Annotated in this window: 29 protein-coding genes; 15 read left to right on the top strand and 14 right to left on the bottom strand. The window is 64.4% G+C overall.

Annotation, left to right across the window (positions count from 1 at the left end):
- Positions 1-15: 15 nt before the first annotated feature.
- Complete coding sequence (locus NEI07_RS14700) at positions 16-765, bottom strand: hypothetical protein (protein ID WP_256035548.1); 750 nt, start codon at positions 763-765, stop codon at positions 16-18.
- Between the two features lie 460 nt (positions 766-1,225).
- On the opposite strand from NEI07_RS14700, the gene NEI07_RS14695 reads away from it, so the two are divergent.
- The 9 genes from NEI07_RS14695 (at position 1,226) to NEI07_RS14655 (ending at position 16,734) form a co-directional block, all read left to right on the top strand.
- Positions 1,226-1,993, top strand: coding sequence for a Bax inhibitor-1/YccA family protein (locus NEI07_RS14695; protein WP_256035546.1), 768 nt, complete (start codon positions 1,226-1,228; stop codon positions 1,991-1,993).
- 115 nt (positions 1,994-2,108) lie between these two features.
- Positions 2,109-2,837 (top strand): cytochrome c biogenesis CcdA family protein, encoded by a 729-nt coding sequence (locus tag NEI07_RS14690; RefSeq protein WP_256035545.1) that lies wholly within the window; start codon positions 2,109-2,111, stop codon positions 2,835-2,837.
- A complete protein-coding gene (locus NEI07_RS14685) occupies positions 2,795-4,012 on the top strand; it encodes a DUF1624 domain-containing protein (RefSeq protein WP_256035542.1) in 1,218 nt (405 codons plus the stop codon). Before NEI07_RS14690 ends, NEI07_RS14685 begins: the two co-directional genes overlap by 43 nt.
- A 152-nt stretch (positions 4,013-4,164) precedes the next feature.
- A complete protein-coding gene (locus tag NEI07_RS14680) occupies positions 4,165-6,759 on the top strand; it encodes an MMPL family transporter (protein ID WP_256035540.1) in 2,595 nt (864 codons plus the stop codon).
- Between the two features lie 72 nt (positions 6,760-6,831).
- A complete protein-coding gene (locus NEI07_RS14675; protein ID WP_256035538.1) occupies positions 6,832-7,419 on the top strand; it encodes a DUF2147 domain-containing protein in 588 nt (195 codons plus the stop codon).
- 270 nt (positions 7,420-7,689) lie between these two features.
- Positions 7,690-9,234, top strand: a complete 1,545-nt coding sequence (locus NEI07_RS14670) for an efflux transporter outer membrane subunit (protein ID WP_256035537.1) — start codon at positions 7,690-7,692, stop codon at positions 9,232-9,234.
- Positions 9,231-10,496: an efflux RND transporter periplasmic adaptor subunit gene (locus tag NEI07_RS14665; RefSeq protein WP_256035535.1), complete on the top strand. Its 1,266-nt coding sequence runs from the start codon at positions 9,231-9,233 to the stop codon at positions 10,494-10,496. The genes NEI07_RS14670 and NEI07_RS14665 overlap by 4 nt, the downstream gene beginning before the upstream one ends.
- The gene (locus NEI07_RS14660) at positions 10,493-13,630 is read left to right on the top strand and encodes an efflux RND transporter permease subunit (protein ID WP_256035534.1); all 3,138 of its coding nucleotides are present in this window, start codon (positions 10,493-10,495) and stop codon (positions 13,628-13,630) included. The genes NEI07_RS14665 and NEI07_RS14660 overlap by 4 nt, the downstream gene beginning before the upstream one ends.
- Positions 13,627-16,734 carry an efflux RND transporter permease subunit gene (locus NEI07_RS14655; RefSeq protein ID WP_256035533.1) on the top strand — a complete coding sequence of 1,036 codons (3,108 nt, stop codon included), beginning with the start codon at positions 13,627-13,629 and terminating at the stop codon, positions 16,732-16,734. Before NEI07_RS14660 ends, NEI07_RS14655 begins: the two co-directional genes overlap by 4 nt.
- Positions 16,735-16,850: 116 nt before the next feature.
- On the opposite strand, the gene NEI07_RS14650 is transcribed toward NEI07_RS14655, so the two are convergent.
- The 6 genes from NEI07_RS14650 to NEI07_RS14625 form a co-directional block, all read right to left on the bottom strand.
- Positions 16,851-17,138, bottom strand: coding sequence for a hypothetical protein (locus NEI07_RS14650; protein WP_256035532.1), 288 nt, complete (start codon positions 17,136-17,138; stop codon positions 16,851-16,853).
- A gap of 150 nt (positions 17,139-17,288) precedes the next feature.
- Positions 17,289-18,014, bottom strand: coding sequence for a 5,6-dimethylbenzimidazole synthase (gene bluB, locus NEI07_RS14645; RefSeq protein WP_256035531.1), 726 nt, complete (start codon positions 18,012-18,014; stop codon positions 17,289-17,291).
- Complete coding sequence (cobD, locus tag NEI07_RS14640) at positions 18,004-19,029, bottom strand: threonine-phosphate decarboxylase CobD (RefSeq protein ID WP_256035529.1); 1,026 nt, start codon at positions 19,027-19,029, stop codon at positions 18,004-18,006. Before cobD ends, bluB begins: the two co-directional genes overlap by 11 nt.
- Positions 19,029-20,486 (bottom strand): cobyric acid synthase, encoded by a 1,458-nt coding sequence (locus NEI07_RS14635; RefSeq protein WP_256035528.1) that lies wholly within the window; start codon positions 20,484-20,486, stop codon positions 19,029-19,031. Before NEI07_RS14635 ends, cobD begins: the two co-directional genes overlap by 1 nt.
- Positions 20,483-21,298 (bottom strand): cobalt-precorrin-6A reductase, encoded by an 816-nt coding sequence (locus NEI07_RS14630; protein WP_305123757.1) that lies wholly within the window; start codon positions 21,296-21,298, stop codon positions 20,483-20,485. Before NEI07_RS14630 ends, NEI07_RS14635 begins: the two co-directional genes overlap by 4 nt.
- 190 nt (positions 21,299-21,488) lie before the next feature.
- A complete protein-coding gene (locus NEI07_RS14625; RefSeq protein WP_256035524.1) occupies positions 21,489-25,004 on the bottom strand; it encodes an indolepyruvate ferredoxin oxidoreductase family protein in 3,516 nt (1,171 codons plus the stop codon).
- A gap of 205 nt (positions 25,005-25,209) precedes the next feature.
- Here NEI07_RS14625 and NEI07_RS14620 point away from each other — a divergent pair, with 205 nt between their 5' ends.
- From NEI07_RS14620 to NEI07_RS14610, 3 genes are all read left to right on the top strand, one after another.
- Positions 25,210-25,923: a DUF1007 family protein gene (locus NEI07_RS14620; protein WP_256035550.1), complete on the top strand. Its 714-nt coding sequence runs from the start codon at positions 25,210-25,212 to the stop codon at positions 25,921-25,923.
- Positions 25,920-26,924 carry a nickel/cobalt transporter gene (locus NEI07_RS14615; RefSeq protein ID WP_256035523.1) on the top strand — a complete coding sequence of 335 codons (1,005 nt, stop codon included), beginning with the start codon at positions 25,920-25,922 and terminating at the stop codon, positions 26,922-26,924. Before NEI07_RS14620 ends, NEI07_RS14615 begins: the two co-directional genes overlap by 4 nt.
- Positions 26,925-27,063: 139 nt before the next feature.
- Positions 27,064-28,821, top strand: coding sequence for an AMP-binding protein (locus NEI07_RS14610; protein ID WP_256035521.1), 1,758 nt, complete (start codon positions 27,064-27,066; stop codon positions 28,819-28,821).
- Positions 28,822-28,829: 8 nt separating this feature from the next.
- On the opposite strand, the gene NEI07_RS14605 is transcribed toward NEI07_RS14610, so the two are convergent.
- Genes NEI07_RS14605 through NEI07_RS14590 form a run of 4 tightly spaced genes read right to left on the bottom strand, consistent with a single transcriptional unit; the run spans position 28,830 to position 32,225 of the window.
- Positions 28,830-30,101, bottom strand: a complete 1,272-nt coding sequence (locus tag NEI07_RS14605; protein ID WP_256035518.1) for an adenosylmethionine--8-amino-7-oxononanoate transaminase — start codon at positions 30,099-30,101, stop codon at positions 28,830-28,832.
- Positions 30,098-30,733: a dethiobiotin synthase gene (gene bioD / locus NEI07_RS14600; RefSeq protein WP_256035517.1), complete on the bottom strand. Its 636-nt coding sequence runs from the start codon at positions 30,731-30,733 to the stop codon at positions 30,098-30,100. Before bioD ends, NEI07_RS14605 begins: the two co-directional genes overlap by 4 nt.
- Positions 30,730-31,863, bottom strand: a complete 1,134-nt coding sequence (locus NEI07_RS14595; RefSeq protein WP_256035515.1) for an 8-amino-7-oxononanoate synthase — start codon at positions 31,861-31,863, stop codon at positions 30,730-30,732. The genes bioD and NEI07_RS14595 overlap by 4 nt, the downstream gene beginning before the upstream one ends.
- 17 nt (positions 31,864-31,880) lie before the next feature.
- Positions 31,881-32,225 (bottom strand): ClpX C4-type zinc finger protein, encoded by a 345-nt coding sequence (locus NEI07_RS14590; RefSeq protein WP_196401448.1) that lies wholly within the window; start codon positions 32,223-32,225, stop codon positions 31,881-31,883.
- Positions 32,226-32,377: 152 nt separating this feature from the next.
- Between NEI07_RS14590 and NEI07_RS14585 the strand changes: the two genes are divergently transcribed.
- The 3 genes from NEI07_RS14585 to NEI07_RS14575 are packed head-to-tail and all read left to right on the top strand — an operon-like array spanning position 32,378 to position 36,585.
- Entirely contained in the window at positions 32,378-32,863 is a 486-nt protein-coding gene (locus NEI07_RS14585) for a methyltransferase family protein (protein ID WP_256035512.1), read from the top strand.
- 37 nt (positions 32,864-32,900) lie between these two features.
- Positions 32,901-35,654, top strand: a complete 2,754-nt coding sequence (locus NEI07_RS14580) for a heavy metal translocating P-type ATPase (protein WP_256035509.1) — start codon at positions 32,901-32,903, stop codon at positions 35,652-35,654.
- 43 nt (positions 35,655-35,697) lie between these two features.
- On the top strand, positions 35,698-36,585 hold the full coding sequence (locus NEI07_RS14575; protein ID WP_256035508.1) for an SDR family oxidoreductase: 888 nt from the start codon (positions 35,698-35,700) through the stop codon (positions 36,583-36,585).
- Positions 36,586-36,587: 2 nt separating this feature from the next.
- On the opposite strand, the gene NEI07_RS14570 is transcribed toward NEI07_RS14575, so the two are convergent.
- The 3 genes from NEI07_RS14570 to amoA form a co-directional block, all read right to left on the bottom strand.
- On the bottom strand, positions 36,588-37,526 hold the full coding sequence (locus NEI07_RS14570; RefSeq protein ID WP_256035507.1) for a nickel/cobalt efflux transporter: 939 nt from the start codon (positions 37,524-37,526) through the stop codon (positions 36,588-36,590).
- Positions 37,527-37,951: 425 nt separating this feature from the next.
- The gene (gene amoB, locus NEI07_RS14565; protein WP_123175060.1) at positions 37,952-39,214 is read right to left on the bottom strand and encodes a bacterial ammonia monooxygenase, subunit AmoB; all 1,263 of its coding nucleotides are present in this window, start codon (positions 39,212-39,214) and stop codon (positions 37,952-37,954) included.
- 159 nt (positions 39,215-39,373) lie between these two features.
- A complete protein-coding gene (amoA, locus tag NEI07_RS14560) occupies positions 39,374-40,132 on the bottom strand; it encodes a bacterial ammonia monooxygenase, subunit AmoA (protein ID WP_014892304.1) in 759 nt (252 codons plus the stop codon).
- Positions 40,133-40,371: the final 239 nt, after the last annotated feature.

Genomic DNA, 40,371 nt, shown 5'->3' with positions numbered 1-40,371 from the left:
CGAGGCGCGGCGCTATCACTCAGCCGGAGTCGCCTCGGGTCCGTGATCCTCGTCTGGCGCAGTCGGCGGAGGCGGCGGCGGGGGTTTGTGAGCCTTGGCCGCAGCCGTCGTCTCACGACGGCGGTGGACGAGATAGATCGCGAAGGCGGCGACCGTGCCGAGGCCGAGCGTAAGATAGATCGGCAGGTCGCGCATGAAGCTCTTTCCCACCGAGAAGGGGAAGCGCGACACCCAACGCTCTCCGTGATCGCCAGTGACGGTGACGATGCCGACGAAATACCCGGGTTCACTGAACGTATGTTCGAAATTGATGGTGCCCGTCGGGTAGCTCTTGGGCTCCCGGTAGGCGACGGTGACGGCCTGGAGATCCTCGTTTTCCTTCTCCTCCCCGCCGACATCCTTGACGATGCGCAGCTCGACCTTCATGTCGCGCAGCTCTTCCTGCTCAGCGTCGAAAACCATGATGATCGGCCCGGTGGCCGGAATGTCCTCGCAGAATTCATTCTTGGAGGCTTCCGGCAGATAGCCGGTGAAATTCATGATGTCCGGGCCAATGAAGAGCCGGCACCGGCCTTCGGCCGCCCCCAAGCGCCCATGCGCCTCGGCCGGAGCGGGCGCGCCGACGACCATCGCCACGACAGCGGCCGCGGCCATAAAAATCGCGGGGCGAACGCCTCTCGCGAAACGGCAAGCGCCCCGCGGCGTGAAGCGATCTTCACCCGCGTCCGGCGCGCGATGCGCTTCCGGATTTCCACCATCACGCATGATGACCTCCTGGGTCTTCGTGTGACAAGAACACGCGACTCTCAGAAATGTTGCCTTCGCGCCGCACCGCCGCCCCCGTGAAGCTTACGCTCGAGGGAGCCGCTCTAACAACGCCTGAGGCTTGATGTTAGCGGATTTCGTCGCATCAGCAAGGGTGCGACGATCAGTCGCTGTTTCCGCGCTGCGCAACTTGGCGGGACCTTTCCGCGCGCGGCTCCGTCGGGATCGCCGACGCGCGAACGACCCCCGCGCCGGGGGATCGATTTTGCAGCGCGAAATAAAATTGACTGAAATCAGAAAAAATATCGTAAGTCTGCTCGCTGTCGTGAAACCACCTTAACAAGAGTTCATTCGTGGAACGCTTGCCACCCAATTAAGGCGGAGCCATATTCAGCGCGAGGCTGGGGTGCGCTTCCCATATTGCGAAACGCGGAACAGCCAACCAGACCAAGAGGATCACATGTCCAACTTCGACCGCAACACCAGCTTCGGCTACGGGCGCGGGGTCGCGCGGCCGACAACGGCTGAGATCGACCAGGGCCTGCGCGCCTATATGCTTGGCGTCTATAATTATATGACGCTCGGCCTCGGCGTGACGGGGCTCGTCGCGCTCGGCGTTTATATGCTTGCTGTCGCCAAGGTGGCGCCCGGCGCGATCGAACTGACGTCCTTCGGCCAGGTGCTTTACACGACGCCGCTGCGATGGGTGGTGATTCTGTCGCCGCTAGCGTTCATCTTCTTCATCGGCGCGCGGGCGAACACTATTTCGGCGGCGACGGCCCGCAATCTCTTCATCGCCTTCGCGGCGGTGATGGGATTGTCGATGTCCTCGCTTTTGCTCGTCTTTACGGGCGTATCGGTCGCGCGGGTCTTCTTCATCACCGCTGCGGCGTTCGGCGGGCTGAGCCTTTACGGCTACATGACGCAGCGGGATCTGTCGGCCTTCGGCTCCTTCCTGGTGATGGGCGTATGGGGGCTCGTGATCGCCGGCCTCGTCAATCTGTTCCTGCAGTCGACCGGCCTGCAGTTCGCGCTGTCGATCATCGCGGTTTTGGTGTTCGCCGGCCTGACGGCCTGGGACACGCAGAACATCAAGGACATGTATTACAGCAGCGACAGCTATGAAGTCGCGCAGAAGAAGAGCGTTTTTGGCGCGCTCTCGCTCTATTTGGACTTCATCAACATGTTCCAGTCGCTGCTGTTCCTGTTCGGCCAACGCAACAACTAAACGGGCGCCCGCCCGAGAAAAGCCCCGCTTCGGCGGGGCTTCTTCTTGCGTAAGCCTTTGCGGTCCGGCCCGCCCCGTGGCAGATACGCGCCGAGCGACCTAACGAGGACCCTTAATGGCGGACGTCACATTCCCGGCTGCTGCGGCGGCGGGACTATTGTCCTTTCTCTCTCCCTGCGTGCTGCCTCTGGTCCCGCCCTACCTGACCTATCTCGCCGGCGTCAGCATGGAGGATCTCGAACTCGAGACCCGCTCCCGCGCGCGGCGCGACATTCTGCTGTCGTCGATTCTGTTCGTTCTTGGCTTCACGACGGTCTTCGTCGCGCTTGGCGCAACGGCCAGCGCCTTCGGCGGCGTGCTGCGCGCCAATCTGCATATCCTGTCCTGGGTCGCGGGCGGGATTATCATTCTGATGGGCTTGCACTTTATCGGCCTGCTGAAAGTCAGCCTCCTGTATCGCGAGAAGCGCGCCGAGATCACGAAGCCGATAGGGCTTTTCGGCTCCTATGTCATGGGCCTCGCTTTCGCCTTCGGCTGGACGCCCTGCATCGGACCCATCCTCGCCGCGATCCTCGCCGTCGCCGGGACGCAGGAGACGGTGGCGCTCGGCGCCGCGCTGCTCGCAACCTATTCGCTCGGCCTCGGTCTGCCTTTCATCGGGGCCGGCTTGGCGCTTGGCCGCTTCCTCGCCTTCGTCGCGCGTTTCCGCCGGCATTTCGGCAAAGTCGAAAAGGTCGTCGGCGTGCTGCTCGTCTTTACCGGCGTCGCCTTTCTCACGGGCGGCGTGCAGGAGATGTCCTATTGGCTACTGGAGCTGTTTCCCGGCCTCGCCAAGCTCGGATAGGCGGGACGCAAAACCCGCTCTATGACGAGCACCGGCTGCCGGAAATCGACCGGCTGCGCGGCCTCGTCATGGTCCTCATGGCGCTCGACCATATGCGCGACTTCTTCGACGCGGACGTCATGCGCTTCTCGCCGACGGATCTCGATCACACCTATCCTTTTCTGTTCTTCACGCGCTTCATCACGCATTTCTGCGCGCCGACCTTCACCGTTCTCGCCGGCGTGAGCGCCTATCTCTACGGCGTGAAGGTGAAAGACCCCGCGGCGCTTTCGAAATTTCTCGCCGCGCGCGGCCTGTGGCTCATCCTGCTCGACGCCGCCGTCATCAGCCCGATCTGGGGCATGGGCTGGGGCCGGATCGAACTGGCGACGCTTTGGGCGATCGGCTGCAGCCTCGTGGCGCTCGCCGCCCTCTCGCGCCTGTCGCCGCGAACCGTTTTGCTCGTCGGCCTCGCGATCATCTTCGGCCATAACCTTCTCGATGGGATTCATGCCGCCGACCTCGGCGCGTTCGGACCCTGGTGGTCTCTGCTGCACGAACCCGGCAAACTGCCCTTCGGTCTGCCGGGCGGCGTCCTCTATCCGGCGCTTCCCTGGATTGGCGTCGGCGCGCTGGGTTACGGAATCGGGCCGCTGTTCCTCAAGCCGGCGTCGCTGCGCGATCGCACGCTTTATCTTGCTGGCGGCGCGGCGCTGGCGCTTTTCGTCGCGCTGCGCTTCTCCAATCTCTACGGCGATCCGCATCCCTGGAGCGTGCAGCGTGACTCCATCTTCACCCTGCTCTCCTTTCTCAACGTCACGAAATACCCGCCCTCGCTGCTCTATCTTTTGGTGACGCTTGGCGGCGCGGCATTGACGCTGCCCGCGTTGGCGCGCGCCGGAAAAAGAATCGGCGACGCGCTGACGGTCTTCGGCCGCACCCCGTTGTTCTTTTATGTCCTGCATCTTTACGTCGGCGCCTTCGCGGCGCTGGCGTTCACCTTGGCGCGCGGCTATTCCCTGGAGGACGTCGCAGCCTGGGCAAAGAGCGGGGGCCCGCCGCCGGAATTCGGCGCGGGGCTCGCGGGCGCTTACATCGCGTGGATATTGATTGTTTTGGCGCTGTATCCGCTGTGCCGCTGGTTTGCACAGGTGAAGCGCCGACGCCGCGATCTCTGGTGGCTGACGTATTTGTGACGAGGCGGCGCCAGATGGCGCGCGGCGTCGCCATTAAGGTTTCGGCGTAAGCCGCCTTGGTGGTCGCGCAGCGCGCTTGTATAGAGGAACCCGACCCAAGAGCGCGATTCCCGCTCATATGAGGTCTTAAGCCAGAAGGCGAGAAAAACAGAATGCTTGAAAAGCTGGTCGCCTTTTGCCTCCGCTGGCCTTGGACAGTGGTTTTGCTCACTCTCTGTCTGACGGCGGGGGGCGTATATGTCACCGCCGAGCGGTTCGCCATCGATACGGAGACCGGAAATCTTTTCTCGCCGGATATCCCCTGGCGCAAGAATGAAGCGGCGCTCTACAAAGCCTTCCCGGACCTCCTCGACGTCATCGTCATCGTCATCGACGGCAAGACCGCCGAGGAGGCCGACGACGCCGCGAAACGTCTCAACGCGGCCTTGCAGGGCAAGCCCCTCCTGTCCCGCGTATGGCGCCCGGACGAGCACGAATATTTCCGCAAGAACGGCCTGTTGTTCCTGCCGGTCCCCGACATCGAAAAAAATGTCGGCGTGATGATCGGCCAGCGCGACGTTCTCGAACCGCTCGCCGAAGATCCAAGTTTGCGCGGCCTGTCGAGCGTGCTCGTCGACAACTTCAAGTCCGCTTCCGGCAGCGAACGCGCCATGAAAATGTACATCAGCGGCGTCGAGGAGTTTTCCGCCGGGATCGAACAGGCGCTCGCTGGAAAGCAGGCGGAGGTCGACTGGGGCAAGCTGCTGGCGTCGGGGGGAAGCGCGCCCGCCACGCCTGAAATGGACAAGCGACGCATCGTCATCGCCAAGCCGGTCGTCGACTATTCCGACCTTCAGCCGGGCGCCGACGCGATCAGGCTGGTGCGTAAGACGGCGGCCGACCTGCGTCTCGACGAAGAACACGGAGTCAAGCTGCGCTTGACGGGTCAGGTGCCGCTCGCGGACGACGAATTCGCCACCATCTCGGAAAACATGACTCTCAACACCGCTGGCACGCTCGCCGTGGTGACGCTCATTCTGTTCGCCGCGCTGCGTTCGCCAAAGCTCATTCTCGCGGTCCTCATCACCCTGCTCGCAGGCCTCGCCATCACGTCGGGGCTCGGGATCTTGATGATCGGCCGCTTCAACCTGATCTCGGTCGCCTTCGCCGCGCTGTTCATCGGGCTTGGAGTCGACTTCGGCATTCAGTTCGCGACCCGCTATCGCGAAGAACGGCACAACGACGACGATCTCGAACGCTCTCTGCTTTCCGCGACCCGGGGCATCGGCAGCTCGCTGACGCTTGCTGCGGTATCGCTGCTCGCGGGCTTTTTCTGCTTTCTGCCGACGTCGTTCAGCGGCGTGTCCGAACTTGGCCTCATCGCCGGCGTCGGCATGATTGTCGCCTATGTCGCGACTCTCACCTTCCTGCCGGCGGCGATCAAATTGCTGCGCCCGCGCGCGGAGCATGTGCCGATCGCGACCACGTCGCTCGCCGCCGTGGACCACTGGATCGCGCATCACCGGGCCTTCGTGCTGATCGCCACGGCGATCGTCGTGCTCGCCGGCATGCCGGCGCTGCTGCATCTGACCTTCGACTCCAATCCGATGAATCTGCGCGATCAGAAGGTCGAATCGGTCGCGACTTTTCTCGATCTCTCCAAGGACCCCAAGACGGCGCCCAACAAGATCGAGGTGCTCGCGCCATCGCTCGAAGCCGCGCGCGAGATGGAAAAAAAGATCGAGGCGCTGCCTGAAGTCGATCACGTCGACTCGATCGACTCATTGATCCCCAAGGATCAGGACGACAAGCTCGCCCTCGTCGACATGGCGGTTTCGCAATTGCGCGGCGTGCTGAATCCCAAGATGAAATCGCCGCCAAGCGACGCCCAGACCGTCAAGGCGCTGACGAACGCCGCCAAGGCGCTGCGCCGCGCGACGGCGAAGAAGCCCATCCCCGCCGTGACGCGCTTCGCCGACGACCTCGACGCTCTCGCCAAGGCGAGCCCGGAGACGCGCGCCATGGCGCGCCAGGCGGTGTTCGGCGGCTTCGACAAGATGCTCGGCGAAATCCGTCAGGCCCTGCAAGCGCAGCGCGTGACCATCGACACGCTGCCCGAGGATTTGCGTCGCGACTGGATTTCCGACACCGGCCTGGTGCGCGTCGAGGTGACGCCCAAAGGCGACAGCAACGACCGTGTCGTCATGACCGAATTCGCCCAAGCGATGCAAGCAATTGCGCCGGACGCGAGCGGTCCGCCGGTGATTGTGTCGGAAGCGCAAAAAACCATTACGCGCGCGTTTCTCGAAGCTGGACTCTACGCCTTTATCGCGATCTTCATCATCTTGGCGGTGGCGCTGCGCAATCCGCTCGACGTCGCCTTGACGCTGGGCCCGCTTGTGCTCGCCGGCATCATGAGCCTTCAGGCCGCGGACTTACTCGGCATGTCGCTTAATTTCGCCAACATTATTGCGCTGCCGCTGATGTTCGGCGTCGGCGTCGCCTTCCACATTTATTATGTGATCGCGTGGCGAAAGGGCGTCGTCGATATGTTGGCGTCGAGCCTGACTCGCGCCATCTTTTTCAGTTCTCTAACGACGGGAACCGCTTTTGGCAGCTTGATCCTGTCGAGCCATCCCGGAACCGCGAGCATGGGCCAACTTCTCGCCATTGCGCTGTTCTTCACATTGCTCGCCGCCTTCATTATCGTGCCGGCGTTTCTTGGCCCGCCGCGCGCCCCAGCAACGGACTCGGGCGACGCGGCTTGACGGAGTCGGCGTTCCGCCGTTCGCTACTTTGAGCGAATCATATTCATCGCAACCGAACAGAGGTCCGGCGTCATGAGAAAAGCACTTCTACGCATCGCGATGGCGACCGCCCTCTGCGCGCCCACGGCGGCGTATGCCGTCGACGCCGTTTACGGCGTCTGGGTTCGCGAAGGACATCCGAACGACAAGCTGGAATTCTACGACTGCTCGGGCAAGCTTTGCGCCAAGGGGATCGAGGCGATGCCGGATGGCTCGCCGGCCCCGCAGGTCTTGCGCAACGCCGCCAAAACAACGCCCAACCACTGGGAGGGCGAGATCAATGATCCCGAGAGCGGCAAGACCTACATCGGCAAGATCGCGCTGGATTCGCCGACATCGCTGACGATGACCGGCTGCCTCGTCGCCTTCCTCTGCCAAAGCGAGACCTGGACGAAAGTTTCCGGACCGACCAAGCCGGCGGCCGACGCAAAGCCTGCTGGACACGATCCTGCCGCCAAAACGGCCGCGCCCGCGCCGGACGCGAAGGAGCCAGCGGCGAAACCCTCGGCCCACGAACCCGCGGCCAAGGAACCGGCGGCCAAGGAACCGGCGAAGCCCGCGGCCAAGGCGACAAAGCCGGGAAAGGGCAAGACGACCGCCCCTCCCGCCCAAACGGAATAGCGGCGCGATAGCGACGGTCCTTACCGATAGGTAACTTGACCGTCGCGGCGCGCCGCGCGAGCTTAGAACTCACAGCTTTTCGCGCGTTGACGGCCAGCGCGCGCCTCCCCGCCGCCGCTTAGAGGCCCGCAACTCGTCGCTCGTCAGGCCAGCGACAGCGAGTTTGCGCGGTGCATAGACGAGCGACGGACCTTCCCGGCGCCTTCGCCGGCGCTTAAGGAAGGGGACGCTCGCGGCCGTTCCCGCGGATCCTCTGGAGGCGTCTGCTACTTGACCGCGCCCGCTCTGTCTCGCTCTTTTCGACCAGCGCTGGCGGCCGCCGCGACGCTCGCGGCGGCGCTCGCCGGCTGCGATCTCGAGTGGGACAAGCCAGATCTCTCCGCCCCGCCGCCGGCGCGGTTTCGAGAAGCGAAGCCGCAGCCGCAGCCGCCGATCTCCGGCGGGCGGGATTTCGCCGCCAAATTCGGTTCGAAGGAACTGACCGAACTCGTAGAGCGCGCGCTCGACGACAACCAGGATCTGGCGGCCGCGATCGCCCGCATCACCCAGGCCGACGCCCAGGCGCGGGTTTCGAGCGCTGCGCTGTTTCCAACAGTTAATATGACCGACATCGCGCGGTCGACGCGCGTTCCCGGCACAACGATCAACGTCGGCTCATCAAGCACCGGCTTTAATCCTTCGACGTCGAACACCGGATCGCAGCCCGCCTTCGACGCGCGCACCTTCGGCTTCTTCCAGCTTGCGCTTACGGCGAGCTATGAGGTGGATTTTTGGGGCAAGAATGACAGCGCCTCAAAAGCCGCGCGCATCCTCGCCAACGTCTCGCGCTTCGATCGCGACGTCGTCGAAATCTCGACCGTCGCCGCTGTCTTAAACTCCTATTTCCAGGTGCTCACGGCGCAGGACCGTCTGCGCATCGCCCATCAGAACGTCGCGATCGCACAGGGGGTCTTGGACGCCATCAACGCGCGGCTTGAGGCTGGGACGGCGACCGTGCTCGACACCTCGCAGCAGGAAACGATCGTTGCTCAACAGCGCGCGTCGATTCCGCCGCTCGAACAGACTTTGCGCCAGACGCGCAACACGCTTGCGGTGCTGCTAGGACAGACGCCGGAAAGCATGACCTTCAAGGGCGGTTCTCTCGCAAAGCTCAAGTTTCCGCAGATTGCGCCAGGACTGCCCTCGGAAGTGCTGCTGCGCCGCCCGGACGTGGCGGAAGCGGAAGCGCGCCTCGCATCGCAGGAATTCTCGGTGTTGCAGGCGCGGGCGGCCTTTTTCCCGTCCCTGACCCTGACCGGGCTTTATGGATTCCAAAGTTCGCTGCTCACGACGCTCATTATGAGGCCGGACGCGATCGCCTGGCAGATCGCCGGCACGCTCACGCAGCCCGTATTCGATGGCTGGAACCTGCAGGGCCAGTATGACCTGCAGAAGGGCCGATATTCTGAATTAGCGGCGCTTTATCGCAAGCAGATTCTAACTGCTCTGTCCGATACTGAGAACGCGCTGATTGCAATACGCGAAACGGACCGCCAGATGAAGCTCCTAGGCGTCGCCGTCTCAGCGGCTCGGCGCGCCTTGGACGCCACAGAGATGCGTCTGCGGGAAGGGACAATCGACATCGTGCAGCTGGCGCAGACGCAGACGACGTATTTCCAAACGCAGGACCAGCTTGCGGTCGCGCGTCTTTCCCACTTCCAGGCGGCGACGAGCCTGTATCAGGCGCTCGGCGGCGGCTGGTCGCCGACGACTCGCGAAATCGAGATCGCCCGCTCCAACGCCGCCTATGAGGCCGACAGAGGACCATGGCCATGAACCGCCTCAGCCGAAGGGCGCTACTTGCGGTCGGCGCGCTCGCGATCGTCGGCGCCCTTGCGTGGGCGTATCAGACTGGCAGGCTGCCGGGGTTCGCGGCCAAGAACCAGGGCCCCGTTGCGGGCCGTTCGGGCGGCGGGCGCGAGGGAATCGTCACCGTCACCGCAGCGACGGCGCGTCTCGACGACGTGCCCGTGACCATTGACGCCGTCGGCACCGTGCAGGCGCTCAACACGGTGACGATCCGCACGCAGGTGGACGGGAGGCTGATGCGCCTCGCCTTCACGGAGGGACAGGACGTCCGCAAAGGCGACATATTGGCCGAAATCGATCCGGCGCTCTATCAGGCGCAATATGATCAGGCGGTGGCCAAGAAGGCGCAAGACGAGGCCAATCTCGCTAACGCTCGCGTCGATCTCGCGCGCTACGAAAGACTCCTCGTCGGCGCCTACGCCTCGAAGCAGCAGCACGCCACCCAGAAGGCGACCGTCGCGCAGCTCGAGGCGCTGGTGCGCGCCGACAAGGCGGCGATCGACAACGCCAAAACGACGCTCGATTACGCAACGATACGCTCGCCGCTCGACGGTCGGGTCGGCATCCGCCTCGTCGACGTCGGCAATATTCTGCATGCCTCGGACCAGACCGGCATTGTCGTCATCACGCAACTCAAGCCGATCTATGTCGTATTCACCCTGCCTCAGCAGGCGTTGCCGGCGGTGCAGAAGGCGCAGGCTCAGGGAAGGGCCAAGGTCTCGGCGCTCGGTCCTGACAATGTGACGCCGATCGAAATCGGCGAGCTAAGCGTCATCGATAACCAGATCGACCAGCAGACGGGAACGGTGCGGATCAAAGCGACATTTGCGAATCAAACGCTGTCGCTCTGGCCCGGCCAATTCGTCAATGTGCGTCTGATGCTCGACACGCTGAAGAATGTTATCGTGACCCCCAGTCCAGCAGTGCAGCGTGGGCCGAACGGGGCTTTCGTCTATGTGGCGGGCCCCAACGATATCGCGACAATGCGCGAGGTGACGACGGGTCGACAGGACGAGAAAATGGCCGTCATCGCTTCGGGGCTTCAGCCCGGCGAGGTGGTCATCACAAGCGGCTTCTCCCGGCTGACGGACGGCGCAAAAATTCAGATCATGAATGCGCCTACGGCCGCAAGCGCCGAAGATGTCGGCGCCAGTGGCGAAGACCAGCGCTCGAACGCGGCGCGCGAAGCGCCCACCCGACGCGCGCGAGGCAATCGAACGCAAAGATGAACGTATCTGCGCCCTTCATCCACCGGCCGGTGGCGACGTCGCTCTTGGCGTTCGCCGTGCTGCTGTTTGGCATCATGGGGTATTTGCGACTTCCCGTCTCGCCGCTTCCGCAGGTCGATTTTCCGACCATTCAGGTGACAACGCAGCTCCCCGGCGGCAATCCCGATACGATCGCTTCGCTGGTGACGGCGTCGCTCGAACGACAGTTCGGCCAAATCCCGTCGCTGACCAGCATGTCGTCGCAGAGCTCTTTCGGGCTTTCGCAGATCACGCTGCAATTCGATCTCGACCGCAACATCGACGCGGCCGCGCAAGACGTTCAGGCGGCGATCAACGCCGCCGCCTCGACGCTGCCGCGCAATCTCCCCTATCCGCCCGTTTACGCCAAGGTTAATCCCGCCGACACGCCAATCCTGACGCTGACGCTGCGTTCAAAGACCGCCACCCTGCGCGATTTGAGCGATCGCGCCGATACGCTGATCGCGCCGCAGGTCTCGCAGGTCTCTGGGGTCGGCCGCGTGTCGGTGCAGGGCGGCGTCCGGCCGGCCGTGCGCATTCAGGCCGATCTTGCGCGCCTGGCGGCCAATCGCATCGGCATGGAGGATTTGCGCCTCGCCATCGCCGCGGCAAACATCGCCGGCGCCAAGGGCTCGCTTGACGGCAGCCGACAGTCCTACACGCTGGACGCCAACGACCAAATTCTGCGCGCGAGTCAGTACAACGACATCATCGTCGCCTGGCGCAACGGCGCGCCGGTGATGCTTCGCGACGTTGCTCAGGTCATCGACGGACTGGAGAACACGCGCGTCGGCGGCTGGCACAATGGCGAGCAGACCGTCGTTCTCGACGTATTGCGCCAGCCCGGCGCCAACATCATCAACACGGTCGAGCTGGTCAAGAGCGAACTGCCGCAGATTCAGCGGGCGCTTCCCGCCGGCATGTCTTTGGAGATCGTCAACGACCGCACCGTAACGATCCGCGCCTCGATTTTCGAGGTGCAGCTGACGCTTGTCATCGCCTCGGCGCTCGTCGTGCTCGTCGTGTTGATGTTCCTGCGCAGTTGGCGGGCGACGCTCATCGCCGGCGTCAGTCTGCCGCTCTCGATCATCGCCACATTCGCGATCATGTGGGCCGCGGGCTTCTCGCTCGACAATCTGTCGCTGATGGCGCTGACCATCGGCACGGGCTTCATCGTCGACGACGCGATCGTGATGATCGAGAACATCGTGCGCAATATCGAGGAAGGCAAAGCGCCGCGTCTGGCCGCGCTCGACGGCGCGCGCCAAATCGGATTCACGGTCGTCTCGCTCACCGTCTCGCTTATCGCCGTCTTTATACCGCTGCTGTTCATGACCGGCATCGTCGGGCGGATGTTCCGCGAATTCGCGCTGACGTTGACAATGGCCGTCGTCGTGTCGGCGGCGATCTCGCTAACGCTGACGCCAATGCTTTGTGCGGCGCTGCTGCGGATGGCGCCGCCGCGGGGACAATCGCGATGGGAGACGCTTTCGCTGGCGCTTGATCGCGCTTACCATGTATCGCTCGATTGGGCGCTCAAGCGCGAGCGATTCATGCTTGCGCTCACCGTCGCGACTCTAGCGCTCACCGTCGCGCTCTACGCCGTCATTCCAAAGGGCTTCCTGCCGCGGCAGGACACCGGCGTGCTGTCAGCGGTTATGGAAGCTTCGTCGGACGCGTCCTTCGACAAGATGGCGGCGCTGCAGGCGAAGATCGCCGAAGAGTTTCGCCGCGACCCGGACGTGAGCGGCGTGACATCGGTGCTGGGCGTCGGCCCCCTCAATGCGACGACCAATGTCGCGCGGCTCACCGTGATGCTGCGCCCGCACAGCGAGCGCCGGGAGAGCGCCGAAAAGATCGCCGACCGTCTGAAGGCGGCTGCCGAACAAACGCCGGGCGTCACGCTTTATGTCCAGCCGGTTCAAGACATCCAGATTACGACGCGGCCAAGCCGGTCCCAGTTTCAATATACGCTGACCTCCGCCGACGGCGGCGAATTGCTGACATGGTCCAACCGATTGCTCGATCGACTGCGCATGACCCCAGGCTTGCGTAACGTCGCGGCCGAAACGCAGGAGGGCGGTTTGCGCACGCTCATGCGAATCGACCGTGACAAAATGGGGCGGCTCGGCATTACGGCGCAAAATGTCGACGACGCGCTGAACGACGCCTTTGGGCAGCGGCAGATTTCGATGATTTACACGCAGTCGAATCAATATCGCGTCATTCTAGAAGCTGCGCCTCAATATCTGCGCGACCCTTCGGCTTTGGAGAAGCTTTATGTCGCGCCGATTGGCGGCGGACCGCAGACGCCGCTTGGGACTTTTGCGCGCCTGGAAAATCTCTCCGCGCCGCTTTCCGTCGCGCATCAGGATCAGTTTCCAGCCTCGACAATCAGTTTCGATCTTGCCGAGGGCTATTCGCTTGGCGACGCGGTGAAAATGATCGCCAACGCGGAAGCCGCGGTCGGCATGCCGTCGTCAATCGTCGGCGTGTTCAGCGCCGACGCCGCCGAATTCAACAAGTCGCTGGCGAGCCAACCCTGGCTCATTCTCGCGGCGATCGTGTCGATCTATATCGTGCTCGGCGTTCTTTACGAAAGCTTCGCCCATCCCTTCACCGTCCTGACGACTCTGCCGTCGGCGGGCGTTGGCGCGCTGCTCGCGCTGCTCGCCTTACACATCGAAATGTCCATTGTCGCGCTGATCGGCGTCGTTCTGCTGATGGGCATCGTCAAGAAGAACGCGATCATGATGATCGACTTCGCGCTGGACGCCGAGCGCGATGAAGGACTCTCGGCGCGTGACGCGATCGTGCGCGCCTGCCATCTGCGCTTCCGTCCCATCATGATGACGACGCTTGCCGCGCTCTTCGGCGCGCTGCCGCTCGCGCTCTCGCATGGGCCGGGCAGCGAATTGCGCATTCCGCTGGGCGTCGCGATCATCGGCGGCCTGCTGCTTTCGCAGGCGCTGACGCTTTACACGACGCCAGTCATCTATCTTGCCGTGGAGCGACTGCGCGTCCGGCTCTCGCCGCCTGCCGAGCCGCCTGCCGCCGAGGAGTTTAAACCGTTCGGCGAACTGCCGAAGCCGCCAACCCGCGAGGCCGCCGAGTGAACGTCTCCGCGCCCTTCATCAAGCGGCCGGTCGCGACGACGCTGCTTGCGGGCGCGCTGTTTCTCCTTGGCGCCGTCGCCTATTTTTTCTTGCCGGTCGCGAGCCTGCCCGCCGTCGATTTTCCGATCATCGGCATTTCCGCATCACGGCCCGGCGCCGATCCCCAAACAATGGCGGCGTCCGTCGCGGCGCCGCTTGAACGGCGCCTCGCCACGATCGCCGGACTGAACGAGCTGACATCGTCGAATTCGCTCGGTTCGACGCAGATCATCGCCCAATTCGACATCTCGCGGTCGCTCGATGGCGCAGCGCGCGACGTACAGGCGGCGCTTAACGCCGCGCTCACCGACCTGCCGTCCGATCTGCCGACGTTGCCGACTTATCGAAAGGCGAGCCAATCCAGCATGCCCGTGCTCGTGCTGGCGATGACCTCCGACACCTTGCCGACGAGCGCCATCTTCGACGCGGCCGATTCGGTGATCGCGCAGCGCATTTCGCAGGTTCCTGGCGTCGCGGAGGCGCGCCTCGCCGGCGCCGAGCAGCCGGCGATCCGAGTCCAGGTCGACAGCGCGCGGCTCGCCGCCATGGGGCTCGGCGTCGACGCCGTCGCCAATGCGCTCAACGCCGCCAACGCCCATTCCGCCGTCGGCGCGCTTGGCGGCGTTTCGCGCGAGATCACGCTTGCGACGACCGATCAGCTATCGACGCCCGCTGATTATCGCAACATCGTCATCGCATCGCGCAATGGGGCCATCGTCAAGCTCGGCGACGTCGCCACGGTCGAACTCGGGGTAAAAAACCGCAACGCGGCCGGGTGGTTCAACGGCAAGCCCGCCGTGCTGCTTATCGTCACCAAACAGCCCAACGCCAATGTGATCGAAACGGTCGATCACATTAAGGCGCTGCTGCCGCAGCTTCGAGAATGGATTCCAAGCGGCGTCAAGATCGATGTGCTCGCCGATCGCACGCAAACGATTCGCGCCAGTATTCACGACATTCAGCGCACGCTGGCGATCTCCATCATTCTGGTGATGATCGTCGTCTATGTCTTTCTGCGCCGTTCGACTCCGGTCATAGCGGCCGGCATCACCGTGCCGCTCTCTCTGATCGGCACCTGCGCTGCGATGTGGGCCGCCGGCTTCTCGATCGACAATCTGTCGCTGATGGCGTTGACGATTTCGGTCGGCTTCGTCGTCGATGACGCGATCGTCATGATCGAAAACATCCAGAGCAACGCCGAGCGCGGCATGGGCCGCATGGAAGCGGCGCTGGTGGGCGCGCAGCAGATCGGCTTCACCGTTGTTTCGATCAGCCTGTCGCTGGTAGCCGTTTTCATTCCGCTTCTTTTCATGGAAGGCGTGATGGGCCTGCTGCTGCGCGAATTTTCCTGGACGCTGACCTTCGCCATTGCGATTTCAACGGTCATCTCCCTTACAGTGACGCCAATGATTTGCGCGCGCTTGCCTGTGCGTCGCGAGAAGCCGCCATCGCGCTTCGATCGCATCGTCGAAGGCGCGCTCGACAGGGTCGTCGATTCCTACGCGCGCAGCCTGCGGTTGGTGATCGATCATCCGTGGGCCACGCTCATTGTCGTGGTCGTCTCGATCGCTTGGACGGTCCGTCTTTATGAGACGATCCCAAAGGGCACCCTGCCGCAGGACGATATCGGCCTGATTAATGGAACCACCGAGGCCTCTGGCGACGTTTCGTTCGCGGAGATGGCGCGCTTGCAGCGGCTCGCATCCGAGACGCTGCTCGCCGATCCCGACGTCGTCAATGTCGGCTCCTTCATCGGCGCCAGCAACCTGACCGCCTCGATGAACCAAGGCCGGCTATTCGTCGCCTTGAAGCCGGCGGACGAGCGGCGCGCATCGAGCAAGGAAGTGATCGCGCGCCTTCGCGGCCAATTCGCGAAAATTCCCGGTCTTAGCGTGTTTATGGTGCCCTCTCAGGATTTGCGATCGGGCGGCCGGCTGAGCAAGGCGCAATATCAGTTCACCCTGTCGAGCCCATCCATCGAGATTCTCGAGACGTGGCGCGACAAGGTGCTCGAGCGCCTAAGGAAGGCGCCGGAACTCATCGACGTGACGTCCGACCAGGAGCGCGGCGGCCTTCGCGCCAATGTCGTCATCGATCGCAACGCCGCCGCCCGCATGAACGTCCAGATCGCCGCAATCGACGCGGCCTTGAACAGCGCTTTCGGCCAGCGGCAGGACGCGATCATCTACACTCAGCGCAACCAGTACCGCGTCGTCTATGAGACGCCGGCGGAACGTCAGCGGGACATTCGCGACCTCGCTGGAATCTACGTCAGCTCGATGACCGGCGAACAGATTCCGCTTACCGCGCTCGCGCATATCGAACGCGGCGCGACGCCGCTTGTCGTCCATCATCAGGGCGTGGTGCCGGCGACGACGATTTCCTACAATGTCGCGCCCGGCTACAGTCTCGACGCGACCGTCGCGGCGATCGAAAAGGCGATCGCCGAACTCAATCCGCCGGGCGGTCTGCGCGCCGAATTCGCTGGCGACGTCGCGGATTTCCGTAAGGTGGCGGCCGGAATGGCGGGGCTGATCATCGCCGCTCTGCTCTCGGTCTACATCATTCTCGGCATTCTTTACGAAAGCCTCGTCCATCCGATCACGATCATCTCGACGCTGCCATCCGCGGGGCTCGGCGCGCTTTTGTCGCTCGAACTGTTCGGCGTCGAGTTCACCATCATCGCCTTCATCGGCATCTTGCTGCTGATCGGCATCGTCAAGAAGAACGGCATCATGCTCGTCGACTTCGCCTTGCAGGCGGAGCGCGAAGGCATGTCCGTGCATGACGCGGCGCTCGCGGCGGCGCGCGAACGATTCCGCCCCATTCTGATGACGACGCTTGCGGCGACCTTCGGCGCGCTGCCGCTCGCCTTCGCGACCGGGATCGGCGCCGAACTCCGGCGTCCGCTGGGCATCACCATCGTCGGCGGATTGCTGCTCAGCCAGGCGCTGACGCTCTACACGACGCCGGTGATCTATCTGCTGATGAGCAGGCTCAGGCGCAAAAAGCCGGCGACGCCCGCGCCCCAGCGCATCACGCCGCTAAAAGCCCACGGCGCTTGACGTCAGAGCGCGCTGCGAAAAAGTGGACGCCGGTTTTTCGCGCAAAGCGCGCTCTAAGTTTTTGGAATCGATCACGTCATCTGCGTTTAGGCGATTCCGCCTAAACGCAGCGTGATCTAGTGCGCCGGCGTTTGCGGCGTTTCGAAGAAGAAGCGCAACACCTGGGCGGCGCCGCAATCCTCGATCGGGATATGCCAGAACTTCGAATCGAGATCCGGAAACCGCTCCATCGGCAGCTGGATCTGCGTGAGCCGCGCGTGATTGTCGAAGCCGCGCAGCATGGCGCGCTCGAACAGTTTCAGCAGTTGCTCTTCGCAGTCTGGCACTTCCGTGACGGTGAGAATGATATTGTTGGCGAGGGGGAAGTCTTTCTCGAACAGCTGTTCCAAATTAACCGGCGCCATGTTCGCGTCTCCGACGCCCCCTAATTGGAGCTTCGACCATCATGCGGTCCCGACGCTCCAACCCTTTCACGCGTCCGCTAAAAAGACGAACTACGCTAACAGGTTGTCGATCGGGGTCCACAGGAAAGCTAGGCTCAGCCTTTCAGCTATTTAAGGCGGGTTTGTGGAAGCGGCCAGCTCTCCCCAGCTGTCTTCGAAGATCAGATTCTCCAACGGCAGACGCGAGGCCCAGCGTTTGGCTTCCAGCTCCGGCAGCCTGTAGGCCTGCGCGACATAGCCGACGCAGAGATAGGCGACGATGGCGATCTCATTGGGAATGCTGAGGATTTGGCGCAGATCGGCTTCCCTGACGATGCTCACCCAGCCAACGCCGACGCCTTCGGCGCGCGCCGCCAGCCATAGATTTTGAACAGCACAGGCGGTGCTGAGGATATCGGTGTCCGGCTGCTGCGTGCGCCCGAGCCCTGTCGCGCCGAACCGCGCCCGATCGCAGGTGACGCAGATATTCAGCGGCGCCTTCATGATCCCTTGCAGCTTGAGGCTGCGATACAGCGAGCGACGCTCCGGCTCCAGCGCCTGCTCCTCGGCCTCACAGGCGCGTTGAAAGGCCGCGTAAGCGGCGCGTCGCTTCTCGATGTCCCTGATAATGATGAAGTTCCAAGGCTGCATGAAACCGACGGAGGGGGCATGATGCGCCGCGTCAAGGATGCGCAGCAAAACGTCGCGCGGCACGTCGTCCGGCAGGAACTCGTCACGCACGTCGCGGCGCGCGTGAATGACGCGGTAGATCGCGGCGCGCTCGGCCTCGCTGAAGGCTGCGGCGGGCGCCAGATCCGCTGGCTTCTGGTCCGTCTTCTTCGGCGCTTCAGCCGCCATCGACGCTCTCCAGCGCTGCGGCAAGCCGCGCCCAGGCGGACTCGTTTGGCGGCAGACCGAACCTCAGCCAATCTGGCCTGTCGGCGAAGCCTCGGGTCAATATGCCGCGCGCGGCGAGATGGGCAAACCAGCGGGAGGCGTGCAAACGCGCCGCCAGCCGAAATAGAGTTGTCCCTCCGGCAATCTGGAAACGGGCCTGCGTCAGCAGCGCGTCGAGGCGCGCGGCGTCGCCGGCGCAAGCTCGCGCCGCGCCTGTGCGCCATGCTTGATCCGCAAGCGCGCGGGCGCCGATAGAGAGCGCCGGACCTGAGACAGCCCAAGGCCCGAGCGCGGCGCGCAGCTTCGCCCCGCGCGCATGCGAACAGAGCGCGAAGCCCAGCCGCAATCCGGGAAGCCCATAGGCCTTGCCGAAAGAGCGCAGCACAACGAGGCTCTCATTCTGCGCAAAACGCGCGACGCTCACTTCCGGCGTGAAATCCATGAAGGATTCATCGACGATCAGCAGAGAGCCGCGTTGCGACATCTGCGCAGCGGCAGACAAAATGTCCTGCGGCGCGACCACGCGTCCGTCCGGATTATTGGGATTGACGATCACGCCAACGTCGGCGTTCGCAAGCGCGTCTATTGTTTCCACCAGATCGACCTGCGCGCCCATTGCGGCCCAGCAGGCGGCGTGCTCGGCGTAAGTGAAGCCGAGGATCGCGACGCGTTTGGCCGGGAAAACGCGCGGAAGCATCTGAATGAAGGCTTGCGCGCCGCCGCCTGGAAGGACGTCGGCTCCGGCGGGCGCGCCATAGGCCTTGCGCGCGGCGCCGTCGAGGGCGGCGAAAGCGTCATCGTCCGGAAGGCGCGTGAAAACCTCATCGGCAGGCGGCGGCAGCGGATAGGCGCGCGGATTGACGCCCGTCGACAGATCAATCCAGGGTTGCGGCGCGTTGGGAAAAAGGCGCCGCGCGGCGTCGAGTCGCCCGCCATGCGCCACGAGCGACGGCGCGCCGATTGCCGAATGCGCCATCACCGCGCAATTTCCCACAGCGCGTCGAGATCGATATGCCGCGCGCAATGCGCCGCAAGCGCGTCAAGCGTCTCTTCGATCGACTCCTCATAGTGCAGCGATGATTGCGGCGCGCCGAGCGTTCGCAGCAGCGATGCGCGCAAGGAATCGTGCGCGAAGATTCCATGCGCATAGGCGCCCGCCACACGCCCGTCGTGCGAGATCGCGCCATCCGCGCGACCATCCGCGAGTTGCAGCGCCGGCCGCGCGCAGTCGGGACCGGCAGTTGCGCCAACATGCATTTCGTAGCCGCAGAACGGCGCGTCGAAAAGCGGCGCATGGCCGCTGACCGGGGCCAGCGCTTTTTCTCCCGTCAGCGTCGTTTCAATATCAAGGAGACCCAATCCCTGCGCTTCGCCGGCGGGCCCTTCGGCGCCGAGCGGATCGCGGATGACGCGGCCCAGCATCTGATAGCCACCGCAAATGCCGAAAACGCGGCCGCCGCGACGGACATGCGCGAGAATGTCGATGTCCCAGCCATTGTCGCGCAGCGCCGTGAGATCGGCGATCGTCGCTTTCGATCCCGGCAGGATGACGAGTTGCGTTTCCGGCGGCAGCGGCTCTCCATCCTTGAGGAAGACCACGCGCACGCCGGGTTCGGCCTTCAGCGGATCGAGATCGTCGAAATTGGCGATATGCGGCAAGAGCGGAACGGCGATCACGACGCCGTTGCGCTGATCGCGGCTGCTCCTGCGCAACCCGAATGCGTCCTCCGCCGGCAGCCGAGCGGCGGCGTCGAAAAAAGGCACGAGACCGAGCGAACGCCAGCCGGTGCGCGCTTCGACAAAGCGCAGGCCATCGTCGAACAGCGAGGCGTCGCCGCGAAACTTGTTGACAATGAACCCTTCGATCATCGCCGCATCTGCATCGTCGAGCGCCGCCTTGCAGCCAACGAGCTGCGCGATGACGCCGCCGCGGTCGATGTCGCCGACCAGCACGACCGGAACGTCGGCTTCGCGGGCGAAGCCCATATTGGCGATGTCGTTCTTGCGCAGATTGATCTCGGCGGCGCTGCCGGCGCCTTCGACGATGACAAGCTCGGCCTCTGCCTTGAGGCGCGCGTAGCTTTCGAGCACCGGCCGCATCAGGCGCGGCTTCAAATCCTGGTAGTCGCGCGCCTTCGCCTGGCCGACGACGCGTCCCTGCACGATGATTTGCGCGCCCGAGGCGCCTTGCGGTTTGAGCAGCACGGGATTCATGTCGATGCGAGGCGTAAGCCGCGCGGCGCGCGCCTGCAAGGCCTGGGCCCGGCCGATCTCGCCGCCGTCGCTCGTCACCGCGGCGTTGTTCGACATGTTCTGCGGCTTGAAGGGCGCGACCCTGACGCCGCGATTGGCGAAGGCGCGCGCGAGCCCGGCGACAAGCAGCGATTTGCCGACGTCGGAGCCCGTGCCCTGGATCATCAGCGTGCGGCTCATGAAGCGAGAAAAGCCATCGCCGCGTCGATGCTATGCGTCGTCGCAGCGTCCGCGCTTGCCGGACGCGCGATCATGACGACGTCAAGCCCGAGCGCCCGCGCCGCTTCGATCTTGGCGTAGGCGAGCGCGCCGCCGCTGTTCTTGGTGACGACGATCTCGATGCGCCTGTCGCGCATCAACGCGATCTCATCCTCGAGCGCGAAGGGACCGCGGCCGAAGATCACCTCGCAGGAGGGCGGCAGGTCGGCGGCCTGCGGCGGTTCGATCACCCGCAGGATGTACTCGTGCTGCGGCGCAACGCGAAAATCGGCGACGCCCTGCCGACCGATCGCGAGAAAGACCCGGCGTGGCGCCGCGCCAAGCGCGCGCGCCGCCGCGGCGTTGTCGTCGACTTCGGTCCAGCGATCGCCCTGCGCAGCGATCCATGGCGGGCGCGTCAGGACGAGCAGCGGCATGCCGGCGGCGGCGCAGGCGGCCCGGGCGTTGGCGGAGATACGCGCGGCGAAGGGATGCGTCGCGTCGACGACATGCGAGATGCGCTCCTCGACAAGATAGCGCGCCAATCCTTCGACGCCGCCGAAGCCGCCCACTCTAGTCGGCAGATCATGCGCGATCGGCGCGCTGGTGCGTCCGGCGAGCGAAATGACGCCGTCGAGACGCGGGTCGGCGGCGATCTGCGTCGCAAGCGCGCGCGCTTCGCTCGAGCCGCCGAGCACAAGCGCGCGGCGATGCGGGTGCGCGGCATACGAAGGAAGAAGAGATGACGAAAGCGAAACTGTCACGCCAATATCCACCGATCCTTTTACGCGCATCACTGCAGAACTGATTGATCGCTTCGCAGATGTCATTCCCGACGCGCGGAAGCGCGATGGGGAATCCAGGGCCAAATCCGAGCCTGTTCATGTCGCTTTTGGATTCTCGATCAGGCTTTTGGCCTGTCGGGAATGACAGCCCCGAGGCGCCGGCGGTCGGATTTATATCACCGCTTCGTCCCGGAGGGGCTCACTCTGCGGCGAGTTTCACCGCAGTTGGCTGGCGATATTCGGCCATGAGCCGCTCGCGCTCGGCGTCCGCCGCCGCGATGTGGCGCGCCTTGATGTGGCCAAACCCGCGGATGTATTCCGGCACACGCGCCAGCGCCACGGCGCCCGCGTGGTTTTCCCGCGTCAACGAAGCGGCAAATTCGTCGAGCAGCGCTTCGTAATCTTTAAGCAACCTGCCCTCGACCACCCGGTCGTGATCGAAGCGGAAAACATCAAGCCACGTGTTGCGCAAGCTCTTCATCCGCGCCAGAACGCGCAGCACCTTGAACATCCAGGGTCCGAAGGTGATCTTGCGCGAGCCGCCGAAGTCGGTCTTGCGCTGCAGCGACGGAAAATTCGGCGCAAGATGCAGTTCGAGACGCAGATCGCCGTCGAAAGTTTCCTCGAGCTGGCGTTGGAAAGCGCCGTCCGTGTATAGCCGGGCGACTTCATAATAGTCTTTCGTCGCCATCAGCTTGAAGAGATAACGCGCGACCGCTTCGGTGAGTTCGCGTGAACCCGGCGTGCGCGCGGCCTCCAACCTGGCGATCTTCTCGACGCGGGCGCGATAGCGAGCGGCGTAGGCCTCGTTCTGGTAATCAACCAGAAACGCCGCGCGACGTTCGATGATCTCCTCGAGCGTCTTCGACGTCCCCCGACTGCGATGGGGCTGACGCAGCGACTCGACGACGGCAAGCACGCTATTCAGATCATGGGCGGCGCGTCGGCCCCACAAGAAGGCGGACTGATTCATCGGCACGGATTCGCCGTTCAGTTCGATGGCGCGCAGGATCGCGGCGTCGGACAGCGGCAAATAGCCCTTCTGCCACGCGTAGCCGAGGATGAAAATATTTGCGGCGATCGAGTCGCCGAGCAGCGCCTGCGCGAGCGCCGTGGTGTTGATGAAGGTCGACTCCGGCCCTGCGGCCCAGCGGATCGCCTGCCTGATCTCTTCCGAAGGCAGCACGAAGTCGGGATTGCGCTCGATATCGCCGGGGAACACCTCGGCGCTGTTGACGAGCACCGCCGTCTTGCCCTGCTCGACGGCGGCGAGCACCTGCTTCGCGCCGGCGACGACGAGGTCGCAGCCCAGCAGAAGATCGGCTTCGCCGGCGGCGATGCGGATGGCGTGAACGTCCGCCGGCGTGCGGCCGATCTTCACATGGCAATAGACCGCCCCGCCCTTCTGCGCGAGGCCGGCCATATCGATGACGCCAACGCCTTTGCCCTCGAGATGCGCGGCCATGCCGAGAATGGCGGAAACGGTGACGACGCCCGTGCCGCCAAGCCCGGCGATGAGTACGCCGTAGGGCACGGCGCCGATCTCGGCGATCGCAGGCTCCGGCAACGCCGGCAGTCCGCCATCGTCCTGCGTCGAGGGCAGCGGCGCCTTTTTCATGCGCCCGCCATGTACGGTGACGAAGCTCGGGCAGAACCCCTCGAGACAGGAAAAGTCCTTGTTGCAGGCGGACTGATCGATGCGCCGCTTGCGGCCAAATTCGGTTTCGACCGGCTGCACCGCGACGCAGTTCGACGCCGTGCCGCAATCGCCGCAGCCTTCGCACACGAGTTCGTTGATGATGACGCGCGAATCCGGATCGTTCATCAGCCCGCGCTTGCGCAGGCGACGCTTTTCGGTGGCGCAGGTCTGATCATAGATCAGTACGGTGACGCCGTCCGTCTGCGCCAAATCGCGCTGCACCTCGTTGAGGACATTGCGATGATGGATCGTCAGGCCCGGCGGCCAGCCGATCGTCGGCGCATATTTGCCAGGCTCATCGGAGACAAGGGCGATCTTCTGCACGCCTTCGGCCGCGACCTGCCGTGCGATCGTTTCGACGGTCAGCTCGCCTTCATGCTTCTGGCCGCCGGTCATCGCGACGACGCCGTTGAAGAGAATCTTGAACGTGATGTTGGTGTTGGTCGCGACGGCAAAGCGGATGGCGAGCGACCCCGAATGATTATAGGTGCCGTCGCCGAGATTTTGGAACATATGCTTGCGCGTCGAGAACGGCGCCTCGCCGATCCAGTTCGCGCCTTCGCCGCCCATATGGGTGTAGCCTTCCGTCGAGCGGTCCATCCATTGCGCCATGTAATGGCAGCCAATGCCAGTGTAGGCGCGCGAGCCTTCGGGCACATGGGTCGACGTCGAATGCGGACAGCCGGCGCAAAAATGCGGCACGCGAACGGTGACGTCGGTCATCGTCCGGCGGCGATCCTGCAGCTTTTCGAGCCGGCGCACGCGCGCCTCCAACTCGTCGAGCGAATGATATTTCAAAAGCCGTCGGCCGATGGCGATGGCGACGTCATTGGAGTCGAGCGCGCCCTTGACCGGGAACAGCCATTCGCCGCGCTCGTCCTTCTTGCCGATGCAGAGCGGCTGATGCGGCGCGCCGTATAGTTCCTCGCGCAGCTGCACTTCAATGAGCGAGCGCTTCTCCTCGACGACGATGATGAGGTCGAGGCCGCGGGCGAATTCACGCAGACCCTGCGGCTCCAGCGGCCAGGGCGCGGCGATCTTGTAAAGGCGCAGACCAAGATCGTTCGCCTTCACCTCGTCGAGGCCAAGATCGTCCATCGCTTGGCGCACGTCGAGATAGGACTTGCCGACGGTGATGACGCCGATCTTCGGATTGGCGCCGCCAGACGTAATGATGCGGTTCAAGCGATTGGCGCGAATGAAAGCCAGCATCGCGTCGCGCTTGCTCTCCTGCATCCGCTCTTCCTGCGCGAGTACCGGATCGCCGGGGCGGATGTTGAGGCCGCCCGGCGGCATGAAGAAAGATGGGGGCGCGATCGGGCGGATGCGGTCGAGCGAGCCGTCGATCGAGGCCGTCGATTCGACCGTGTCCTTGAGGAGCTTCAGACCAACCCACACGCCTGCGAAACGCGACAGGGCGAAGCCGTAAAGCCCGTAGTCAAGAATTTCCTGCACGCCGGCCGGCGACAGGATGGGGATCATCACATCGACAAAATGGTAATCGGACTGATGCGCGGTGGTTGAGGATTCGGCGGTGTGATCGTCGCCCATGAGGGCCAGCGCGCCGCCATAGCGCGACGTGCCGGCGAGATTGACGTGGCGGAAGGCGTCGCCGCTGCGGTCGATGCCTGGACCTTTGCCGTACCAGAGCGAGAAGACGCCGTCGTATTTGCCTTCGCCGCGCATCTCGGCCTGCTGCGCCCCCCAGATGGCGGTCGCGGCGAGATCCTCGTTGAGCCCCGGCATGTACAAGATATTATTGGCGTCGAAGAGCGCCTTGGCCTTGTGCATCTGCGCGTCGACGCCGCCGAGCGGCGAGCCGCGGTAGCCGGTCACGAAACCCGCGGTGTTCAGTCCGGCGCGGCGGTCTGCCTCCTTCTGCATAAGGAGCATGCGCACGATCGCCTGGGTGCCGGTGATCAGAACGCGCGACCTGTCGAGATCAAATCGATCGGAGAGCGACGCCTCGGCGAAGGCGGAGCCGGTCTTTGCGTCGCCGGCGGCGATGTCCGCCATTACTGCTCTCCTGCGAGAAATCGGGGCGAAGCGCGCTTGGGACTCTTGCGCTCACACGCTAAAAGCAAGGATCAACCCGTGAACGAATCCGGTTTAAAGACCCAGCTGGGCGGCCTTCCGCCGCAGAGGCGCCCCACTAGCGCCGATTCTATATCCGCCACCTTATGCCACACGGAAGCGTCTTTTCAAGGACGGATCTGCTAGCATACACAGGCTCAAAGCGGGAGCCCGCGCCGCGTTTTCGCCGCCTTCGCCGCCTAAGCGCGAGAGTCGCATGAAGCTGAAAATAAAGTCGATTCTCATCCTTTTGACGACGGCGCTGGGAATTGGCGCGGCCTTCGCGCACCCCCATGTCTGGGTGGCCGTGCGCAGCGAGGTCGTGTTCGCGCCCGACGGAAAGATCGCGGGCGTTCAACACGCGTGGGAATTCGACGAAATGTATTCGGCCTATGCCGTCCAGGGGCTCGGAAAGGACGGCAAGCCGCCCACCCGGGAAGAACTTGCGCCGCTCGCCAAAACGAACGTCGAGTCGCTGGCCGAATTCGAGTTTTTCACCTTCGCCAAGCAGAACAGCGCCAAGCTTGCGTTTAAGGAGCCCGAGAATGTGACGCTCGAAGCCAATGACAAGAAGATCGTCACGCTGCGCTTCTTTCTGCCGCTGCAGACGCCGGTCGCGGCCAGGAAGCCGTTCTCCTTTCAGGTCTATGACCCGACATATTTCGTCGCCTTTGGACTCGAGAAGAAAGATCCCGTGACGCTCGCGGGAGCGCCGGGCGGATGCTCGCTCAGTCTCGTCGAACCTGCGCCGCTCATGGCGAATGAAAATCAAAAACTGAGCGAAGCGTTCTTTCAGAACATGTCGCCGGGCGCCGATTTCGGCATGAAGCTGGCGACGCGCGCGATCGTGGCCTGTCCGTGAAAATTGAGCAAAGGGCGGTTTGGCTCGGCGTGACCGCCGCGACGCTGGCCGTGATCGCCGCCTCATCGGCCTGGGGCGCGCCGCGCCATCCATTTGCGGTCGGCGCGCAAGAGTCGACCGCGGCGGCGACGGGCGTCGCCGGACTTATCCTGGCGTGGCAGAGCAAGTTCCACGCTGAGCTGCACGCCGCCGTGCGCGCGCTAAAGACCGATCCTTCCGCGTTCTTCGCGCTCGCTGCGGCGAGTTTCGCCTATGGCGCGTTTCACGCCGCCGGTCCCGGCCACGGCAAAGCGGTGCTTGCCTCCTACATGCTTGCCAATGAAACGGCGCTGCGCCGCGGTCTGCTGCTCGCGGCGCTCGCCGCGCTGCTGCAAGGACTGGTCGCCATCGCCGTCGTCGGCGCGGCAGCGGCGTTGTTCCGCGCGACCGCGAATCAGATGAGCGACGCGACCCACTTCATCGAGCTTGCGAGCTATGCGGCGGTCGCGGCGCTCGGCGCGCGCCTCGCCTGGGTGAAAGGCCACGCGCTGGCCGCCGCCGTCCGCATGCCCGCAATCGCGCCGGCGGCGCGCGGCTTCGTTTGCGAGGCCATCGACGACCCGACGCATGTGCATGACGCGACCTGCCGCCACGCGCCGGACCCTTCGACATTGGGAGGACCGAAGTTTCGTCTCGCCGACGCCGCCGCGACCGTCGTCGCCGCCGGCCTGCGCCCCTGCTCGGGCGCCATTCTGGTGCTGGTCTTCACCCTGTCGCAGGGGCTTTTCGCCGCCGGCGCCGGGGCGGTCATCGCCATGTCGGCGGGAACGGCGATTACGACGGGCGCCCTCGCCATGACGGCTGTCTACGCCAAGAGCGCCGCGATGCGGTTTGGCGCGAAGGACTCGCCGCGCGCGGTGATCATCGCCCGCGGGGGCGAGTTCATCGCCGCAATTCTCGTTCTGGCGCTCGGCGTTTCGCTGCTCTTCGGCCTCGGGCCGGCGCCGCCCGGGACGGCGTGATGCGGCTCGCGGCGACGCAACATAATGATTGCGGCGGGAATGGCCTCATTCGACGCCAGACGCGCTATCTTGAACAAGAACACACAAGCGCAGCGGACGATTCGCGTCGCGCGCTTCACGCCGCGAAGTCGAGGACGACATGACCAGCGCAGAAAAAATAGAGGACCCTTACGTCAAGCGGCCCTGGCTTTCGTCCTACCCGGCTGGCGTGCCGGCGGACATCGACGAATCTTCCTATTCGACGCTGGTCAATATGTTCAACGCGAGCGTTGCGGAGTTCGCCGACAGGACCGCGATGGAGAGTTTCGGCGCGACGCTCACCTTCGAGGAGCTCGGCCGCGCCGCCGTGGCCGTCGCCGCCTGGCTGCAGACGCGCGGACTGAGAAAAGGCGATCGGGTCGCGATTATGTCGCCCAACGTCCTCGCCTACCCGGCGACTCTTTTTGGCGTCCTGCTGGCTGGCGGCGTCGTCGTGAACGTCAACCCGCTGTACACGCCGCATGAGCTCGAACACCAGATGAACGACTCCGGCGCGCGCTTCTTGTTCGTGTTCGAAAATTTCGCGCATACGGCGGCCGCCGCCTGGCCGCACATGAAAGTCGAACGTGCGGTGATCGTGAGGCCCGGCGATCTGATGGGGCTGCGCGGACTGATCGTCAATTTCGTCTCGCGCTGGGTCAAACGCATGGTCCCCGCCTATCGGCTGCCGGGCTGCGTTGGCTTTGCGCATGTATTGCAAGCGGGCGCCGAGGAGCCGTTCAAGCCGCCGCCGATCGGACCGGACGACATCGCCTTTCTGCAATACACCGGCGGCACGACCGGCGTCGCCAAGGGCGCCATGCTGCTGCATCGCAACGTCGCCGCCAATGTCGAACAGTCGTGGACCTGGCTGAAGCCCTACCTCGAAGGTAAGCCGCTGATCATGGTGACGGCGCTGCCGCTCTACCATATTTTTGGACTGACGGCCTGCCTGCTGCTTGTGGTGAAGACCGGCGGTTGCTGCCTGCTGATCGCCAATCCCCGCGACATCAAGGGCCTGATCGCGACGCTGCGCAAATCGACGTTCACCCTGTTCTCCGGCGTCAACACGCTCTATGCGGCGATCGCCGACCATTCCACCGCCGGCTCGGTCGACTATTCCAATCTTCTCCTCACCATCTCGGGCGGCATGTCGACCCAGGAGGTCGTGGCGCAAAAGTGGAAGGCCTTGACGGGAAGGCCGATCGTCGAAGGCTATGGACTGACCGAAACGTCGCCGATCGTGACGATCAACAAGCCGACGATCGCCGAATTCACCGGCGCGATCGGCTATCCGGCGCCGTCGACGGAAGTCTCGGTGCGCTCGCCCGAGGGCGAGCCCGTTCCCCTCGGCGAGCGCGGCGAACTCTGCGTCAAGGGACCGCAGTTGATGGGCGGCTACTGGCTCAGGCCGGATGAGACGGCGAAAGCCCTGACCCCCGACGGTTTTCTCAAGACCGGCGACATTGCGGTGATGGCGCCGGACGGGATCATCAAGATCGTCGATCGGCTGAAGGACATGATCCTCGTCTCGGGCTTCAACGTCTATCCGAACGAAGTCGAATCTGTCCTCGTCGAACACCCCAAGGTGAAGGAAGCAGCGGTCATCGGCGTGCCGAACCAACATTCCGGCGAAGCGCCGATGGCGTTCGTCGTGGCGCGCGACCCGAGCCTGACGCGCGAAGAGTTGCGCGCTTTCGCGCATGAGCAACTGACGAGCTACAAGGTTCCGCGTTACTATGAATTTCGCGAGAGCCTGCCCAAGAGCAACGTCGGCAAAATTTTGCGGCGCGCGCTCAAGGACGAATTTCTCGCGCGCAAGAATACAGTCGCCGATGAGGGACGCGGCAAGAGCGTGCGCACCGAACTCAAAGGCTGACGATCGCGCTATGCAGATCGGCCGAAGCGATCGGCCGCCTCGCTGATCGCGTCATAGACGAGATCGAGTTCGGCCGCCTCGACGCAGTATGGCGGAAAGACATAGATCGTCGGCCCGAGCGGGCGCAGCACGAGCCCGCGCGCATTGAAAAAGCGCATGAGATCGAGCGCGATCGTCGCAAGATAGCCGCCGTCCGCGACATTGAGATCGAGCGCCGTGACGATTCCGAGCTGGCGCGCGTTCGAGAAGCGCGCATCGGACGCAAAGCGCGCAATGCGCGTCGCCTGCATGTCGCACAGCGCCGCGACGCGGGCGGCGGGTTCGCCCGTCGCCCAGACGTCGAGATTGGCGAGCGCCGCCGTGCAAGCGATCGGATTGGCGGTGTAGGAGCTCGAATGAAAAAAGGCGCGGGCGCGCTCCGGCGATAGATGCGCCTCGAAAATTTCGCGCTTGCACATGGTGACGGCGAGCGGCAGCGCGCCGCCGGTAAGGCCCTTGGCGTAGCAGGCGATATCCGGAACGACGTCCGCCTGCTCGCAGGCAAAGAGCGTTCCCGTGCGGCCGAAGCCCGTCATCACTTCGTCGGCGATGAACAGCACGTCATAACGCGCGCAGATGCGCTGCATCTCCGCGAGCGTATCGGCGCCATAGATGAGCATGCCGCCGGCGCCCAATATCAGCGGCTCGACAAGCAAGGCGGCGGGTCTGTCGCGGCAGGCGCGCTCCAGCGCGTCGAGCGTCTCCTGCTCGCGCCCGCGCGTGGGGAAGGGAATGCGCGAAACCTCATAGAGCAGCGGCTCGTAAGGCGCATTGAAGGGCGAGCGGGCGCCGACGGACATCGTGCCGATCGTATCGCCGTGATAGCCGTGTTCGAGCGCGACGATGCGCGTGCGCGCTTCGCCGCGATTGCGCCAGAAGCCGAGCGCCATCTTGATCGCCACTTCGACGCAGGTGGAGCCGCTGTCGGAATAGAACACATAGTCGAGGCCCGGCGGCGTCAGCGCCACGAGGCGCCGCGCCAGCGCTTCCGCCGGCTCATGGGTGAAGCCGGCGAAGATGATCTGATCGAGCCGTTCGGTTTCTTCGCGGATCGCCCGCATGATGGCAGGATGGCGATGGCCGTGGGTGATGACCCACCAGGATGAGATGGCGTCGAGAAAGCGAGCGCCGTCTTCGGCTTCGAGCCAGGCCCCTTCGGCGCGCGCGATCTTGAAGGCGCCGGGCTGCAGCGCATGCTGCGTGAACGGCCGCCAGACCGGAGAGTCGCTGACGATGCTCACGCGCCGCTCCCGAAGGCGTCGCGCGCGATTGCGGCGTTAAACGCCGCGCCGAGCGTTTTTTTATTCAAAGGATCGAGCTTCGGCAGGCGGCCGAGAATGCGCGCGCCGCCGATCGTCTCGATCGAATGTTGCGCATCGGCGTCAGCGTCGCCGACGAAAATGATTCCGGCGATCGAGATTGCACGCCTGCGCAATGCTTCGAGCGTGAGCAGGCTGTGATTGATCGTGCCGAGGCGCGTGCGCGCGACGAGTATGACCGGCAGGCGCCAGCGTTCGAGCACGTCGATCGTCAGCGCACGGTCGCTGAGCGGCGTCATCACGCCGCCGGCCGTCTCTATGACGAGAGGACCGTCGCATGGCGGCGGATTCAGCGCTGCGGCGTCGATTTCGACGCCCTCGTCGCGCGCGGCAAGATGCGGCGAGGCCGGTCGACGCAGCCGCCAGGCTTCCGGGAAAATATGCGCGGCCGGCGCGCCCGAAAGACGCGCGACGATCTGCGAGTCCGTCTCGCCATCGAGGCCCGACTGCACCGGCTTCCAATAATAGGCGTTGAGCGCCCCCACGATCGCGGCGGAGACGACGGTCTTGCCGACGCCCGTATCCGTTCCCACGATCACGAAGCGGCGCTTCATGGTTCGAGCCTCGCGAGCTCTTCGCTAAGATGCGCAATCATGCGCGCGACGTCATCTTTGCGCGCATGCAGCGTCAGCGCGATGCGCAAGCGCGCAGAGCCGTTCGGCACCGTTGGCGGACGAATGGCGCGAATGTCATAGCCATGCGCCTGCATGCGTGACGCAAGAGTCGTCGCGCGGACGTCGGCGCCGACGATGATGGGCTGGATCTGGCTGCCCGAAGGTTCGATTGCGCAGAGCCGCCGCAGTTCGGCGCCGGCGAAATCGATGCGCGATACCAGCTCGGCGCGCCGTTCGTCGGCCGCTTCGATGATCTTGAGCGCCGCGCGCACGCAAGCGGCCATAACGGGCGAAGGCGCAGTCGCGAAGATAAAGGACCGGCAGCGGTTGACCATGAAGTCGCGCAGGACGCGCGGCAGACAGAGCAGACCGCCGGCGACTCCCAGCGCTTTGCCGCATGTATGCAAAGTGATGACGTTCTCCGCGCCTTCAAAACGCGCGGCGAGTCCGCGCCCGCCTGGGCCATAGACGCCCGTCGCATGCGCTTCGTCGATCAGGAGAAAGGCGTCGCGCCTCGCGGCGAGCGCGAACAGATCATCGAGCGGCGCCTTGTCGCCGTCCATGCTGTAAAGGCTTTCCACGACGATCCAGATTCGCCCGGTTCCGCCCTTTTCGCGCCAGGCGCGGATCACGTCCTCGGCGGCGGCGACGTCATTATGGGGGAACTTCGCATTCGGCGCGCGCGCCAAGCGCATGCCCTCATGGGCGCTGGCGTGCGCGAGCGCGTCATAGAGGATGAGATCGTCGCGCTGAGGCGCCGTCGAGAGCAGCGCCTCGTTGGCGGTAAAGCCGGCGCTGAAATACAGCGCGCTTGCCGCGCCAAAAAAACGCGCCGCTTCCTCTTCCAGCGCTTCATGCTCCGGATGATTGCCGCGCAAAAGTCTCGAACCGCCGGCGCCGACAGGAACGCCGCGCGCGACCGCCGCCATCACGGCCGCGGCGAGTTCCGACGACTCGGCCAAAGCCAGATAATCATTCGACGCGAAATCCAGTCCGGCGCGCGAAGCGAGCGCGCGCAGTCTGCCGCGCGCGGCGAGGCTCGCAAGATCTTGCGCGTAGCGCTCAAGCATGAAGTGCCGATGCTCGATCAGGAGAAACGCTCCCAGGCGGCCTGTCGGGAAACGCCCAGAACCTTGCCGATCGCCGTCCAGCTCACCTCGCGTTTGCGAAGCGCCGCGACCTGCGCGTGAATCAGCGAATGCAGCGCCGCCACGCTGGCCTCGCTCGCCTTGATCGAGGTCAGCAGCTGCTCGTCGGTGAGGTCGTCCCAGCTTTTGAACGGCGAAGGCGCGGCGTCAAGGATCTTGTTGCAGACCCCCACGCAATCTTCGCAAATGTAGCCGCCGGCTGCGCCGCCGATGAGCCGCGCGACCTGCGTCTCGGACTTCTTGCAGAATGAGCAGCGCAGTTTACGTTTGGGCAAGGCCAGCATGACAGCTCTCGCATGTCCAGGGCGATCGTGCGTCAAGCTGATCTTGACAGCCTGCAGGACCGCCGTCAAGTCGCGCTTGACAAGGGCGCACTTGAAACGAGCGCCCCGAACCGCGATCTAGAGAGAAGCGTTTTCCACCGATAGGAACCGCGATGAACGCGCAGATCGGCGCAAACGCGCCCCCTTCCCGCATTCCCTGGCCGCCGATTTTGATGGGACTGACGCTCGCCGCCGGACTGGCGCTCGACGCCACGACGGGGGCGTCGCTCATCGATCGCGCTTCCTCCCCGCTGACGCAGCTCGCCGGCGCCGCGATCGTCGTCCTCGCGCTGGCCAATGACGTCTGGTGCTTTCGCATCCTCTCGCGCCATCAAACAACGATCATGCCGCATCGCGCCGCGTCCTTTCTCGTGACCGAGGGACCGTTCCGCTTTTCCCGCAATCCGATCTATGTGTCTCATGTCGCCCTGATCTTTGGACTTGGTCTGTTCCTCGGCTCGCCCTTCACGCTGTTGTTAACGCCTCTTCTCGCTTTTGGGCTGACGAAGCTGGCGATTGAGCCCGAAGAGCGGCATCTTCTTGGGAAATTTGGCGACGACTATCGGTCCTATATGGCGCGCACGCGGCGGTGGCTTTAAACTGACGCGCGCGGGCGTTGCGAATGAGGCGGCAAATATGAACGCTCAAACTCCTTTACCGGGCGGCGAACGCCTCGACTTCACCGTCCGAGGCATGACCTGCGCCTCCTGCGTATCGCATGTCGAGAAGGCGCTTGCGCATACGCCGGGCGTTAACGCCGCCAGCGTCAATCTCGCGACTGAACGGGCGGAGGTTTCGCTGGCGCCGGGAGCGAGTCTCACGCAACTCGTAAATTCGGTCTCGGACGCTGGCTACGAGGCGGTCGTCGAGACGATTGAGATTGGCGTTGGCGGCATGACCTGCGCCTCCTGCGTCTCGCATGTCGAAAAGGCGCTCGGCGCCGTTCCAGGCGTGCTCCAGGCGAAAGTCAATCTCGCGACCGAACGCGCGACCGTGCGCGCGCTGGCCGGGCCTGGCCTGACAGACCGCCTGCGCCGGGCGATTTCACAGGCCGGCTATGAGCCGCGAGCGATCGAAACCGATTCGGGCGGCGCCGATCGCGAGAGGATGCGACGTGAGGAGGAGATGCGCACGCTGCGCTTCCGCCTCATCGTCGCCGCCATTCTGACGGCGCCGATCTTCGTGGTCGAAATGGGCGGGCATCTCATTCCCGTCGTCCATCACTGGACGATGAGCGTGATCGGCGAGGAGAGGATCCGCGAGATTTCCTTCCTGCTCGCCAGCGTCGTGCTGTTCGGGCCGGGCCTCGTTTTCTTCCTCAAGGGGATTCCCTCCCTGTTGCGGCGCCAGCCCGACATGAACGCGCTTGTCGCCACCGGCACGCTCAGCGCCTATCTCTATTCGGTCGTCGCGACCTTTGCGCCCAGCGTGCTGCCGGCGGGCTCCGTGCATGTCTATTATGAAGCGGCGGTCGTCATCGTCACCCTCATCCTGTTTGGCCGCTATCTCGAGGCGCGCGCCAAGGGCCGCACGTCGGAGGCGATCCGCGCGCTCGCGCGGCTTCAGCCGAAAACCGCCCGCGTCGAGCGCGACGGCGCGACCGTCGACGTCGACATCGACGACGTGCGCGTCGGCGACATCGTTCTGGTGCGGCCGGGCGAGCGCATTCCGACCGACGGCGTCGTCACGCAGGGCTCGTCCCATGTCGATGAGTCGATGGTCACCGGCGAGCCGGCGCCCGTCGCCAAGCGGCCAGGCGCCGCGGTCACCGGGGCGACCGTCAACGGCTCCGGCGCCTTTTCGTTTCGCGCCACCCGCGTCGGCGCGGATACGACGCTCGCCGGCATCATCCGCATGGTCGAGCAGGCGCAGGGCGCCAAGCTGCCGATTCAGGCGATGGTCGACCGCGTCACCGCCGTCTTCGTCCCGGCTGTTTTCGCCGTCGCGGCGCTGACCTTCGTCGTCTGGATGCTGATCGGTCCGGAGCCGCGTCTGACCTATGCGCTGGTCAATGCGGTCGCCGTGCTCATCATCGCCTGCCCCTGCGCCATGGGGCTGGCGACGCCGGCGGCGATCATGACGGGAACAGGCCGGGCGGCGGAACTCGGCGTGCTGTTTCGCAAGGGCGAAGCCCTGCAGACGCTGCGCGACGTCAGTCTCATCGCCTTCGATAAAACCGGCACGCTTACGTATGGCAAGCCGCGCCTGACCGATCTCGTCGCGACGCCCGGCCAGCAGGAGAACGAGCTGCTGCGGCTTGCCGCGAGCGTCGAGGCGCAGTCCGAACATCCCGTGGGCGCGGCGCTGGTCGTCGCGGCCAAGGCCGCTGACCTTTCGCTTTCGCCTTGCGCCGAGTTCAAATCCGTGGCGGGCATGGGGGTCACCGGAATCGTCGACCGCAAGCGCATCGCCATCGGCGCCGAGCGCTTCATGGCGTCGCTTGGCCTCGACGCTTCGCCCTTCGCGCAGGACGCCCAGAGGCTCGCCGAGGAAGGCAAGACGCCGCTTTACGTCGCGGTCGACGGGAAGCTAGGCGCCATACTCTCCGTCGCCGACGATCTGAAGCCGACGAGCCGCGCCGCAATCGACGCGCTCCATTCGCTCGGCGTGAAAACCGCGATGATCACTGGCGATGACGCGCGCACGGCGAAAGCCATCGCGCGGAGACTAGGGATTGACGAGGTCGTCGCCGGCGTCCTTCCCGACGGCAAGGTCGCGACGCTCGAGCGCCTGCGGGAAAACAACAGGATCGCTTTCGTCGGCGACGGCGTCAATGACGCGCCGGCGCTCGCCGCCGCCGACGCCGGAATCGCCATCGGCACGGGAACCGACATTGCGATCGAAGCCGCCGACGTCGTGCTGATGTCGGGCGATCTCGGCAAGGTGCCGTCGGCGCTCGCAATCTCGCGCGCGACGATGCGCAACATCCAGCAGAATTTGTTCTGGGCGTTCGGCTATAATGTCGTGCTCATACCGGTCGCGGCGGGCGCGCTCTATCCCGTCAACGGCATGCTGCTCTCGCCGATGTTCGGCGCGGCGGCCATGGCGTTGTCGAGCGTTTTCGTGCTGACCAATGCGCTGCGCCTGCGTCGTTTCAAGGCACCGGTCATCGCAAGCGCCGACGACGGCGCGCAAGAGACGCCGATCGAACCGGAAGCGGCGGATAAGGAAACTAAGGAGGAAGCAATGACCACATTCAATGTGCAAGACATGACCTGCAATATGTGCGTGAAGCATGTCACCAAGGCGGTGCAAGCCGTGGAGCCGAACGCCGACGTCAAAGTCGATCTCGCCACCGGAAAGGTCGACGTCACCCCGGCGCCGAAAGACGCCCAGGCGCTCGCCAAGGCGATCAGCGAAGCGGGCTATCCGGCGCAGGTCGCCGCGTGAGGCGGCGCGCGCTTTCCATGACGTATGACGGGGGGAGCGCGCCATGACGCCGACATCGACGCGCTCGCTCGCCGGCAAGACGCTCTTCATCACCGGCGCGAGCCGAGGAATCGGCCTCGCCATCGCGATGCGCGCCGCGCGCGACGGCGCGAATGTCGTCATCGCGGCAAAGAGCGTGACCGAAAACCCGAGAATTCCGGGCACGATCTACACGGCGGCGGCGGAGATCGAAGCGGCGGGCGGACAGGCGCTCGCCGTGCCCTGCGACATTCGCTTCGACGATCAGGTCGAGGCGGCGGTCAGTCAGGCCGCATCCTGCTTCGGCGGGATCGACATCCTCGTCAACAACGCCAGCGCCATCGATCTGCGCGGGATCGACGCGCTCGAGATGAAGCGCTTCGACTTGATGCATCAGATCAACGCGCGCGGGACCTATCTGTGCTGCAAGGCGGCGCTGCCGCATCTGCGCCAATCCGACAATCCGCACATTCTAACGCTGTCGCCGCCGCTGGACCTGAACCCGAAGTGGTTTTCTCCCAACCTCGCCTACACAATGTCGAAATATGGGATGAGCCTTGTGACGCTCGGCCTCGCGAGGGATCTGGCGCCCGACGGCGTCGCCGTGAATTCGCTGTGGCCGGAGACCGCGATCGCGACAGCCGCCGTCGGCAATCTTCTCGGCGGCGACGAACTGCTGCGCCGGTCCCGAAAGCCCGAGATCGTGGCGGACGCCGCGCACGCCATTCTCGTTCGTCCCGCAAAGAGCTGCAGCGGCAATTTCTTCATCGACGTAGGCGTTCTGGCGGAAGAAGGCATGACCGACTTTTCGACCTACGCCGTCGATCCCAGGGTTGACGCCGTGCTCGACTTTTTCCTCGACGCGCCGATCAGCGCAAAGGTGACGAAGTCGGCGTTTCACCTCGGCAAATAACATTACCCCAGCGCGGCTGCGCCCATTGCGATCGTATAGGCGCCGACCGCGGCGACGATCGCGCCTGAAACATAGGGGGCGCGGGTCGCCAGCACTTCCAACCCTGGCCAGCGCGACGCGGCGTGACGCATGCCGAGCGCCGCCGCCACCCCGACAAGCACGAGGGTCAGCGCCAGACCGACGCTGAAGCAGAGCACGAGCAGCGCCCCGAGCCCGATGCGGCCGACCTGCAAGCAAAGCAGAAGCACGGTGATCGAGGCGGGACAGGGGATGAGCCCGCCGGTCAGGCCGAAGAGAATGATCTGTCCGGTCGTCACCCGGCGACTGGCGAAGCGCCGCTCGATATCCAACGCATGTTCGCGCTCATGCGCGTCAGCATAGACAGTGGGATCGACGTCGAGGAGTTCGCTCTCGAACTCCTCTTCCTGATGGCTATGCGGCACGCCGCCGTCATGGGTGTGAACATCGCCGTGGACATGGGCGTGAACATCGCCGTGAACATGGGCGCCGCTATGCGAGTGGCCATGCGCCGCACTGGCGCCGGCCGGAAGCCGTCCGCTCTCATGCGCGGGCGCCGTCACGGCTCCTCTGGCGGCGATATCGCGCCAGCTTCGCCACATCATCCAAACAGCGACGGCGATGATCAGCGCGCCAGAGATAATCTGCAGATAGGGTTCGTTCGCTTCGACGTTCAGTTGCGCGCCGAGATAAAGCCCGGTCAGCGCCACGGCCCAGACGATCGCCGTATGGGAAATTGTCGCCGCGACGCCGAGCAGCACCGCTTGCGCCACCGTGCCGCGAACCGCGACGATGAACGCCGCCATCATCGTCTTCGAGTGGCCCGGCTCGAGTCCGTGCAGCGCGCCCAAGGCCACCGCGCTCGGCGCAAAAATCCAAGCGTTCGCCGCGCCGGCGCGAAAGACTTCGGAGAGGTCGGACATCGTGTTCGCCGTGGGCTCCTCAGCCGCTATGCCGAGGCGATGGAAGGGGCGCGGCCTCTCTCGGCGGCGCTCGAATGCTCCGCCGGTCACGAGGCAGCCTTAACCCCCGTATTTTATAGTGAGCGTCGCTTTATGAAACAAGCGCCAGTAGAAACAGAGAAATAGAAGCAGCACGGCGCCAAGGGCGCCAAGGGTTCGAAGCGCGTCAAGGGTTCGAAGTGCGCCAAGGGTGGGAAGGGCGCGAACGCTGTCACATTTCAAATTTGCCGCGAGGCGCCAATTTGCTGCGCCTGGAAGCGATTCGGGACAGCCCGCGCATCCCGTCGAATTGTAAGCCGCGCATCCCGGCGGATCGCAAGGCCACTGCAAAAGAAAACCCCCGGCCTTTTGGGCCGGGGGCTTTTATTTCAATTCGTCAGTATCGCTTAGGGCATATCGCCGGCGACGAACTTCGGAATGACCGGTCCGCCGATTTCGGCCGCGAAGCGGCGACCCGTCGGCGAGAAGAACATCAAGAGGCCGCCGATCTGGCTGTCGGTGTCGTAAGCCAGGTCAGACAGACGCTCGATGTCCCAACGCGCGTCCTGCACCTTCACGGCGATTTCCTTCGTCTCGCCCGGCGCGATCGGCGTCGGGTCCGTCGACAGACCGCGATCCGCCAACAGATAGTCCGGGAAGTCGGGCTTCGTCGTGAACACGTCAGGGTTCAGGAAGCGCAGGCCGGCCGCCGTATATTCGCCAAGGCGAAGCGGCTCGGAGGTCGTGTTCGTGACCTTGACGTTGATCGTCAGCTCACGGCCAGGAACCTTGTAGACGCCGCCGTTCAGATCGGCCGTCACGCGCTCCTTGCCGACGCCCGCCGTGCCGTCCGTAACGAGCGGCGTCAGAGGCTTCTGCAAGCCCGCCTGAAGCGGGATCGTGCGCGGGAAGGTCGAGTTCGTCACAGCGTAGCCGACGATCGTCGCCAGAATGGTCAACGCCAGCACAATCGCGCCGATCCGCTTGTCGTCGTCGGTCACCTGCTCGTCAACCTTGCCGGTGGCGACACGGAGATACGAAGCGATGATGCCCTTGCGGACGAACCAGAACAGGATCCACGCCGCGCCAACCGCAAGCCACGGCAGATGCCACGCGTAAACGCGGCTGATGCCGTAGGTCTCGAGGTCGACCGTCGAGCCATCAAGCAACGTCACCGGATCGGTGAAGTCCTTCATGTCGCCCTTGATCTCGATCCACTGGCCGGGGCCGATGATCGGACCGCCGCCCTCGACGTTGACCTGCGCATGAACGTGCCAACGGCCCGCGCGACGACCGCGAAGGTTGATGGAGAAGGCGTAGTCGTTGCCGGGAACAAGCGACACCGAACGCGGCGCAAACTGCTCGCCGATGAACTGCGCCGTACGAACCAGAACCGGACCGGGCTCGCCGGCGTTCAGGAACGACACGCGCGGATTGGCGACCGCCTGCGGCCAGGCCGAGAACACATGGATCTTGCCCGACAGCACCATCTCTTCATTGACGTTCACCGTCGTCTTCGACCACTGAACGTCATACCAGTTCAACGTGCGCATCCGAAGAAACGCCTGCTGAGACTTTTCGCCGTGCGCCGACGCAGGAGCAACAGCTCCCAGGGTCGCCGCCACAGCCGCCGCCGCGCCAATCGCGGCGAGCTTGACGAACTTTTTCATCGATAAACCTCCCAGGTTCCTCTTCCCGGCCGCCGCCTCGCGCGCCAACCGGTCTTGTCTCTCGCAGCGGACCTAAGCCTTCAAAAGCTCACAGCCCGCCGCTCTTCTTGCTTGCTGGCCGCCGCGGCGCCCGTTCAGCGCCGCAGCCCGCGACAATGCTTAGATCGTGTCGATGATCTTGGTCGTCGAATACCAACGACCCATGAACCACCACAGGAAGTAAACCATCATCGACACGAAGCCCGAGAAGAACGCCGCAACCGGCACAACGTCCTTACCGAAGGTGCGCAGCGTGCCGCGCTCGACCATGCGGATATATTCCGGCATCGACGTGCGGACGAAGTGGAAGCCGATCAGATCCGCAAGCGTCATCAGCTGACCATGCTGCTCCGTCGCCTGGTGGAACGCCGCAATCGCCGGCCAGTTGTTCGGGTAGAACAACAGACCCCAGCCCAGCGAACCAACAATCGCCGTGATCACATAGGAGCCCGACAGAAGCAGGATCACGTCAAGCCAGATCGCCGGAACGATCAGAGCGGACGGGAACACAAGGCTGATCGGGAAGTAGGTCCAGCCCCAGAAGTTGACGTAGCGGTTGATCCACTCGCCAATCAGAAGGCCGAGAGCCGCGAACACCGCGCCGAACGGCAGACGGAAGTTCACCCACCAGAACGCCTGCGCCGCGGCGCAGAAGGTCACGCCGAGAATCGGCACGACCGTCGGCCACATACGACGATCCTTCCAGTCAACCCAGAAGTCCCAGTCGCCCGCCGTCAGCATGAAGTGGACGTGGTAGCCGCCAAGAACGGCGAAGAACAGAAGAACAAGAAGCATCCAGTCGACCGTCTGAACGCAACCCGCCGCCTCGGCGACGGAGTTGAACGGACCGACCGCCCCCCCGCTTTTCGATTGTGACATCACTCTTCTCCTTGGTGTTTCTCGAACCCGTAAAGCCCGAGTTCTTTCCTTATGGCCTCCGGCAGGCCTTCCCGCCGCCGGCGCCCGGACGGCGGAGATCCCGCCGACCGCATCGCTTTAAGCCCTTCGCTCCCGATCACCCCAGCGCCCGAAGGCCCCTGTTCGACCGCAACAAGCCAACCCACGCGCTATAGCGACAGGCAATTGCTCTCTTGTTTTCGCGAAAAGCCCGGACCCAC

Origin of the sequence: Methylocystis suflitae (assembly GCF_024448135.1) — a bacterium.
GTDB classification, from domain to species: Bacteria; Pseudomonadota; Alphaproteobacteria; order Rhizobiales; family Beijerinckiaceae; genus Methylocystis; species Methylocystis suflitae.
The sequence above is the reverse complement of the archived record's forward strand: the minus strand, read 5'-3'. Positions and strand labels throughout refer to the sequence as shown.

Excerpts from the sequence above, each read along its gene's own strand:
- NEI07_RS14700 (WP_256035548.1), bottom strand. The coding sequence starts at position 765 with ATGCGTGATGGTGGAAATCCGGAAGCGCATCGCGCGCCGGACGCGGGT.
- NEI07_RS14695 (WP_256035546.1), top strand. The coding sequence starts at position 1,226 with ATGTCCAACTTCGACCGCAACACCAGCTTCGGCTACGGGCGCGGGGTC.
- NEI07_RS14690 (WP_256035545.1), top strand. The coding sequence starts at position 2,109 with ATGGCGGACGTCACATTCCCGGCTGCTGCGGCGGCGGGACTATTGTCC.
- NEI07_RS14680 (WP_256035540.1), top strand. The coding sequence starts at position 4,165 with ATGCTTGAAAAGCTGGTCGCCTTTTGCCTCCGCTGGCCTTGGACAGTG.
- NEI07_RS14675 (WP_256035538.1), top strand. The coding sequence starts at position 6,832 with ATGAGAAAAGCACTTCTACGCATCGCGATGGCGACCGCCCTCTGCGCG.
- NEI07_RS14665 (WP_256035535.1), top strand. The coding sequence starts at position 9,231 with ATGAACCGCCTCAGCCGAAGGGCGCTACTTGCGGTCGGCGCGCTCGCG.
- NEI07_RS14660 (WP_256035534.1), top strand. The coding sequence starts at position 10,493 with ATGAACGTATCTGCGCCCTTCATCCACCGGCCGGTGGCGACGTCGCTC.
- NEI07_RS14650 (WP_256035532.1), bottom strand. The coding sequence starts at position 17,138 with ATGGCGCCGGTTAATTTGGAACAGCTGTTCGAGAAAGACTTCCCCCTC.
- bluB (WP_256035531.1), bottom strand. The coding sequence starts at position 18,014 with ATGGCGGCTGAAGCGCCGAAGAAGACGGACCAGAAGCCAGCGGATCTG.
- cobD (WP_256035529.1), bottom strand. The coding sequence starts at position 19,029 with ATGGCGCATTCGGCAATCGGCGCGCCGTCGCTCGTGGCGCATGGCGGG.
- NEI07_RS14635 (WP_256035528.1), bottom strand. The coding sequence starts at position 20,486 with ATGAGCCGCACGCTGATGATCCAGGGCACGGGCTCCGACGTCGGCAAA.
- NEI07_RS14630 (WP_305123757.1), bottom strand. The coding sequence starts at position 21,298 with ATGCGCGTAAAAGGATCGGTGGATATTGGCGTGACAGTTTCGCTTTCG.
- NEI07_RS14625 (WP_256035524.1), bottom strand. The coding sequence starts at position 25,004 with ATGGCGGACATCGCCGCCGGCGACGCAAAGACCGGCTCCGCCTTCGCC.
- NEI07_RS14610 (WP_256035521.1), top strand. The coding sequence starts at position 27,064 with ATGACCAGCGCAGAAAAAATAGAGGACCCTTACGTCAAGCGGCCCTGG.
- bioD (WP_256035517.1), bottom strand. The coding sequence starts at position 30,733 with ATGAAGCGCCGCTTCGTGATCGTGGGAACGGATACGGGCGTCGGCAAG.
- NEI07_RS14595 (WP_256035515.1), bottom strand. The coding sequence starts at position 31,863 with ATGCTTGAGCGCTACGCGCAAGATCTTGCGAGCCTCGCCGCGCGCGGC.
- NEI07_RS14590 (WP_196401448.1), bottom strand. The coding sequence starts at position 32,225 with ATGCTGGCCTTGCCCAAACGTAAACTGCGCTGCTCATTCTGCAAGAAG.
- NEI07_RS14585 (WP_256035512.1), top strand. The coding sequence starts at position 32,378 with ATGAACGCGCAGATCGGCGCAAACGCGCCCCCTTCCCGCATTCCCTGG.
- NEI07_RS14580 (WP_256035509.1), top strand. The coding sequence starts at position 32,901 with ATGAACGCTCAAACTCCTTTACCGGGCGGCGAACGCCTCGACTTCACC.
- NEI07_RS14575 (WP_256035508.1), top strand. The coding sequence starts at position 35,698 with ATGACGCCGACATCGACGCGCTCGCTCGCCGGCAAGACGCTCTTCATC.
- NEI07_RS14570 (WP_256035507.1), bottom strand. The coding sequence starts at position 37,526 with ATGTCCGACCTCTCCGAAGTCTTTCGCGCCGGCGCGGCGAACGCTTGG.
- amoB (WP_123175060.1), bottom strand. The coding sequence starts at position 39,214 with ATGAAAAAGTTCGTCAAGCTCGCCGCGATTGGCGCGGCGGCGGCTGTG.
- amoA (WP_014892304.1), bottom strand. The coding sequence starts at position 40,132 with ATGTCACAATCGAAAAGCGGGGGGGCGGTCGGTCCGTTCAACTCCGTC.